Source organism: Nostoc sp. CCY 9925, from assembly GCF_963920935.1.
In the GTDB taxonomy this organism is placed as follows: Bacteria; Cyanobacteriota; Cyanobacteriia; order Cyanobacteriales; family Nostocaceae; genus Nostoc.
This window is the reverse complement of the sequence record NZ_CAWUDO010000074.1, coordinates 1-41,661: the sequence shown is the minus strand read 5'-3', so window position 1 is coordinate 41,661 and position 41,661 is coordinate 1. Positions and strand designations below refer to the sequence as shown.

The window sequence follows — 41,661 nt, the reverse complement described above, 5'->3', positions numbered from 1 at the left end:
AACATTTTCAGATTTGTTTTAATTTTTATTAGTAAATAAGATGCGGCCGCCCTGGGTGTAGAGCAACTTGCAGCAAATACCTGGCAGATTTTCGAGCATTCCACCCCGACCACCACCATGATTGCTTCTGCCGTGCGTCGTGCCATTGCTGAGTTTGGGGGGTCGATTGGTGCTGTGTTTGTCGATTATTTGCAGCAAATTCCTTTGGAGTCGGGCGGGAATATGGCCCATGAGGTCGGTAAGATTACTCGACAGATTCGAGCGATCGCCAAAGAACACAAAATCCCGGTTTTCTTGGGCTGTCAAATCAACCGGGGGAATCAAACAACTGCTGACAAACGCCCCAACCACCATTTACTTTTGGACAAAACAATTATTTGTTAACGTTTCTGGTAAATATGAAACTTTGACAGTAAAAAGTTTTTCATAAGTTTTTTATTCCCTTCTATGCCAATCTGTTCAAATCCAGACTGCTCCATCAACTGTTTTGTTTTATTGCTATCAAGAATTAACAAATCAGCAGTTGTATCGCTAATTATTTCACCATTGTTTTCTCTGATCCATATATACTGCTTTTTAACGCCTGTATCTGTTTTTGAAACTTTGACCTGATGGATTATGTCTCCTGGTAATTTTTCTACCCTATCTATATGCATACCTTGAGCGCTCAGAACCAATAGACCATTCATTTTCAGATGTTCAGCAACACGCCTTAATGCTATTACATTATTCTCAAAACTATTAATACTACTACATAGTAAGTATTCATTGTCGGTATTTGTATCTAAAAAAAACCAAACGCCGCTATTTGTATAAGCTAGATCGAAACTCTCTTCCAGTTGCATATTAAGAACATCAGATTCGACTAATTTAATTTTATTTTCCAGTCGTTTTTTTGCGACATCTAACATTTGTTTAGAAATATCAATTCCTGTAAAGCTACAATTCGGTTTTAGTTTTAAGACTCTTTCTGCTACTAGACCTGTACCTACTCCTATCTCTAGTATATTATTATAGTCTCTAATTATAGGAAACAGAGATTTAACAACCTCATCGTGGTACTCAGTGTAAATATATTGAAATAATAAATCATAATAGTTTGCTGGATTGTCGGCAAATTTATTCATAAAACCCTCGTCAAAGTCGGCAATTGAAGCGAATAAATCTTATAGGTAGGTATTAATTATACTTGACTGTAGACTCAAGTCAATTACATTCTGTAGACCGAAAAGTTTGGCGATCGCTTTTTATAAAATTCGCTGTGCAATCGCAGGATTAATTGACGCAGAAATTTGTAATAATGCTCTTAATTAGAGTTTAATCTTAGTTCTATAAACCTAATAAATTAATTATAAATATTTACTTTACCCTACATAAAACTTAAGGTTTTCACGCAACGTATAGTCGAGTTCGCTCATCAATATCAATCGAAAAGAGCCAAGATAAGCTGGAGTTAAACGAGCGTTCGCAGTGGTTACAAGCAAAAAGATTAATCCGTAAATTTTACTTTTTTGTCTTAATTGTATAAACAATAAAATAATCGATACAGAATGGCACTAACATATTGACATCCTTTTTAAACAACTGCTAGCAACACTAGAAAACAAAGTAATCAAGCCTTGCTTTGCATTTTCAATCGCTCCTGCTCATCATCCAACCAGCTCTGCACCACAAACGCTGCTCTACAGAGTCTTGAGGCTATCTTGGTACAATTGACGAAAAATCGGTCTTGAAGTGCGATGTCACTCGACTTGCTGCTGTGCATCAGGAGCACCCATCACCATTCATCCCTCAACGATTCCAAACCAACATTCAAAGCCGCTTCTGCACTGTAATAAATCTTTTGCTCTCCGAAAATACCACCTGTGCGGCTGATGACACGAAACTGCCAGCATTGTCCAGGCGTATAAAAGACGATTAGGACACTGCCGTTGATACAAAGCACAGTATCAACTGTAAGGGAGGACATTTGTTGGTTGCATGATTAATGTTCTAATTCAATAATTCTTTGAAAAAGATAGCCTGCTCCTCTAGCAGTAATAATTAATTCTGGATTGTTGGGGTCATCTTCTAGTTTTCCCCTCAATCGGGAGATATGCACATCCACTACACGAGTATCTGCATGTTGTTCTGAGGTATAACCCCAAACAAGCCGCAACATTTCTCTACGGTCAAAGGACTTTCCTGAGTGACTCACCAACAACTCTAGCAGGCTATACTCTAGACCCGTCAACCGAATTCGCTCATCACCTTTGTAGACAGTTCGCTTATTTGTATCAATTTTGAGAAAGCCTACTTCAATCACTCCTGAATTGGGAACGCCAGCAGCACTTGTTTTGCTACCCCGTCGTCGCAATACTGACCGTATTCGCGCTTCTAGTTCTTTTGGTGAAAATGGTTTAACTATGTAGTCATCTGCACCTAACTCCAGCCCAGTGATTCGGTCAGCAACGTCTGCCAGAGCTGTAAGCATGATAATTGGGACATCAGTCTGTTTGCGTAATTCCTGGCACACACCGTAACCGTCTAGCTTTGGCATCATTACGTCTAAAACGATTAAGTCTGGGGCAGCGGAACGAAACACTACTAATGCTTCTTCGCCATCACCAGCCGTAACCGCATCGTAACCAATCATGGAAAGACGCGTCATCTATCACCAGGATTTTTTCTTTATAGCTTTCCACGTTTTCAATACTTGTATGCAGTTAGAAAATCATGATATTCGAGCAATCCACCCTTTGAAGCGTTGCTGCAATATAATTTTATTCCTGCTTCTGCTCTGAAGTATCTGTGGCCCGGGTAGCGAAGCGATCGCTCTATTCGTCCATCCAGAACAAAAGTACTTGAAAGGTCGATGATAAGCTGATTTCGATGGATAGTGTTCCCAAGGGAAAATCAAGGACTCATAAGGTTTGTGGAAAACTTTTCGGTCTACTGAATCTATGTAAGCCGTGGGAAAGTAGAAGTAACAACTCAAAGCACCTTCCCACAACCGGAGGATAGTATGAAGTCCGAAAAGAGATTAGGTAATAACTAGAAATAAATAAATTGATTGGAGTTAGTCAGACTAAGATCGAACTTATCCTTTACTAGGGCAACTAAGTCTGTACCAAAACGTATTCCCGTTCCTTCAACTCCATTAAGCGTCATACGGTCAAGCGAGTATTCACTTGAACTACCAGCTAGTTGAATACGGTCATACCCATAACCAGCCTGAAAGTCACGAATAATAGCATAGTCCGCATTACCTCCACCTTGATAATCCTGTATCGTACGAAGCACACCGTTGTACGTTACACGATAACCAAAGCTGAATGTATCACCTTCAGTTCCACCCCAAAGATTATCTACAGTATTCCTACTCTGATTAGAGAAATCAGAATAGGTAATCTTAGAGGCTGCACGTATAAGGTCATAACCCGCACCACCATAAACGCTATCATTATTAAAACCACCAACAAGGAGGTCGTCGCCATTGTCTCCATAGAGGGTATCATTACCTTCTTCTCCATAAAGGTCATCATTACCTCCACCACCACGGATAGTATCATTACCTATACCACCGAATATATAATCTCTACCATCCCCACCATTAGCTGAGTCTGTACCAGAGTATAAGTAAATCCTATCAGTATCTTGACCACCAATAACTGTATCATCACCATCACCAGCATCGACAAGATTAAACTCGTTACCGGTGATTAATTCAGCTCTGCCTAAGTCTATGTAATCGTTACCATTACCAGCGCGTACTGTGTCAGCACCATCGCCACCGTAAATTCTATCGTTACCATCATTACCATCAAGCCTATCATTACCACCTAAACCGTAGATAGTGTCATCACCACCCAAGCCTTGGATAGTATCAGCACTATTAGTACCAGTGAGCGTGTTAGCATTGTTATCGCCATTGATAATAGCCATATTTTGATTCTCCTTGAGTACACAGGTTTTAGTGAAGCACATTCATCAATGGAAATCAAAACCTTCATTGCCAACTGGAGTTGTTGAGATTGTGGATCTTTCTTCTTCTTCAATCTGTTTGTTTCTTCCGTCCAATACTCCAGGAATTTCAATGCCTTCGCCTGAGGTTCTTTACCTGCCTTACCGATTTACTTCCAGAATCAAAACCGAATCACTGGCTTGATGTTTTTATTAAATATCGCTTTGCGAGTTTTTACCTTGATGGAGTTTGTTGTCAGGCTTGCACTCCAACAAGCTCAAGATTCTTTGCAAGGTCTTTATGATGGCAATCCCAAGCGCAAAACGGATCGACCTTCTGCCGAGCAAATACTTAAGGCTTTTTGTCACATAACTCTTTACTTTCTCCCTGATTCTACGGTCTTCATTACACCTATCAACCAGCTTCAAAAACAAATTCTTTTTGCCATGAAAATGCCTGAATCCCTTTATGAGCTAGAGCTTAGGACCGTTACCTCATGCCCCGCACGTTTCAAGCCAATGCCCAAAGCACAGTATGGTTGCACATCGCCCCTAGAGCCTACTGTCAGGATTGTTATCTTGAGTTTTCGATTTGGTGGGGTGGATGAACTAGGGACCAATCGTGCTTCCTACTGGTAACTGGGGCTGTACTCATGAATTATACCCAATCCGCAAGTGGCTGGTGCGTTGCCCGCCAGGGGTTGGCGTAGCCATCGCTAAAATTCTGTCTGGGTAAGCTTTTGCTGATATTCCTGATATTCCTTATCTTTATGCTGCCAGTATTTATCTACAGTTTCTTTGGCAACCACAGCACTTTCATATTCATCTCCACCCTGGCTTATTAATCGCACTCTTGTTTGTTTACGTAAATCAGAAACTATTTTCCCATTCACTTTACGCGTTTTTGACCAGTCTAAAACTGGTTGTGAATAAGAACTATTGTTAATATATTTTTCCGAAATAATTTCTGGTAAACTGTACCCCCTTAGTTCCGATATCCAGTGATAAATAAAACTTCCGTCTGGGTCTTTCTCGGAAATATTTTTGTTTGGATTATATATTCTAAAAGTATCGCTTAATGGATTAGTTACACCTGCTTGCATCTGCCACTGCCAATTATCAATTGCTAAATCACCATCTACTAAATAATTCATATAATTTTTAGCTCCGTGATGCCATGAAATCCCACAGTTAATTGTCAAGAATGTGGCACACATTGCCCTCATGCGAAAGTTCATCCAGCCCATCGTTTTTAATTGGCGCATACTTGCATCAATTAATGGGAATCCTGTCTGACCCTGTTGCCACGCCTGAAACAATTCTTGTTTAGCTGGTGATAGCGGTTCTGGTGTATATAGATTATCAAATTCTTCATAACGATTCTTGTAAGCAATTTCTGGATAAAAATACAGCCTTTGAGTGAAGCTATCATGCCAGCGCAAACGCTCCCGGAATGCTTTGAGTGAAAATTCTGCTTTAGGGTGATTCTTTAGTTCTTCGGCTCTGAGTTTAGTTTTTTGATAGACACTGCGAACCGAAATAGTTCCGAAAGTCAGATGAGGAGATAAGTGTGATGTTGCACCCATTTGTGACAACATCGGACGCGACAGTTTCCAGTGATACCCCTGGTATCTACTTCTCAAAAATGAATCTAATTTGGACAAAGCTTGCGTTTCTCCACCAGGGAAGTATACTTTCTCTACTGACCAAAAATGCTGATACTTTTGTTTGAGTTCTTCAAAAGTTAACTGCGGTAAGTTCATACTTATATCAGGTGTATTAATAGTTTGAGGGACTTGATGCTGCACTCTGCGTTGATATATATAGTAATCCTCAAACCATTTGTCACGCTTATCTTCTAGCTGTAAGAAGTTATTTAGCCCAATCTGATAATCGAGCTTTAATTCTTTGTAAAAATCGACTATTGCTTTATCTCGACTGATACCGTACTCTACCTGTACATCCCTGTTAAACCAAAGCTTTGGTCTATACCCACAGTTCATTAACTGTTTAGTCAACTCTTGCAATATTTCTCTAGAATTGCCTTCAAATAAGTATAATTTACTTCCTAATTTTCTCAAGTTTCTGTCTAAGTTTTCTAATGATTCAAACAAAAACCTGACTCTACTTTTTCCCACATCAGCCCAGGTATAAAACCAAGGATCAATAACAAACAATGGTAAAACTGCTGCACTCTCACCAGTTGCCAAAGTTACTATCTCGTTATCCGTTAGCCGCAAATCTCGACGGAACCACACAAGGTGCATATTTCAACTTTTTCTGCTTACAATACATTTGTACCAAATTACTTGGAAGTTCTCCTACTCTCTTCAAGAGATTGCTTACAACTCATTCACCACGTATTCAAACAGTGGCAGTTGTATTACTTGTGTTTGTTTCGCTTTTTCTAAATTCGACAATGCAATTCCTAGCAACCTAATGCTGGGGGTTTCCATCTCAACCGCCTCAAACAGTTCTGTGGCTGTAGTGATTATGGCATCCAAATCACAGGTGTAATTAGGTAAAGTCTTGCTGCGTGTGATTTGTTGATAATCAGAAAATTTGATTTTTAACGTTAACGTGCGTCCCCTTGTAGAATTTTGTTCTAGGCGTTGCTGGACAATTTGGGCAATTTGTTCGAGTTCATATAACATTTGAGCGCGATCGCTCAAATTAACCGCAAACGATGTTTCTGCACCAATCGACTTGCGGACTCTGTTCGGCTCAACCGATCGATCATCCTCTGCCCTGGCTATTTTGTAATAATAATGCCCCACCTTCCCAAAATGTTGAGTCAGTTCAGACAGCGATCGCTGCTTCAAGTCTGCGCCAGTATGTATACCCAAAGAGTGCATCTTGGCTGCTGTCACTTCTCCGATGCCATGAAACTTTTCAATCGCTAACCCTTCCACAAAAGCTGCCGCATCTTCCGGTAAAATCACCGTTAATCCGTTGGGTTTGTTCTGTCCTGATGCCATTTTTGCCAGGAACTTGTTAATCGACACGCCTGCTGTTGCTGTTAAGTTTGTTTCTTTGAGTATTTCTACTTTAATGTACCGAGCAATAGTGGAAGCATACATAACATTTTGTTTATTCTCGGTCACGTCCAAGTATGCTTCATCTAGGGCTACTCCTTCGATTACATCAGTGTAACGTTTGAAGATATCGTGAATTTGGGCAGACACTTCTCGGTAAACATCAAATCTTGGTCTAACAAAGATTAATCCTGGACATTTGGCTGCTGCTGTGACTGATGGCATCGCTGAGTGGATGCCAAACTTTCTTGCCTCATAGCTGGCTGCTGCTACCACACCCCTTTGATTTGGACTGCCACCAACTACTAATGGTTTGCCTCGGTATTGCGAGTTGTCCCGTTGCTCAACCGATGCGTAAAAAGCGTCCATGTCTACGTGTATTATCTTCCTCCAGGGCTTAGGAGTTAAGGCATCGCACATTTATACTTGTGGCTATTCTTCCAAAAAATTGATAGTTTGATATTTAAAAAATTTACTCCTAATATAGTACATTAGCACTATTATCTGATTTTCATCTGTTTAGGTATTAAAAAATTACATCTAAAAGTAATTTTTTGGCTAAAGCTAAATTTGAAAATGGTTTGGATAGTTTTTCACCCAGCTTTTTTCACACAAGCTGAAGTATTTGTTAATCGTTAATACATAACAAATAATTTTTCAAAAATTGATTTTATTCAAAATCTATATTTTAATAATTGTAATTTTTTTAAGTACCAGAGCAACAAATCCTATTTATAAACAACGCAGCCATACATAAAAACTGATTCACTGGCTTCTACTGTCTGTGCCCCAACTTCATCTTGCCATAGAGAAACTGGTAAAATACCTGGCTTAGTTAATTGCCATCTTCCAAGCAACGGTTCTATTGTGCTAGGATTTCGCAAATACAAGTGTGCGTTTAATGAGTCCATTAGTTGAAGCAGTTGCGGATATTCTGCTGCCGCTTCTCCATCAAAATCTAACGCAAGCATACTTCCTGCTGGCGACCAGTCGTAAAGTTTCTCCAGTACCACAGTTAAAATTTCATCAGGAATAAAAGCACACACGCCTATCAAAACTATTCCTAACCTTTGCACTGTTCCCAACACATTAACCATCACCGATCGATCTAAAGTTTCCAGCCTTGTAACATCGCAAAATGTGTAGTCAGTTTTTGAGTTATTAGCTAAGATTCTACGACCTAGTTCAATATTAGCTCGATCTATATCGGTATACAATACTAATGCTTCGGGCACTGCTTCATGAACATTCCCACAGGTTGGTAACCCTGAGCCAAATACAACAAACTGGTTAATCCCTTGAGATTCAATGTAACGAGATACACGCCCAATATAGCCTCTGAGTGTTTGAAACACTTGTGGGCTGTCAGGGTAGACTTGCTCAAATACACGAGCTGACTCAACATCAATCTCAAAGTGATGAGAACCCCCCAGCCAATAATCAATAATTCTGGCTGTATTAGGAACTGCTGGAATTTCCATTTTGATAAATACAAAAAAGTAGAGATTGCATTTCTATTTATATGAGAAACTCTACGTTTTTGCTAACATCTGTATCAATTCCCTCAAATCCCTTATGTGGTAAGAGTTTATCATTAGCTTCGATTTGCAAGATTTTAACATTACCTTTTGTGCTTCCACTCAATCTTATACTCCTTCTCCATCACCCCCAACAGCACAGCAACTGCTCAAAACAATGCTGCCAGAGCCGAATTACCAAAGGTGACCCAGCACAACAGCACAGCGAGCGCCCTTGTGCAAAATTAGTTCTGGGTAAAGGACTTGCCATTAAGTTATCTTTTTGAATCTAACTAACCTTTGTCTGACAAACAGTTACATTTAAAGATAGTCTCACATCCTCATCGTGCTTTCACGATTGGTTTAATGGAATCGCAAAATAACCTACTCTCTAATGTATTTTTCAGAGCTAACACCTTTAGGAGCGCTATTGCAAACCCCAGACCCTGTTTGTGAAATGCTTACAATGGTAACTGAGATTCGCGGCATAACGGCTCCGGTCAGAGGTTGCTAAAAACTCGAACTCAGCACGAGCGGCTTTCTTCAATCCCCTACACTGCAATTGTTAGACATCAGAAATGAACAAACTAACACTTTTACTATCATCAGATAGTTTAATCATTCGCTCAAAGCTTAGCCCTAGTTTTTTGAGCAGCTTTGCTGAACCATAATTGTCCGGTGTAGTGATAGCGACAATACGAGTTAAGCCGAAGGTTCTTCTCCCATACATGATGACAGCACAAGCAGATTCATAGGCGTATCCTTTTCCCCGGAACTTAGGAAGAAAGGCAAACCCAACATCCACATCCTCCAAGGAATCTCTTTTTATCAAACCGCAAATTCCAATCGACACTCCTTTTTCCTTTAGCTCAACCAAATACAGCCCGAAGCCAAGACGCTCATACATAGCGACCGGATTCTTCAAAATATATTCACGAGCATCATCAAGGGTTCTCACACTTTTATCACCAATAAAGCGCAACCACAGAGGGTCATTCAATATCTCAAGAATGAACTTACTATCTTCAACTGTCAACCGACGAAGAACTAAACGCTCTGTTTCAAGAAGTCTCATAGTCGAACACCTTGTTATTGATGTCTAACTATTTATTATATGAACACGGGATAGGACATAATTTATGATTACAAGAAATTAAATAGAGGACTTTTAAAGTCTTGTCCCCTGGTTTATATAAAAGTTTGATATGTAAATAGACATCTCCAAAATAGTAATATTCTGTGGTAAAAGAACATTATGAAAAGTTTTTGACACAAAAACATGAGTGACATACTGAAGTACATTGAAGATAATCCTAAAGAAACACAGAGGTTAATTGGTTTGGAGTATGAACAGTTACAACAGTTAATCCAGAATGCAGAACGGTTACATAATGAAAAACAGGTATTGTTAGAATCCAAGAAAGTTAGAATTATTGCTGGTGGAGGAGGTCGTAAACCAAAATTATCTATGACCGAACAAATAATTTTAACTTTGGTTTATCTGCGACACATGATAACCTTTCAACTTCTGGGCATCCAGTTTGGAGTAAGTGAGTCTACAGCCAATGATACGTTTAATTATTGGTTGCCAAACTTGCGAGAGTTGCTACCATCCAGCTTGCTTGAACAAGTAAAAAAAAACGCCTCTGACTATGAAGTAGTAAAAGAAATACTCACAGATTATGAATTAATAGTAGATAGCTATGAACAAGTCAGAGAAAGACCTGGAGACAATAATGAGCAAAAGAAATATTTTTCAGGTAAGAAGAGTAATCACACATTTAAAAGTCAACTGATTATCTTACCTGATGGTAGTGATATTGTTGATGCTGTGGCAGGTGAGCCGGGGCCAAAAAGCGATATAACTTTGTTCCGAGAATATCGCTCGGAGTTTGACTCTCAACAAAGATTTAAGGGAGATAAAGCATATGTTGGAGAGGATTTAATTATAACTCCAATTAAAAAACCAAAAAATAGAGAATTAACACCTAAACAAAAAGAAGATAATAAAGCTTTTTCATTTCAACGCATTTTTGTTGAACATCGAATTCGGTCAGTCAAGATATTTCGAGTTGTCCAAGAGAGATTTAGGTTAAATCCCCACAAATATGAACAAGTGATTTTGACGATTTGTGGGCTAGTAAGATTACGAATTAAAGCGCTAATCTTACCATTAAAAATATCGGCTATATCATCAGGTTAATATTACCGCACATAACTAAATATTTTTGCCTAATTATTAACAGTAAATATCTCAAAGTCTTATTTTATCGTACAGACTAGCTAATTTAGGATGATTGCATTTACGGACTATAGCTTAGCCATACAAAGGCTTTGAGTGTTTTCGGAGATGTCTGAACTGCTTTTAGTTTTTTTACCTCGGATGTTGTAGCTCGTTGTATGAGAATAGTAATAAAATCAATGTCGCTCAAGTATGGGTTAAAGGCATTAAGTGCAATAGAACCATGAATGTAAAAGCCTTCTATCAGACCCGGAAGTTCGATTTGTAATAACAACAAATAATCATTTAATACTGGACGAATACATTCTGGGATACGAGTATCCATATCTAATAAACCGCATTACCTTTATTTTTAATCTTGCGCTCCCATTTAATAATAAAATCACCTTTATTGACAGGCTATCTGGCATCACGCTCCGCTTACGTGCCCAAAAAGCAATCCACACCCATGCAACAAGAAGCAATTTGTTCGAGTTCTTGCAACATCTGACTGTCCTTTGAATCATAATTTGGGAAAATTTTTGAACCATAAATCGAGAAACAGTTAACGTGATTTCGGGCTTTCTCACTAATCAGAACATAAAACTTTGAATCAAATCATGAGAGAGAGTTGAAATTCTGAAGCATAATTAAAAAATGAGTTAAAAAAATACAATTGAATGAAACTTGCACAAAAAATCTCTGAAAAAATTGCGCTAACTTAAACTTTTAATTCAAAATATGGTTCAAAATTCCAAGATATGCTTCACTTAAAACCATGACTCCGTAGTTTTTTCTTGTGTCCTGAAAGCCTAAAACTGCCTCCTGGCAAAGAGAAACACTCTTTTCTTGAATAAAAAACTCTCATGACAGACGATGAATTTGACCATTGGTGTAAGCAACAGCAACTAACGGCACAAACACTCTTACTAATCGCCGCAATTCGCGCTGCCCCACCTTCTCGCAGAGTACAAGGACGCGCCAAGAACGTCAGTGGAGTTTACCCTAGCCGCAAAATGGGTCAAACCATTCAATTTGAAAGCCACACAGTAGAACTGTGGGCGATTTATCAAATGGAACATGATCCTATTGTGCTAGAGTTCTACGACCAACCACCGCCATTTAAAATTCAGTACCAAAACCAAAACGGACGAAAAATAGGTCATTACCATACCCCAGACTTCTTCGTGCTGCGGACGACGGGTGCAGCCTGGGAAGAATGGAAAACCGAAACCGAATTAAAACGACTAGCCCAAAAATACCCCTCACGCTACCAAAAAACTGAAACTGGTCATTGGCATTGCCCACCAGGAGAAGCTTACGCCGCATCATTTGGACTCACATACCACGTTCGCACCGATACCGAACTAAATCCCGTATTCACCCAGAACCTAATGTTTTTAGAAGACTACTTTAGGTTCAGTGTCAATATCCCCCACTCCATTACAGAACAAATCTCTTCAGCAGTTCAAGCCACCCCAGGAACAACCATTGCCGCCACACTTGCAAGCATACCTGGAGTACGTGCTAACGATATCTACGCCATGATTGCCACAGAGCAACTTTATGTAGACTTGTATGCAGTCCCCCTAGTGGAGCATTGGCGAGTTCAATTATGGGCAGACCAACAAACTCATGCTGCTCATACACATTTAGCCATAGGGACAACTGGGCATCATCAACAAATCATCTCGCCCACAACACTTTTGCCCAATACCTTATTAGTCTGGGACTCACAACTTTGGACTTTAGTTAACTTGGGCGAGAAGACAACCACACTTTTACCCGAAGTTGGGCAACCAATGCAGTTGCCCACAGCATTTTTTCTGCAATTATTTGATAGTGGCACTATCAACATTCATACTTCAGAAACACACGCAACCATAAATGAAAAAGTGCGTGAATTGATGGATGCTGCCTCACCTACGGATCTACAAAGAGCCAATCGCAGATTTCATCTAGTACAAGCATATTTCCAGCACCACACAGACATATATAAGGACATACCTCAAAGCACCTTGTCTCGATGGGTCAAACAGTTTCGGGAAGCAGAAGCCACTTTTGGTTGCGGTTATGTTGGGTTGCTGCCGCGTACCGCCAGTAGAGGAAATCGCCAACCCAAAGCACCAACGGATGCAAGCAAATTATTAGATCAATTTATTACCGAACATTTCGAGACACCAAGACAAGCTCCCGCCGCTTCCGTTTATCGCGCCTATACAAGAGCCTGCTGTACTGCTAACATCCCTCCACTGAGTCAGCGCACATTTTATACTCGGCTAAAAAAGCGTCCCATCCATGAGCAGACTTTAAAACGTCAGGGGGCAAAAGCTGCATACGCAACCGAACCGATTGTTTTAGAACTAGCTAAAACCACCCCCCGGCATGGAGACAGACCCTTTGCCATCTGCCATCTTGACCACACCCAACTCGACATTGAATTACGCTCTCAAGTAACTGGTCGGAACTTAGGACGACCTTGGCTAACCTTACTGATTGATGCCTATTCCCGACGCATATATGCAGTTTATCTCACCTTTGACCCACCTTCTTACAGGTCTTGCATGATGGCACTAAGGTTGTGTGTCCAGCGTTTTAGTCGTTTTCCCCAATCCGTAGTTGTAGATGGCGGCAAGGAATTTCATAGCGTTTACTTTGATACCTTATTAGCACGCTACCACTGCATTAAAAAGACAAGACCTGGAGGTAAACCCCGTTTTGGTTCAGTAGTGGAGCGATTATTCGGCACAACAAATACGGAATTTATTTTTAACTTACTGGGCAACACCCAAGCCAGTAAGCAGCCACGTCAATTGACCAAAGTTGTTGACCCCAAACAACTTGCCGTTTGGACATTGGCAGATTTATATACTTACCTGAGTGAGTGGGCATACACTATTTATGACATTAGCGTACATGATACCTTGGGTGAGACACCATTACAAGTTTATACCGACGCTATCGTTGCTACAGGGGAGAGGGAACACCGACACATTGCATACAACGAAGACTTCCTCATGGCAACACGCCCTAGTACACCCAAAGGCAACGCTAAAGTCCAGCCGGGACAGGGAATTAAAGTCAATTATCTTTATTACTGGAACGATGCTTTCCGCAATCCGGTTGTCGAAAAAACCAAAGTCAGTGTGCGCTATGACCCTTTTGACATGGGTGTAGCTTATGCGTACTTAGAGGGAAGATGGGTCAAATGTATCTCCCAGTATTACAGCACCTTTGCCGGACGCACAGAGAAAGAAGTGCTGTTAGCTGCCCAAGAAATTAGACAACAAGATAAGCGTAATGCTGTGAGTACAAATATCTCTGCCAAACGCCTTGCAGACTTCATCGCGGCGGTGCAAGAACATGAAATCTTACTCATGCAACGATTACGGGATTTGGAAGCTGTTGGGGTACTGGAAAATTTAACGCCCAATAAGGAAGGTGTACCCCAGTTCCCCCCAGTCAGCATTCTTGAGCCGACTATGGAAGCACACAGTCAAGATGACGAACAATTGCCAGCACTGCAAAACAACGTTGAACTGTTGGATCTCACACGACTGCCGATACTAGGGGAATACCGTTAATGGACAATTTGGAGAGCCTTAATCAAAGCGGCGAAATGCAGTCGAAACTCACTCAGTTTAAGGAGTATGCAGTTTTACATCCCCAGTTAGCACGGGTAGATATGCTCTTGATGCGTGCGATTCGAGAACCCGCCGGATTTGCTCATGTGTTGGTGTATGGGCCAAGTGGTGTGGGTAAAACAACGATGATTCGCCAGATTGCTAAACGGTTAAATAAGAATTTACCCGAACAGTTACAGTTACCCGGTGTTTCCAATTCATTGAGCTATCGTAACGGCTCTCAGCCCCCAATACCATTATTACTGTTAGAAACACGACCACCGGATGGTGGAGTGTTTAATCGGGCAGATTATTACCGCACTGCGCTGAAACTTTTGGGAGAACCATTCTATGAGCGGCGGATGCTGATAGATATTGACGCGGAACAAACTTGGGAGAAGAAAGGACGTGGGCGGACTAAAACAGCCCAGTTCAATGATTCGCCTGAACTGCGCCACGCATTAGAAGAAGCGATGACCAAACGTGGAGTACGGGCAGTGATTTTGGATGAAGCACAGCACTTAATGAAGATTGGGACTGGTGCAAGTGCTGGTAAGCTTTTAGACCAGTTGGACTGGATTAAGTCCATGACCAATGTTACGGGTGTGCTACACATTCTGATTGGGACTTATGAACTGCTGAATTTCCGCAATTTAAGTGGTCAAGCATCCCGGCGGGGACTGGATATCCATTTTCCGCGTTATTTGTATCAAAATGAACTTGACCGCCAAGATTTTCAAGCTGCATTATTGGCACTTCTGATGCAAGTACCTATGAATGTGGATGTAAAAGAGCTAATGCAGCATTGGCTTTATTTTTATGAGCGTTCCATTGGTTGTGTTGGGGTACTCAAGGACTGGCTCATCCGGGCTGTGGCGGCGGCATTGCATGATGGACACGATACTCTGAGTTTAGAACAATTCCATGAACATACGCTCTCTCTTGCCCAATGTGAACGCATGGCGCTGGATACTACTGAGGGTGAACAAAAACTTAGTTACATGGAAAGTCGTCGTGAACATTTGTGGCATTTGCTACAGATGGGAATGGGTTCTACATCTGTGCCAAAAACTGCGGTGGATTTATCAAAGGGCGCAGCAGATGTGGTTGCATCGCCCTCGAAATCTGACAAACCACCATCCCCAACAAAGCGGACTCGTAAAAAGCCCGTTAGTTCTACGGCCGATGAAACGGCTTCCACAACACCAGATGAAATTCCTATCGAGCCAGCCCCCAAGAAAAAACAAACTCGCAAGAAGACGAAACCAGCTGATTCTTTAATTAGCGAAACACCACTAGAAACAAATATTACCGCCAGTCACACGGTAGAAAAGAAGACGATTGATGATGAAGCCGCAACTCAACAGGAAACGCCTAAAACGCCTAAAAAGTCTTCCCAACGTGTTGGGCAACGCAAACCTAAACGAGATACTGTAGGACTTCAGTGAACATCAAAAAATTCAGTAGTAAACAGTTTTTATCAAAGGTATCAGTTTTTCAATAAAGTTCGTATCAATATTAAAGGAAATTATTAATTAATGAATTTATCTACTTTACCTATAGAATTTGAATTAACAGCCGCAAAAATCCCATCAGATCATTATCCACACTCTCGCTTTAAATTAACAGCAGAAATTGAAAAAGGTTTTATAACAATTGATTTTCAAGGCTACTTTACCGAAAGTTTTAATCCGAAAAATCGTCCTCACTCTAATCCTATTAGTGAAGCTTATCGAAATAATAAGATTGATTTTCGGCTATTTTGGTCTGGGGAATATTTAGCGTTATCTGGCTGGTGGAGAACTGCAATTCTATCGCTTGAGTACACTCCAATACGACAAAAATGGTTGAACGAAGACGGTGAGGAAATTCTTCGTCCTTATCCAGATGGTGATAAGTTTGAGGCAATTGCTGCTTCTTTTTACCCGATTTTACAGCAGTATTTCCCAACTTGAAGATTATGTCTAAAAAGAAAAGTAAAATTAAAAACAATAGTTACTAAGATTGGCATCTACCCAACCACAGCATAAGTATTTCAGCGTTCATGTGACAAAAAAGGAATTATGACTAAATATTTCAACGAGAAAACAAAGCAGCCCTGCATAATTATTGAACACAGTATTGCAAACGCCCCTTATTGCTTGGTTGAGTATGCGGGCGGCATACGCACAACTGAGCATTTTGCAAATTTGAAGAGAATCAAGGTTGAAGTTATAAGATAGGAAAAAGGGCGAATAGGAATTTTATACAATGAGAATTACTGAGATTTACGTTAGGAATAATTGTTTAGTATTTTGTACCGATGATGGATGTAAATCAATTTATCATTTATCAAATATTGTTGTAGATACAGGCTTATCAATAGATTCGCTCTCTCCCGAAAACCTACCAGAATCAAGAGTAAAAACAATTATTGAAGCTGAAGGTGAACAAATAGCAATAATTGAAATCAAAGGCCCAGTTGGTAGATTAGAAAATGCGGAAAATTGCCTTGAGGCTAACTATAATGAAGCTACTCACAGTTGCTCTTATTGCTTTTCCGGGCAAATAAACAATATCTTAAATCAACTTTTTAGTTAACTTTATGATAAAAATGAAACACCGTGGTATAAGTATTCAAACCTACCAAGATGACATTACAAAATTTTGGTACGCTACAGCAAAACACCCCAAAGAGAAAGGCGCAAGCTTAAAATCTCATGCTGATTATCCCACCCAAGAAGCTGCACAAAAATATATGTGTGGCGTGTTAGATGCAATCTTAGATCAGTGTTCTGCTTGTGCTGGGGAGGGAAAGGTCTATCGCTGGTTGGGCGATCAGTCGCCTCAAAAATGCAATTGGTGTAATGGCACTGGCAACATTAAAAATGTACAACAAATGACATTTTAGGAACCATGAGTAAATGCCCAATAGGATTAATTTGTGAATTTTTTGATTGTGATAAGAAACAATGCTTTCAATTAGTTAAACCGTGGCCATTACCTTATTGCGATAGATCCTTTGATATTGAATGGCGTACAAAGTGGGGCTTTTTGGTGGAAATCCCTCAATACAATGATAGCTACACTGGCGATCCAGACAAGGACGAATCAATTCATAGGTACAACGAATGGGTTGGGCATATTCGACAAGAGCTTTGGTATAGCGGTTGGTGGGAAGCAATAAAAATACCATTACAGCCTCACCCAGACGGAGGTTTGTTAGTTACCGACCATCTACGGATGGAACAATCAGTTACTTTAGCTTGTTCATTAGACTATTACCAAGAACTAGATAGTGGCTTTGAGCCTCCAGTTCCTATACATGCTTATCAACGGCTTTACGGTAAGCAATACCTTGTTGAAGAAGAGGAAGGTCATATAAAAGATCCGCCCACTCTAAAAGATTACCATTTACTTTACGCTAGTAATTTTTTAGCGGGCTTTGATGATCTCTATCCAATTGAGGGGTTCACGGGCATGAAGTGACGAAATGAAGATTTTATATATAGCTAATAATCAATTACCAGACTTGCCAAGTTGATTACTCATCGGCTAACCACCATTTCCTAACTAGCAAGTGGTTGCTGTCTGACGCAACGATAATCCCTCATCAAGTGCTGCAATTACTTGGTAGATGTGATTTTTCTACTTTGACGCCGATTTCTGAAGCATAAAATGGTTAACTCTTTTTGAAGCATATCTTGAGCTAAAAGTTTATTTTATGATTCAAATCACACTGACTGACATCGCTTAAGTCCTGTGCAAACGAGGTTTCTGCACCAATTGACTTGCGAACCCGATTCGCCTCAACTGGGCGGTCGTCCTCTGCTCTGGCAATCTTGTAGTAATAATTACCTGCTTTACCAAAGTGGTGTGTTAGGTCAGTCAGCGATGCCTTCGGCAACGTCTCCGACGAACGCTGCTTCAAATCTGCACCACTATGAATGCCGAGTGAGTGCATTTTAGCCGCCGTCACCTCTCCAATCCCGTGGAACTTCTCAATCGGCAGCTGCTCTACAAAGGCGTAGACGCTTGCGGCTTGTCGTAGACATCGCTTCCTCCGGTAAGATAACAGTTAGTCCATTAGGTTTGTTCTGTCCTGATGCCATTTCATTTTTGCAAGAAACTTGTTAATTGACACCCCTGCGGTTGCCGTCAACTGAGTTTCCTGGAAAATCGCAGTTTTGATATGTCTTGCGATTGTAGAGGCGTAGGTTATATTCTGTTTATTCTCCGTCACATCTAAATATCCTTCATCTAAAGCGACCCCTTCCACCAAGTCAGTATAGCGTTTGAAGATAGCGTGGATTGCTCCCGAAACTTCTCGGTAAACGTCGAATCTCGGTCTGAGAGTGCAACGTCTTGAGAGCCTGCGTTCAATGGCGATCGCCCCCCCATACCAAATCTGGACGATCGCCCCTTGAAGGCCTTTGTTGCCGTTTTATAATGAAAGGATGCAAAAGCTTACCATCACCCGACCTGACGATTGGCATCTGCATCTGCGCGACGGTGCAGCACTCAAAGCGGTTCTGCCCTTCACGGTGCGTCAGTTTGCCCGCGCGATCGTTATGCCGAACTTGAAGCCCCCTATCCGCTCGGTGGCAGATGCCGCAGCGTATCGCGATCGCATCCTCGCCGCCATTCCACAGGGTCAACAGTTTGAGCCATTGATGACGCTCTACCTCACCGACAACACCAGCCCCGACGACATTCTCCGGGCAAAAGAATCCCAGTTTATCAAAGCTGTCAAGTACTACCCAGCCGGTGCAACAACCAACTCAGACTCCGGTGTGACGGATATTCTTAAGTGCGATCGCGTCTTTGAAGCGATGCAGCAGGTAGACATGCCGTTATTACTCCACGGGGAAGTGACCGATAACGATGTTGATACGTTCGATCGCGAGAAGGTGTTTATTGAGCGACATTTAATTCCCTTTAAGCAACGATTTCCCAACCTGCGGGTGGTGCTGGAGCATATCACCACCTCCGATGCGGTGCAGTATGTCCTGTCTGCCAACACTATCGCGGCAACAATTACGCCACAACATTTGTTGTTTAACCGTAATGCCCTATTCAAAGGCGGCCTTCGCCCCCATTTTTATTGCCTGCCCATTTTGAAACGGGAGGAGCATCGTCAGGCTTTGTTGCAAGCGGCAACATCGGGAAATCCGAAATTTTTTCTAGGTACGGATAGCGCTCCCCATACCCGCACCAGCAAAGAAAGTTCCTGTGGCTGCGCGGGATGCTTTTCGGCTCTGCACGCCCTTGAGTTGTATGCCGAGGCATTTGAAAGCGTCAATGCCCTGGATAAACTGGAGGCGTTCGCTAGCTTTTATGGCCCAGATTTTTATCAACTGCCGCGTAATACCGAGCGAATTACCTTGTCCAAAACGACTTGGCGCGTTCCTGATGAAGTTCCATTTATGGAATCTGGGCTTGTACCTTTGGGGGCGGGGCAGGAAATGACATGGCAAATGGTATGACATTTGCATTGTGCATCAGCCGTTGTGGAATCCTGTCGGTTATGAATACTTGCTGCACTATCACCGCTTCTGCTTCCCATCCAGCCCATACTCCCGTTCCATTGCCGCCAACAGCCTCGCCTGTAACGCTGACAGATACGGCTTCGCCTGTTTTCCCAACCCCTGCAATAGCCAATCTACAGACACGTCATGGTCTGCCACTTGATGTAACCGCCGCAATCGAAGGCATAGCTGTTGCATGAATTTACAATCATCATCCAGCAGTTCCAAGGATTTTAGGTGTTCTATCTTTACGGTATAGTCTTCATCCCAGGTTTGGATTGTGCAACTGTAATCCCCAACCTGAGTAATCACGCCCCAGCAACCGCCCTTGCCCCGCAAATCTGGGTTGTCTTTGGGTAAGAGAACACAGATTTCTCCCTCTCGGTAAGGGTTCGGGATTTTGGTTTGTTCTCGAATTCTATCTACAACGTCTTTAACTATGCGACCAGATGGAATTTTCCCACCTGCTTCTTTCACTGCTTGTTGCCAAACCGTCGCTTGTTCAGTGGGTTCTAGCTCTGCTTTGGCAACGGAACGCAATTGACGCTCACTACTTGGTAGAGGAATTTGCCGACCAATGGTCGGCAAATATTTCTGAATATTCTCATATACAGTAGTAGCAGATATCTTCAGGTAGGCAGCATCACGGCTATAACCAAAGCGATCGCGGCAATACTCCTCAAAGGTTCTATGCGTCGAACGGTAAAGGCGGCGATCGCGTAACTCCATCAACGCCTTACCCGCTTCAACAAAAGCCTGCTCGACTTTTCGCTCTAAATGCAAGCGGTCGCGCTGTTCATCCTCGGTAAGTTCTGGTACTTCAACCGCTGCCACTTCAACCGTGACTGAGCCTGGGTTGTCCTGTTCTTCTTTTGCAGGCTTAAGTGCTGACTTTGGTTTTGAGGAAGTTGCGGAGGTGGTCTTTTTACGAGAGGGGGAGCGGGTCATAGAGCCACCTCCGGTCTGAAGGCGATCTTTTTGTTATTTGCTCGTGGCATCATGGGGTTAGGTTTATTAGAAGTCCCCAGCCTTTGTTTACAGGTTGGGGTTTTCATTAGCTTCTTATATCTTTGCAGTGGTCGTCAATTGCAAGGCTTCTTCAACCGAACTCTCTTGCCTTGTTATCACTACTTGCCTTGGGCTGTCTAATCACTGACCATAAATGAGGCATTTATGTAACTTTAACTGCATCTATCTTTTTAAGATCGAGCTTTCACCACCCAGATAATTATGAAACCTATCATCAAAAAGCCTGAGTTCCGCGCTCTCAAAAAGTCTGTCGTTTCACAACCGTTACCCGAAGAATTGCCTGCGGTTGATACCACCGCCACTGCCGAAAGAGTCGAACAGCAACAGCCACCAGAAGAAATCGCTCATCTAGCCACAGAATATCCCACTTACCAATCCTCGGCGCAAAGTTATCCAGTTCTACAATCCGTTGGTAACACTGGCTGGCAGGTTTCTGATATCTGGCGTGATTTGCGAGTTGATGGTTTTTCTAATTAATAATCTATCTCTAGATAGTTGCAATAATTAGCGCACATATCACACATCTGTTTCAGTAATCAGCTAAAGTAGGCTACTAATTTGTTTGAGTATTTTACTGAGGATTGAAAAATTTGTAACAAGTTATCCTTATCCAGTAACTCTCACAGCAGTTTTTTCTCCCAAAAATGTCAGGAAATACTTTCGATACTGGTGTGTGCTGCTGTGGGATGTCCTGTGAGAGGCGGTTGGTGTTGGGTGTGGGCCAGGGCGATCGCAGTTTAAGTGCTCGTTAACTCAAAACCCGTCTTAGGAGAGATGACAGCAAAATCAGGACATCAATCAGGTATATTTTGCATGACCAAATCGTTAACTTCCGGGTCAAAATCAAGAACTTTTCTAGAAACTTCTGTTATCAAACTCTACAATGTATTTTTGTTTGGACAGAGAATTTCGTGAAGGGCGCAAAATCCAGTAGTTTTTATCGCTTATAAACCAACTTTATAGATTTATCTAGTTTATGCTCTTTAGAAGATTTGTTCCTCTCATCCCAAGACTTCGTTATCGAATTAATCGTTTCAAAACTTGAGCTATTTTGGCTTTTTGTTTTCTTTCGTCTCAACCCCAGTTACACCCTAATAGTCAAATATCAAATTATTAAGTGATTAAGCAATGAAAGAATTTCAATTACAAAACATTAACCATCTTGCATTGGTCTGTAAAGATGTAGCAACTACTGTAGATTTTTACAGTAATACTCTGGGGCTTTCTTTGCTCAAAGTCATGGAAATGCCAAATGGTGGACAGCATTTCTTCTTTGATATTGGCAATGGTGGAACTTTAGCTTTTTTCTGGTTTCCGAATGCGCCTAAAGCAGCTCCGGGTATTGCGTCTATGAGTCCAGATGCTCACTTAACGGGAAATATTGCTACAGCGCACGCTTCTATGAACCATGTAGCATTTAATGTACCACTAGAAAAGTTAGAACAATATAGAGAAAATTTAATAGCTAAAGGTATACAAGCTACTCCAATATCAAATGCAGATTTCATTTCTTCATTCTATTTCTTCGATCCTAACGGTATTTTGTTAGAGTTTGCCGCTAATAAGCGCCCATTAGGAGATCCAATACTAGATTTAGGAACTAATCTGCTTTAAGTACAAAATAGAAATAAATTTTTCTTAACCCTATAGTTGTATTTGAGCTATAGGAACATTTTACAATGTCGATATTTTTACCTAGCAGAATATAAAGATAAACCAGTATTATCAATACTGAAAATTTGAACTACGTTGCTTATACTTACAAGAATCATAATGTGAGAAGCACTTATTACATATGTTTCATTTGATTTCAGGTTATTTGGGAGCAAAATCTCGATATTAAAATGAAAGAACAAAGTTATTTTTTCCTCAAAACATTTACGATTTCAACTTGTTTTTATTATTCAAGTATCTGTTTGTCAAACGCTGAAATAATTCCAGATAAAACTTTATTAGAGAATAGCACTACAAGGCTAGATGACAACACTATAGTTATTGAAGGAGGCACTAAAGTAGGAGACAATTTATTCCATAGTTTTGAGAATTTTTCTGTTCCCATAGATATTACTGCCTATTTCAATAATCCTTTAGATACTCAAAACATTATTAGTCGAGTTACTGGAACATCAGTTTCTGATATTAATGGACTAATCCGTGTTAATGGTACAGCCAACTTGTTTTTGATAAATCCAAATGGAATTGTATTTGGGCAAAATGCACGCTTAGATATTGGTGGCTCATTTGTAGGTAGTACAGCAAACACCATTAGATTTGCTGACGGATTTCAGTTTATTGCTAAAAGTAGTCAAATTCAACCACTATTAACTATTAGTGTACCTGTGGGACTACAATTTAATAAAAATCAGGGAACAATTACTGTTAGAAATACAGGACATACTCTAAAAACAAATGATTATTACTCTCCCCTTAACTACGAGATATTTTCTAATGCCTTACAAGTGAAAGCTGACCATACTCTGGCTTTAATAGGAGGAAATGTTTTTTTAGAAGGAGGAATTATTAGCAGCAATAATGGAAAAATTGAATTAGGAAGTATTAATTCTGGAGAAGTCAATATTAAATTTGAAAATAATCTGTTGTCTTTTATTTATGATAAAAATTCAGCTTTTCAAGATATCCAATTATCAGACAGTGCTTTAATTTATGCTGGTAATAATCAAGGAGTAGGAAAAAATACTATAAACCTTCAAGGACGCGAAGTGAGAATATTAGATGGTTCTGTGTTACTTAATCAAGACTATGGTTCACGTCAAAATGGTAATATTTTTATTAATGCATCTGAGTATTTTATCCTAAAAAACTTTCAACCAGAACAGGATGCTACTGGAATTTTTTCTGTGAATTTTGGGAAAAATTCCGGTGCAAATATTATTATTAATTCCCACAAAACTTACTTTGAGCAATCGCAAATAGCTACCGCTACTTTTAGTAATAGTTCAAGCGGAAATATCATTATCAACACTGATTTATTAGAACTTATTGGGACTGGAGAACCAGATTCTAGTTTTAACGGCTCTGCTGGTATTAATACTTTCACTTATAGTTCTGGCTCTGGTGGAAATATAACTGGAAAAATAGGTAATTTAATTCAAAATTATGGAGTAATAGCTACTGCTGCTCTCTCTTCTGGAAATGCTGGAAAACTAGATATAACAGCCGAAAATATACTTCTACAAAATGGGAGTAATATCGGTTCCATTACTTTTGCTAGCGGCAATAGTGGCAACGTATCATTAAATGCGAATGGGAATATAAAATTAATAGGCCAGTTGTCCTCTTTTAAAACTAATTCAGCAATTAATTCTGCTACCTACGGAAGTGGTTATGCTGGAGATTTAACTATTAATTCCTTTAACTTGTTTGTCCTTGATGGGGCAAGCGTAACTACAAGCACATTATCTTCAGGTGATGCCGGAAATATTACTATTAAAACTGTTAATTCAATAAAAGTTTTAGGGACATCTTCAGATTCATTGAGTTTTAGTACTGTTGCATCATCAGCACCAATTGTGAATGAAACTCTACAAATAGCTTATGAAGTACCACCAACCCCCACCGGGAAGGCAGGAAGCATAACGCTTGATACTCCGTATTTGAATATTACAGACGGCGCCCAAGTTACCGTCAAAAACGAAGGCCCCGGTAACGCCGGCACGCTTCAAATCAACGCCGACAGAATCAGCATCACTAGCGCTGGCGGCATTACTGCAACCACTGCGATTGGCGAGGGTGGCGACATCGGTATAACCTCGAAAATCATTCAGCTACGCTCTGCCAATATTTCTGCAACTGCTGGTACACAAGGCACTTTTGGCAATGGCGGCAACATCCGCATCGACACAGACATCCTGAGTGCCTCGAACAACAGTGCCGTCACAGCGAACGCATTCCGTGGGCGTGGGGGTAACATACGTATCAATACCAAGGGACTATTTATTTCCCCCAATACGCAGATTGCAGCTAGTTCTCAACGAGGAATTGACGGCACAGTACAGGTCAACTTCCAAAACAGAAATCCCAGCCTTACCAAAGTACAACCACAGGATCTCGCAAAAACACCAGAGATTGCATCAGTATGTCAGGGTCGTTCTGGTAGAGTAGCGAGTACATTTGTCAATAGCGGTACTGGGGGGCTAGCAGCTAGTTCTGACAACCAGCTAGACAACAGTTCTACTTGGCAGAGAAATTCTGTTGGGCTTGGATCTATTGATAATTCTGAACAATCAAAGCCATTAACAACTAAAAAACCCATAGAAATTGTAGAAGCCCAAGGTTGGATATTGAATGCTAATGGAGATGTAGTCTTGACCCCACAAGCCAATCCACCAAACCCCTACGCCCAAGTGTCTGCTTCTAAATGTCAGGAGCAACCCTCTACAGCAAAAGTATCATCTGTTACAGAAATCAGGAAGAATTGAGATCGACACGGCATATACGTAAGGGCGATCGCAATTAATCTACGGCTCTTGTTCTTAAAGTTTTACTAGCAATAGCAATGATTCATTTTCGATATTTTTTCAAATACCTCTTACTAGGCATTCTAGCGTTAACAATAGCCATAAGCCAGCCATGTATGATTCTAGCTGAGCAAGTAAATAAACAAGCCCAACAGCGCCGAGCTGAAGTACTCAACCACAAGGGTCAAAGGCAACTGGATCTCGGTCAAACAGCAGAAGCTTTTGAGACTTGGCAGCAAGCTACAAAACTTTATGAACATCTTAAAGATACAGAGGGAATCACAGGAACCTTAATCAATCAGAACGTAGCTCTACAAGCTATGGGTTTACATCTTCGAGCTTGTAAGATAGTTGTCAAAGCTTTGAGATTCAATACTGAAATCTGTGCCACCTCGCTTCTTGAGCCTGCTAATTCTACGAAAAGACTACTTGATGCAGAAATTAACAAGTTGAACCCCATACCCGTACACCTACTAGGATTACAAAACTTAGGCAATGTATTGCGCCAGTTAGGTAAATTATCTCAATCAGAATTAGTTTTAAGAAAAACGTTATCAATTGCTCAACAATCGCATAATTTTGATACTAGTGCAATTTTGCTATCGCTCAATAATACTGGAAAATCTCTTTATCAACAGGCACGGGATAAATATAGTTGGATAGAAGAACCAGTTTTTCAAAAAGAAACTTTTAATTTTATTCAAAAACAAGCACTCAAATTGCTCAATGATTACCAGTCATTGATTAATAGCTCAACCGCACCAATGGCAATCAGATTACAAGCGCAACTACAACGCTTGAGCTTACTGTTAGACTTTCAAAAGTGGTTAACAGCAGAATCAAATTCAGGCAGTACACAGTTAGCTGCAATTCAAACTCAAATCAGTCAACAAATTCAACCTTCAGTAGATAATATACTGAAAAATACTTCTGCATTCTCTGAATTGCCTGCTAGCCAATCTATTTATACCAAGCTAAACTTTGCCAATAGTCTCAATCAAATTCCAGACGAAGGATTACGTTCAGTAGCCATACAATATGCAGAATCAGCTTTGCAAACGGCAAAAAGTACCAACGACGAGCGACTAATGTCGAATGCTTTCGGCACACTGGGCAAATTAGAAAAACAACACGAGAGATCGCTCCATTATCTCGAACAAGCGATGGCTTTGGCTCAATCAATTCAGGCATTTGATATCGCTTATGAATGGCAGCACGAATTGGGTTTAGAATACTACAAACAAGGAAAATTTGATAAAGCTCTTGAAGCTTATAGTGCTGCAATTAATAACCTGAAACAAGTTCGCGATAATCTATTAGCAAGTAATGCAGATTTACAGTTTTCATTTTATGAGAAAGTAGAACCTGTTTATCGTGAATATATGCGATTACTGCTCTCATTTTCTAAACCGGATCTAGAGTTAGTAATTCAGATGAACGAACAATTACAAATAGCAGAATTGGAAAATTTTCTTGGGTGCGGTAAGCTTGACCTTGTAGCGTTGAGTAGCTTTAAGAAGTTACCCAGCACTGCCACAATCATTCATATTATTGATTTAGGCAACACTATAGAAGTAATTGTACAATCTCCTGACCGTTCTCTTCATCATAACTCTGTAGACGCTAAATTAATTAAAAACCCTATCAATAATCTGCTAAGTATTTTGCAGTCTCCTAGATTTTCATCTAGGAGCGAATTTGATATTCTTACACATTCTCAAAAACTTTATAACTTACTGATTGCACCCATTAAAACACATTTATCCTCATCAGGAACACTAGTGTTTGCTTTGGATACTTCTTTCCAAAGTTTACCAATGGCATTACTACACGATGGAAATAACTATTTAGTCAATCAATACAATATTACAGAAACTTTAGGTTCTAAAGTTCAAACACCTAAATCCTCATCTAAAAAGCAATTAATAGCTTTAATTGCAGGACTCAGCAAAGAAAGTCCTAGTTTCAATGATAAAAATGCTCCAAAAGGTTTGAGAGCGCTGCCAAAAGTAGCAGTAGAAGTAGCTGATATCAAGAAAGAAACAAATTCTTCAACTGTACTGCTAAACGAAAAATTTACTAGTCTACAGTTTCAAAAAGAATTAAGTAAAAATGATTTTCCAATTGTTCATATTAGCACTCATGGACAATTTAGCTCAAACTCTGATAAGACTGTATTTTTAGCTTATGACAAAGCCATTAACATATTAGAGTTCGATAGCTTGCTCAAAGGTAGATTTCAGTCTAATAAAAATGCAATCGAATTATTAGTTCTAAGTGCTTGCCAAACAGCTAAGGGCAATAAGCGCTCAACCTTAGGAATCGCTGGAGTGGCAGCACAAGCTGGCGCAGAGAGCGTAATCGCTAGCTTATGGTTGGTAGATGAAGGCTCTACGGCTATTCTCATGCAAGAATTCTACGAGCAGTTGAAAAATGGTTTAAGTAAAGCAGAGGCACTACGTCAGGCACAATTGAGTTTATCAGCTAATCCTCAATACACTGACCCTTATTTTTGGGCTGGGTTCGTGCTAGTTGGCGGTTGGTTGTAATTTTCTACTATTTTTAAACCTTCTTGTATGCGAGCTAATTCATCTAAATTATTAGTACTTTTTGCCAGTTGTGCTGCTTTTGTATATTCACGAAGTGCCTCCCTTGGTAACCATGCTTCTAAATACCGATCTGCTAATAATCGGTAGATAGTGGGGTTTTGACTTCCTGCTCTTACTCTTGCTTTCAATGTCTCAATCGTTTCATTCAAAAGATGTCTAGACATATATATAGCATCTAGATCCGAAATAGCAGCTTCATCTGGAGATAGGGCTAATTCATTGACTTGCTTCACCTTTTGTAAAATGGAATTTTGCTCTTCTTGAGGCAAAACACTAACTACCAACGTTTCAGAAGAACTAATAGGAGTATCACCGAGGTTTGCAAGCACAGTAAATTTGTAGGTATTGCCAAACTGCAATTGGTTTTGTTGTTTTGGGTAGGGCAGTGTGGTAACAGTTTTATCCACCGTTGTTTCCCAGTAAAATTCGTAACCACTAACAATAACTGTGTAACTTGTAGCCTTAGAAACGGCGTACCAAGAAATTACAGGTCTAGTACTCAACATTGAACTGCCATAGGGACTAATTAGCATTGGTACATTTGTTGGGCCCTTAATACTGTCACATCCACTTGGGTTCAATCCAGTACATAATCTTACTCTATTGCGCGGGAGGCTACATTTATCTTTAGCATCGAAAATCCTACTTTGTTTAAAATCTAGAAATTCTCCGTTCAAGTAGCATAAAGTATTAACTGTTCGTCCCTTCATTGGAGTAATACGATCTCCAGAACACAACAAGTTATTCACTCGCCAACGAAGATCGCCCACACTAGTCACTCGACCAATAACGTTACACCTACGTTTTACTTCTGGCTTTGCCTGACCCCACGCATTACTCCAACCTAGAAAAAATATCATAGATGGAACTACTAGAATTTTGGAGATACTGACTTTTCTCTCAATTTTCTTCTTTTGTCTGTGCGTACTTAGCATTAAAAGTATTTATCTAGCTATATGTAACTTAATAGCATACAGAAATTGGAGATATAAAAGAAGGTGTTTAACAAGGTATTTGAAATTTGATAATAATTTGTTACTGTTAAGACACTATTAACTACAATAAGCTTAATCTTGAATTAAATTAGGAGCCTTCTGTCTAATCTTTTCTATTATTTCGGCTCGCCAGCTGAAAACCTCTGGTTCTCTAGATTCAGTTAGTAAGCAGGCTTCCCAAGAAAGCCAGGAATTATCAAAATCACCTAAAATTCCCTGCACTTGTGCCAGCAAACAGTGGGTAGCCGTTCTTTGAATATCTAATTTTTTTGCTTTCTCTAAATATTGTTCGGCCTCGCTATATTTCTTCTGCTCAAATTTTGCCCAACCCAAATTTTTGTACAAAGCTGCTTGCCATCTAGGATTTGTAGTTTTTTGTAACCCCTCTTGGGCAAGAGAAATTGCCGTATCATAATCACCTTGTAGAATTTTTACTCTAGATAAGTTATTAATAGCAATTATCGCTTGATTATTAATTTTTATGGCTAACTGGTATTGTTGCTCTGCTAAATCATATTTCATTTGTTCATCGTAGTAAGTCCCCAACCCATAATGCCCTTTCCAATTATTATAGGTTAGCTGAAAAGCTTTTTCATAACTATCAATGACACATTTATCATCTTGTAATTGTTTACATACAATACCTAAATTATTATATGGTTCTATATTTGTATCATTATATTTAATTGCTAATTCATAGTATCTTTTAGCTAATTCCAGGCTATTAATACTGCGAAGCCCTTTTTCAAAATAAAATTTGGAAATAGCGTACTTGGCTTGAGGATTAATTTTTATCGCTGAATCAAAAAACTCTTTTGCAGTCTGAAAATTATTTGCTGCTTCAGCCTTCTCGCCTTGAGACACTAAATATTTAGCTCTTAGTGGTAATAATACTTTGAAAGTTACAAAGACTGTCAAAATCATAAACCCAATTACTGCACTGGCTCTGAACGTTTTAGACCTCGTTACTCTATAAATTTTATTTTGCTGAGGTAATATTTTTAATCTTTGTAGGATAACTTCAGTAGTTGTTGGACGTTGCCCAGGCACGGAAGCCATTAATTCATCGAGAAAATCAGCAAAAGGCTTGTCAATCTGCTTTGCTTTATTTCTCCATAGTAAATTTCCTGTTTTGCGATCTGTTGGTAAATCTACCAATGAAATACCAGTAACTAGACGTACAAAAGTCCGCCCTAAAGCGTAAAAGTCTGACTGAGGTACTGCCTTACCATGAATTTGTTCTAGTGGTGTGTAATAAAAGGAGACGACAGTTGTAATTTCGTATTTTCCTACTCTTGTATTAGTTCCTCCACTTGCACTAACTTTTGTTAAATAAGTGTCACTCATTCGTCGCACAGTTCCAAAATCAATTAATGCCAACTGCCCATTTGGCTGAAGAATTATATTAGCAGGTTTAATATCTCTATGAAAAAATTCACTATGGTGTACTACATCAAGTATTTCAACTAATTGACGTAGCCATTCTAATGCTTGAGCTTGCGAAATAGCTTCATTCTCCTTTATCCATTCTTCTAAGTTTTGGCCTTCAATTTTATCCATCACTAAGCAACGTAGTTCTAGAGGACTATTATTAGGTGCAAAACTGAAAAAGTCCTCAACATCACACTGAGGAATATTTGGATGTTGGATTAATCGTAAAGCACGAAATTCCCGCTCAATTAACTCACGAAGCCGACTGGAATTCCATTTAAGAACTTTCATAACTCTTCGCTTACAAACCGGATGCCATTTGATACCAGCGTCATCTACTTCAAAAACCTCAAAGTAGCTCTGCGGGTCATAAGTAAGCTCTCTCAATGGTTTGAGCAGTCGAATACGGTTATTGATCAGCAGTGGAGTACCACAAGACAGACATGTTTGAGTATTGTCAGGATTTTGACGTTGCTCACAAAGCGGGTTTATACAATAAAACGACATACTTGCCAAGTATAAATTTATGCATTAGACAGTTGACAAACAGTGTTTGTGTTTTACTGTCTGAATACAGATACAAGTACCCATCACAATTTACGCTAATTACTCTTCCTTTACATTGCCCGGATTTTTGGGGTTTGTAAAAAATTTTTTTAGAAGCACAGATTCAATTTAAAAATCTCCCACCCTAGCTTTGCCCAAAGGGCGCGGCTGCACCAAGGGACATCCATAAAAATAAATCCCCAGCCTTGGTAGTTTTGAGTGGGCTCCCGTCGGTTATTCGTTTTAATACGAAGAATCGATTTATTTCGGGTTTGTGCCCAATATGCCTACAATTGTGACTTTTTTCTAGAGCGAGCGAGCGCCAGACATGAGTGCTTTCTTATCCACCCAAATTGCAGCGACTACGGGGACAACCAGCTTTAGACCAATGTCATCATAATACTTTTACTACCCTGAATGAAAAGTAAGTTACTATGACTTCGTAAGCCTTATCTTTCCGTAGATGCCCTAAATTCGATCAAAACTACACTAAAGTCAACTTAGTACTTTTTTGAAAAAATTAACCATAAATAGTAAAATCAGGTATGATCGATTGCAATGTAACATACTTTAAAAACTAAGCCTCGTTTGTGGAGAGCCTCTTAACGAACATTTTTTACCGTATCAGAGGTACTGGCATAGCTATGGATTTTACTGCTGAACCGGAACTTCAATCTTCTCTTTCTTCCTCTGCCTGTTTTAGAGAGCAGGAACTTTCATCTGGTCAATTATTTCAAGAAGTATTTTCAATAACAGAGTCTTTTAGGCTAGCTCTGGTCGTAGTAAATGACTTAGTATTTGCTAAGAGAGGCAAATATTTATCTGAAATTGAAATGCTCGTTATAAAAGGGGCATTGAACGATCAAGAGTACGAGGATATAGCAAGTCACTCGACTTACAGCTTAAATTACATACAGCGCACAGTAGCACCTCGCTTATGGGACATACTTTCAGAAACCATAGGGGATGGCGAACGAGTAGGGAAAAAGAAGCTGTGGTATTTTTTAGAGCAAGTTAACAAAAAGTACCATATTCAATCTGTTTCAGACGAAAAGCAAAGGCTTAATGTCAACAATTTGACACTAACCATTAGGGGTAAACTGCCGGATATATCTCGCTTTTATGGGCGAACACAGGAACTAAGCTTATTAAAAGAATTGATAAGTAATCAGCGTTGTATATCATTGATAGGAATTGCAGGCATTGGTAAAAGTGCATTGGTTGCAAAGTTGTTAGAAGAAGTTAGTGGAAGAAAACAACCAACATTTGATACTTTAATCTGGAAAACAATTACCCATGTACCATTACTTCAAGATTTAGTAGCCGAACTCATAGAACTAACTCAATCTTGCGATCCTGATTTAAGTTTGCCTGAATATACCCAAGCATTGATTTCAGTATTGATTAAAGGCTTACAATCACGCCGTTGCCTGCTAGTATTAGATGGTTTTGATTTTTTATTTCAGAAAAGCAACTTTCAGCAAAGACTGGAGTATGGAGTATTTTTTCACCGCTTGATAGAAGAAGAACATAAAGGCTGCATACTCCTGACTGGTCGAGCTTGGCCTGATGAACTTGATAATATCATAACGGCAAAACTACCTCTTCATATATTGAAAATCCAAGGCTTAGACATAGATGCCGCAATCCAACTTTTATCTAGTAAAGGATTATCAGATAAAGAAAAGTGTAACCAATTAATTCAAACGTATCGTGGAAATCCTTCAGAGCTTCAAGCAGTAGCTAATCGAATTAATCACTTCTTTGCTGGTAACGCAAAATTATTTTTTGAAAATCCAACTACGCTTGTTAGCAGTAATTTTGAAGTAATGCTTAATCAGTTGTTTGGAGAATCATTGAGCAGTACTCAGCGACAAATCTTGATTTATATAGCAGAAAGAATAGTCGGAAATCAACAATTTATTAGTTTTACTAAACTCTTGTCTGGGATAAAAGAGAAAAGTCAAGAAGGTGTATCAACTTTAGAGTTAATCAAAGCGTTAGAGAAACTTGAAAGGCAGTCGTTAATTGAAAGTATTAAAGACCCAGTTACTAAAGAAATCAGTTTTACTCTCCAACCAATTATAAAAAAATACATTAAGACAGATCCGCAAGGTTTGGTGCACACTTCTGATAATTCAAAATTACCGTTCGCATCTTAAACAGAGGTATTTATGATTGCAGGAAAACTAGAAGTAACAATCAAAATTGACGAACTGCCCCAAGCGGTAACTGTAGAAAACGGTTGGCAACAGTTCGAGATTGACTGTGGTGGTCGCATCATAAGCATCACAGTCAAACCCAAAATTTGGAAGAAACTGACTGATGCTGCCAGCAATTACCCACAGTGGGTAGCAGCAATTGCTGGTAAGCTCGGTCAGCAAAGCGATCGTGGGTTCGTGTTGGATGAACCCAATATACAAGTTTTCGAGCGCAAACCCAAAGTAGAGACAGTCTCTGCGGTAGGTGCACCTTGAGAAAAAATCCTTGTCCAACAAGGTAAGTCACAACAAAAGTTCACAATTATGAAGGAGTTTCAAGCAAAAAATCAGAATCTCGTAAGATGCTAGAAGACCACAAGTCAAGTAAGATCGAGCTTATGGTTGCGTTGAGTCAAAAATGGAGGTATTTATACACAGGTCAAAAATTTAAAGGACAAAACGCACTAAGGAGTGACGCTTTGTCCAGTGTCAAGACAATTGAATAATTTCAGAGCGGGGTTCATCTCTAGACAACCGAGAAAGTGGTCTTTAAAGTTTGGCGACTTGATTCCACTGACTGGTAAGAGGAGATTTAGTCCACGCTGCTGTACTATGCCCATTATACTTGGGTGCGACAGAAAATAGATTAATTCTGCCGTGGTATTTTTGTGTCTTGGCAAAAAATTTAATTCTTGCCAAAGTTTGTTTGCAAAATACAAAGTTTAGCAGCGCATCTTAACGCGATCGCTTATCAGTCATCAGTTATCAGTAAGGAAAATCCTTGATAGCTGTGAACTGATAGCTTGTGGCTGATTCAACCCCCTCTGATGCTGGAAACCAACAATCAGAGGAAAAATCGTGAAAAATGAATGCATAACGCAGATAACTCCCACATGTCCAAAACTTTGGGAGTGGCTATCTGACAAAATTGAAACGGCAAGAATTGAGAAACAGCCAGTGGGAGTTTGGCTAGAAAACCTGAGAGTGATGACGGGAGAAGGAATTGTCATCACAAGCGAGTGCTGGTCAGATTACGGGTTGCTTTTGGGAGCAAAACAAGAGTTGCTTTCACTAGTGCAGAAACTAGAACCGAGTATAAAGCTAGCGATAGTTATGTCGCCCGATTTTCTTTTAACGGGCATCGTGATTGTAGAGACTGGAGAAATAATAGCCTTTACCAGAGGGGCAGCTGCATCAAGAGCGTGTGTTGAACAGGGTGTGGCGCAACGGGTGTGGGGTGTAGGGACGGCTAGGACAGAGGATTGTGACCCCTTACAACGCAAGCGCCCTGAAAAGGCGGGGCTTCCGGCCCATTGGTTGTTGGGGCTATTTCTTGCCCTACACCCTACACCCTACACCCCACACCCCGCCCCAACGGGGCTAGGTGAGGTGTATTTTGGTTTAACTGGGGATACAGAGTTATGAAAAATAACTCTGTATCCCCGCCTGAAGCAGTTGTCTACCCTAACAACCTAATAGCAGCTTCTTACCATGAGTTAGCAGTTGGTAGTGCCATCCACCCTGCCCTAATTGAGCGCAACTTCTTCCACATCGAAGGAGATGCAGTTTACGACTACCTATTTATCAGTGACAAAATTCCTCGGAAAAATGCAGGTCGAGTCACAGATGGATACTTAAAACTATACGAGCATCTCCAAGCTGGAGCGACTAGAATTGGTTCGCTTGACCCGTACAACCATTGGTTGCCAATGGAATGGGGACGGATAAAGCCCAACAACCCGCGCATGGATTGGGAAAAGGGTAAGCCAGTTAAGTACGAGTCACCCCCCAAAACCCCTAACCGTGTTACCTACTTTGATGTGGCCGATTGTATTTGGGATTTGGTGGCACTACGGTATAACATTAAGCGATATCACTCACCCCTGGCACTGAGGTTACAAAATAGGCTTACTCCACTGGTATTTTGGGAATGGGTACAGCGGCATCCAGAGATCCCAATAATATTATGCGAAGGCGAGAAGAAGGCGGCTTGCTTACTCAGTCTGGGGTTTGTAGCTCTAGCACTCCCTGGTATTTGGAACGGACGAGTGGGGAAAAAGGATTTCGATGAAAGGCTGCATCCGGATCTACTACCACTGGCACAAAAGGGGCGGAAATTCATTATTCTGTTTGACTACGAGACGAAGCTAAAAACCCGATGGTCGGTGTATCAAGCCACAGTTCGCACTGGCATTGCGATTGAGGGGGTTGGCTGTACTTGTGAGGTGGCACTACTGCCAGGGCCCCAAAAAGGCGTTGATGATTTTGTAGTTGCTAGAGGTGAGGATGCTAACGCATTGCTGACGGCAATTGTTGATGATGCTCGCTCATTGAAAGATTACCAGAGTTTGTTTCTACTCAAGCACCGGGGGCTGAGAAAGTATAAACCCGATGCCATTGTTGATACAAAATATCTCACCGATGCAGTTAGGGTTGAGGATGAAATACCAGCACTCCCAACACAAGAAGCACCATGTATATTACGACAAGAACCACCGCTTAAACCTTTGAATTTTCTGGAGCCGCCAGAACCACCTGTTGAAATCCCTCCCGGCTATCAGGAAAAAGTTAGGTACAAACTTAACTTTTCCCGCCCTACTCAACACCAGAACTATATTGTCTTCCCAAAAACTGGGTTAGTGGTACTGATTTCTGACATGGGTACTGGCAAAACCGAGTTAATGCGTTGGTGGCGTGATGCTCACCCAGATCAAAGATTTCTCAACAACGGGCATCGGGTGAATTTGCTCAAGAATTTAGCCGAACGCCTGAAAACCTTGATGTATTCTGACCTTGGTTATGCAGGCATGGCCCAGGCAACGGCACTGAGCATTACCATCGACAGTTTATATAAGTTAAATACCCAGGCCCTAACTTATGGCTGCATCTTCATTGATGAAGCTTGCCAATACCTGACTCACCTATTACTGAGCAAAACCTGTAAAGAACATCGCGCCTTAATCCTGGAAACACTACAGTATATTGTCTACAACGCCCCCCTGGTAGTGATTGCCGATGCACACATGGATGATACGACTATTGAGTTTTTCAAAGCCATGCGACCAGAGAACGAGCAGCCGTACATTATTAAGAATGAGTTCAACAACGGAGATCGCACCATCTATTGGTATGAAGGTCAGGATTCAAGTGCTTTGGTTGCTCAAATTTCGGCGGCAATCATGATTGGCCAGAAAGTTATGGTGGTCAGCGACAGTAAGCGTTTCATCAAGAAATTGGAAAAATCATTTTTGCTACACATTGAGTTATCTCCTGATGCCGACGAGATTGACTCCACCACTGATTCTCCATCTACTACTAACAATAGTAAGCGTTTGGCAAAATTACGGATTTGGTCTGTGCATTCAGATAACTCTGGCAGTGACGAGAATGTGGCCTTTATTAAAGACATCACTAATGCCGTCAAAAATATAGATATACTTTTGACTTCCCCCAGTCTGGGAACTGGTGTAGACATTCCAGACTATCATTTTGATTTAGTGTTTGGGGTGTTTCATGCCATCAGTCAAACTGCAACTGAGTGCGCTCAACAACTGTGGCGCTATCGTCCAAAAGTGCCGATTCATGTTTGGGTCGCGCCGAAGCCACCTTTTGGATATTTGGATACCAACCCGACTAAGATTAAACTTAGACTACTCCAAACCAACGAGATTACAGCTTTCTTACTGCGGATCGACCGAGAGTCAGGCAAGAGGGGCGCTGAGAAAGACTGGGCGTTAGATGCTTACTGCAAAATCAAATCTGCTCGTCACCAATCGATCAATAACTTACGTACAGACCTGCGCGAGTTGCTTAAGCACATGGGCAATGAGATTATACCCGTGGGAGACGAGAATGATGCCCCGGCTTGGGAATTGTTGAAGACGGCAGCAGACGCTCTCGACTCGGCTCATCATCATGCCGTCGCCACTGCCAAAAACATTACTAAAACAGAATACCGCGCACGACAAACCAAGGATTACCTTTCACCTGATGAAATGAACGAATGTGAAAAATTCCGCATTCATGAAGCTTACGGTATGGAAGTTACGCCCCTATTAGTCGAGAAGGATAACTCCGGTAGACTCATTGGGGCGCTTGCTGCTCTTGAAGCCATCCTTTCACCACCAGATGAAATCATCCAAGACTCCAAGACTGGTAAACAGTACCCATTACCACCAGCATTTGTTACCCAACTAGACCGCGCCGAACGCGACAAACTTCCATTTTGCATGGATTGGGGCAATTATTCCGCCAAGTGGTTAGCAAGGGTAAACTTGGGATTACATCACGTCTTGGGGCGTTTAGTCACTGGCGAAGAAGTAACAGCTGCCGATCCACATCTATTAAATATGACAGCGATCGCCATTCAATGTGCTGCTCACATCAAAGCAATTCTTGGTTTTACAGTTCCAAGTGACTGTCAACCGATTTGGTTACTGGCCACAATGCTTGAACAGCTGGGACTCAAGTTAGCTTGCCGTAAGCAGGGACCTCGTGGAATGCAGGTTAAACTATTCTCGCTTTCTAAGCCAGAGTTAGATTTTGCATTACAAGTTATCGCTCATCGTCAACAGCAACGGGTTCCTTACTCCCAAACCCAGTCTTCGCTAGGGTTAGAACGTGTTTCTGTTCCCGTATCCACCCCCCCCCATAATGGTATAGGAAACTCCATCGTTGAGGGGGTGGATACTACACAACCAGAAGAGGCTCTTGGGCATAGATCTATAGCAGTAACCCCTAACGCAGTACGGGGGTGCACAGAGGCACAGGGGCAAGAATCTCTCTCCCCTGCTTCCTCCACAGATCGCATTACTTTACTTCACTGCGTGGAAACCCTTCGCTCTGGCATCGCCCAAGGTGTAGAGGCTCTTAAGGGTATCCTCAAGCGATGGACTGGGGATTGGCGGTGGGAGGTGGTGCTGGAGTTGGAGGCGATAGCGCTCAGTGAACTGCGCTCGTTGGAGGCAGCAATCCCAGAATTTTACGAGTGGCTCAATGAGGAAGTGTTGCCTATGGAGGGCAGCTAAACTCGTGCCACAACTAACCGTATTTTCTGAGTAATTTCTACTTTTGCTTTCAGCGAATTTACGCTAATTACGCTCGTATTGCTTGCAAATTTGTTTTTTGAGTAAAATGAGGTTAATGCCTTTGCTTGACTGATTTTTTGGGGACTTCGACTTTCCTGGTTTTCTCGAAGTCGTTCTCTTCAATCGGTGCAAGCAGCGATAAAGATGATACTGCTCCCAATACTTGTTCTTCTTTCACCTCCAGGTACTTGTAAAGCTCGTCCAACGTGCGATGCCCGGAAATTTCCTGAATCACTCTTAAGGGAATTCCAGCATTACTCATTGAAGTGAGTGCTGTACGGCGAAAGCTGTGAGAGCTTACGCCTTCAATTCCGACTCGTTGGCAAGCAACTCGCACTATCCACAGTGCTGAATCTCTGTGCAGGTGGGTACTAGCTCTCTTGTGATCGGGATTTCCCGGAAATAGCCACGGCGAATCATCTCGCGGTTTATATGCTTGTAGCCTGATTCGCAATTCTTGAATTACGGGTATGGCGCGGGTAGCCAGTTTCCCTTTCGTGTTACCTTTGCGAAAGGTGATTTTGGCTCGAACTTTTCCTTTGGAGTCATAGACATCGCGCTTGAGCAACGTCACGGCTTCCGAAACCCGACAAGCGGTGTAAAGCATGACGGCAAACAGTGCTTTGTCTCGTAGTGAGTCTACCCCCTGCGAGAACAGAAGTTGAATTTCTTCTGGCGAGAGTATCTTGGCTCTGCCGTGTCTATCAATCTTCAACTCGGCTCTCCTATTACCGCCCCCGTTGTTTTCTCATTATCTCAGTCTAGGGGGACACCTTTGAGCGCGTGCGATCGTGCGCCCGTGCAGATGATGACTGGCAACTAATAAGGAATGCGGCTCTTGAGTGCCAAGCAGGGCAAGACTTTCTACACAGTGCGTATAGACAAATATCTATTGTTGGTTCGCGGACTAATTGAAAATCCTCACCCCAATCATCAGCAATCAGCTTACCTTTTTCTCTTCCTAATTACCCAGTCAGCAGTATACTTAAGTAAATTATTACTATATAGACATCTTCTGTACCACATCTACACACGCTGCTTACTCCTATGTGTCTCTTGAAAGTCAACTAGGGTAAGGATTTCTATACAATTGGCTTCAGGCGTATTTACACAATCAACAGAATCATTACTGGGAGGGCTATTTTGCCAGTAACGATTCTGTACAGTTGCCCCAAACACCTATAAATACGTGAAAAATCTGACGCTCACGTGGTAAACTGTCTATACCAGGGTTAAAGGATACAAATATGACAAATATAGAGCGTGAATCGATTAACTTCCGATTACCGAAAACCCTGGTTAAAGCACTTCGTCTAGCTGCACAAGAACGTAAAACTACCGCCACAAAATTGGTAATTCAAGGTCTACACCAAGTTTTAGACGATATACCAAGTACAAAAGAAACTGTAGAAAATCGCTTGCATAAACTTGAAGAAGATTTTCTTCGTTTACAAGAAAATATCGACAACCTTTCTTCTTCCAGAGAAAGCAACATTTCTGCCAAGGTAGAAGAACTATTCTTAAAGCTGGCACGATTTGAAGGGGTATTGTTACAAATGCAAAATAGTATCAACGCATCAAGGTCACGCAACAAATCAAGCAGCTACCCCTACCAAACGAGTGCACCAGTCAAGCTTGAACCCCGTAATGCAGAACAATTAGCCTCGCGTTTTGGCACTAGTGCATCGACCGTTGAAGAAAAACGTGCAACTTTGCGGCAAAAGGACTTTGAACGCTGGACACAAGACCGCGATTTGGGTAATCGTTCGTGGCGATTTAATGAGAACGACGGGCTTTATCATCCAGTTTATTAAACAAGTTGCAAGTCGCAAGTCGGAAGTCGGAAGTCGGAAGTCGCAAGTCGGAAGTATAGTTTTGTAATGGGTGCTACACCGACCACAAAACTGACCGGTTATAGAACTGGGGGACTTAAACCCACTGAATTTGTTAACAAAACAAGACTAAAAAACACGTGCTTGCTGATATGCCACTCGATATTTTGGCACTCCAGCCCAGCATAAGCACTCGTCTTTTGCCGACCATTGGTCGGCATTTTGTTTCAATAAATAGTCGTCCCTGAAAAATAAAAGGATAGTAATCTAAGCTACAAGGTGAAGAAGTGGAGCAGTCACAAAAAAGCGGTAAAGCTTTCGGAGGTTAAATCCACAGCCAGCCAAAAAAGAATTGATGCGATCGCCAACTTGACCTTGCAGGTAATTGCGCTGCATCCGGTGATCATGTTTGGTATGTCCAATGACAGGCTCAATAGCACTACGACGTTTCAGCAGTCGTTTGAGAAAACCTGCTCGCTTACGCTCCAACTCGCTGCCGCCACTTCACCAAGCTTGTAGGATGACAAGGTAATTCATGTTGAAAAGTTTGTTCTCCACAAAAGTACTGCCAATAGGGATTTTCTACCCATTTCTCCACTACTGATTCATCACTCTCATCGTACAGTGCTTTCAAGTAATGCAGCCCCACTAACAACCGACTCGACAATGCTGGGCGGCCTACATCTGTTGTGGTTGCTGTTCTAAACTCTTGCTCAAAGTACTGCCAATCCAAAGCCTTAGCCAGTTTTGCTAACGGATGTTCTAGATTTAGTTGACTCTCCAGTAAAGGTTGTTTTATTCCTTCTACTGGTATCCTATTTTCCCCAAAATTACCGCTCATGTTCACCTGCTTTTTCAAGCTTTGGAAGATTTTCTGGCAATCTTACACACAGTTTCTCTCTGTTAACTCTCTCTTAATACTGGCTTTCATCTATTTTTCAGGGACGACTAAGTTAAACAAGTCGGAAGTTGGAAGTATAGTTTTGTAATGGGTGCTACACCGACCACAAAACTGACCGGTTATAGAACCGGGGGACTTAAACCCACTGAATTTGGTTAATTGGCTCACGCCACCCACACCTGCAAGGAAGTGTCGCTCATTCCAAGTAAGGCCACGTTTAACTTATTAAACGTGTTGTGCTTGGCACACTTAGAATAAAAAACACGCGCTTGCTGCATCATAATGTTGTCTAGGTGAAAACTTGAATTATCTGATAGCAAGGGTTTAACTTACCTAGATAATATATATACAGTCATATCCAAGGTTTTGAGAGCCAATGCGGCGTATCTCTATTGCACAGTCGCGACTGTAAAATAATGTTTCATCTTGTTGCTACTGTCGTGCCATTATGACACGCATTTCGGCTTCACGGTCTTGAATCAAATCTCCACTAACATCCACTATCACGCTATGAATCTTGCCCGTAAACTTGAAGGGTGGTTCATAATCGGGTGTTACAGGCGCACCAGGGGCTATCCCACAGGTAACACCACTGGTGAGACCTAGTGCTAAGGGAGTAGTTACAGGGACATTCGCTTGCCCTACTAATTTTCCATCGATATAAAGTTCGGCGCGACCTGGTGTTCCTTTCCCCTTGGCTAAATCTG

The 41,661-nt window shown here is 41.0% G+C and carries 34 protein-coding genes and 3 pseudogenes; 18 read left to right on the top strand and 19 right to left on the bottom strand.

Annotation, left to right across the window (positions count from 1 at the left end; translation table 11 throughout):
- Positions 1–51: 51 nt before the first annotated feature.
- On the top strand, positions 52–384 hold the full coding sequence (locus ACM0OY_RS28530; protein ID WP_414572154.1) for a DnaB-like helicase C-terminal domain-containing protein: 333 nt from the start codon (positions 52–54) through the stop codon (positions 382–384).
- On the opposite strand, the gene ACM0OY_RS28525 is transcribed toward ACM0OY_RS28530, so the two are convergent.
- From ACM0OY_RS28525 to ACM0OY_RS28485, 9 genes and pseudogenes are all read right to left on the bottom strand, one after another.
- On the bottom strand, positions 381–1,127 hold the full coding sequence (locus ACM0OY_RS28525) for a class I SAM-dependent methyltransferase (RefSeq protein ID WP_414572151.1): 747 nt from the start codon (positions 1,125–1,127) through the stop codon (positions 381–383). The two genes, ACM0OY_RS28530 and ACM0OY_RS28525, sit on opposite strands and share 4 nt — an antisense overlap.
- A gap of 650 nt (positions 1,128–1,777) precedes the next feature.
- Positions 1,778–1,969, bottom strand: a complete 192-nt coding sequence (locus ACM0OY_RS28520) for a hypothetical protein (protein WP_322733290.1) — start codon at positions 1,967–1,969, stop codon at positions 1,778–1,780.
- Positions 1,970–1,984: 15 nt separating this feature from the next.
- Positions 1,985–2,684: pseudogene (rpaB, locus tag ACM0OY_RS28515) on the bottom strand (response regulator transcription factor RpaB).
- 349 nt (positions 2,685–3,033) lie between these two features.
- Positions 3,034–3,924 (bottom strand): calcium-binding protein, encoded by an 891-nt coding sequence (locus ACM0OY_RS28510; RefSeq protein ID WP_414572150.1) that lies wholly within the window; start codon positions 3,922–3,924, stop codon positions 3,034–3,036.
- Between the two features lie 485 nt (positions 3,925–4,409).
- Entirely contained in the window at positions 4,410–4,487 is a 78-nt protein-coding gene (locus ACM0OY_RS28505) for a hypothetical protein (RefSeq protein ID WP_414572153.1), read from the bottom strand.
- Between the two features lie 171 nt (positions 4,488–4,658).
- A complete protein-coding gene (locus ACM0OY_RS28500) occupies positions 4,659–6,209 on the bottom strand; it encodes an FAD-binding domain-containing protein (RefSeq protein ID WP_414572149.1) in 1,551 nt (516 codons plus the stop codon).
- Between the two features lie 75 nt (positions 6,210–6,284).
- Positions 6,285–7,397 (bottom strand): DNA polymerase IV, encoded by a 1,113-nt coding sequence (dinB, locus tag ACM0OY_RS28495; RefSeq protein WP_414572148.1) that lies wholly within the window; start codon positions 7,395–7,397, stop codon positions 6,285–6,287.
- A 308-nt stretch (positions 7,398–7,705) separates the two neighbouring features.
- The gene (locus tag ACM0OY_RS28490; RefSeq protein ID WP_414572147.1) at positions 7,706–8,458 is read right to left on the bottom strand and encodes an SAM-dependent methyltransferase; all 753 of its coding nucleotides are present in this window, start codon (positions 8,456–8,458) and stop codon (positions 7,706–7,708) included.
- Between the two features lie 601 nt (positions 8,459–9,059).
- Positions 9,060–9,569 (bottom strand): GNAT family N-acetyltransferase, encoded by a 510-nt coding sequence (locus ACM0OY_RS28485; protein WP_414572146.1) that lies wholly within the window; start codon positions 9,567–9,569, stop codon positions 9,060–9,062.
- A 204-nt stretch (positions 9,570–9,773) separates the two neighbouring features.
- Here ACM0OY_RS28485 and ACM0OY_RS28480 point away from each other — a divergent pair, with 204 nt between their 5' ends.
- Entirely contained in the window at positions 9,774–10,697 is a 924-nt protein-coding gene (locus tag ACM0OY_RS28480; RefSeq protein WP_414572145.1) for a transposase, read from the top strand.
- 100 nt (positions 10,698–10,797) lie between these two features.
- Here ACM0OY_RS28480 and ACM0OY_RS28475 read toward each other — a convergent pair whose 3' ends face one another.
- A complete protein-coding gene (locus ACM0OY_RS28475; RefSeq protein ID WP_414572144.1) occupies positions 10,798–11,061 on the bottom strand; it encodes a hypothetical protein in 264 nt (87 codons plus the stop codon).
- Positions 11,062–11,581: 520 nt separating this feature from the next.
- Between ACM0OY_RS28475 and ACM0OY_RS28470 the strand changes: the two genes are divergently transcribed.
- From ACM0OY_RS28470 to ACM0OY_RS28445, 6 genes are all read left to right on the top strand, one after another.
- Entirely contained in the window at positions 11,582–14,299 is a 2,718-nt protein-coding gene (locus ACM0OY_RS28470) for a TnsA endonuclease N-terminal domain-containing protein (RefSeq protein WP_190901070.1), read from the top strand.
- The gene (locus ACM0OY_RS28465) at positions 14,299–15,786 is read left to right on the top strand and encodes an AAA family ATPase (protein WP_414572143.1); all 1,488 of its coding nucleotides are present in this window, start codon (positions 14,299–14,301) and stop codon (positions 15,784–15,786) included. Before ACM0OY_RS28470 ends, ACM0OY_RS28465 begins: the two co-directional genes overlap by 1 nt.
- Positions 15,787–15,876: 90 nt before the next feature.
- Positions 15,877–16,293 carry a hypothetical protein gene (locus ACM0OY_RS28460; protein ID WP_414572142.1) on the top strand — a complete coding sequence of 139 codons (417 nt, stop codon included), beginning with the start codon at positions 15,877–15,879 and terminating at the stop codon, positions 16,291–16,293.
- 295 nt (positions 16,294–16,588) lie between these two features.
- On the top strand, positions 16,589–16,918 hold the full coding sequence (locus tag ACM0OY_RS28455; RefSeq protein ID WP_414572141.1) for a hypothetical protein: 330 nt from the start codon (positions 16,589–16,591) through the stop codon (positions 16,916–16,918).
- Positions 16,919–16,931: 13 nt separating this feature from the next.
- Positions 16,932–17,228: a hypothetical protein gene (locus ACM0OY_RS28450; protein ID WP_414572140.1), complete on the top strand. Its 297-nt coding sequence runs from the start codon at positions 16,932–16,934 to the stop codon at positions 17,226–17,228.
- Between the two features lie 5 nt (positions 17,229–17,233).
- Positions 17,234–17,806 (top strand): hypothetical protein, encoded by a 573-nt coding sequence (locus ACM0OY_RS28445; RefSeq protein ID WP_414572139.1) that lies wholly within the window; start codon positions 17,234–17,236, stop codon positions 17,804–17,806.
- 220 nt (positions 17,807–18,026) lie between these two features.
- Here ACM0OY_RS28445 and ACM0OY_RS28440 read toward each other — a convergent pair whose 3' ends face one another.
- A complete protein-coding gene (locus ACM0OY_RS28440) occupies positions 18,027–18,281 on the bottom strand; it encodes a hypothetical protein (protein WP_414572138.1) in 255 nt (84 codons plus the stop codon).
- A 114-nt stretch (positions 18,282–18,395) separates the two neighbouring features.
- Positions 18,396–18,701: a hypothetical protein gene (locus ACM0OY_RS28435; RefSeq protein WP_414572152.1), complete on the bottom strand. Its 306-nt coding sequence runs from the start codon at positions 18,699–18,701 to the stop codon at positions 18,396–18,398.
- Positions 18,702–18,774: 73 nt separating this feature from the next.
- On the opposite strand from ACM0OY_RS28435, the gene pyrC reads away from it, so the two are divergent.
- Entirely contained in the window at positions 18,775–19,803 is a 1,029-nt protein-coding gene (gene pyrC / locus ACM0OY_RS28430) for a dihydroorotase (RefSeq protein ID WP_414572137.1), read from the top strand.
- A gap of 60 nt (positions 19,804–19,863) precedes the next feature.
- Here pyrC and ACM0OY_RS28425 read toward each other — a convergent pair whose 3' ends face one another.
- Positions 19,864–20,793: a hypothetical protein gene (locus tag ACM0OY_RS28425; protein WP_414572136.1), complete on the bottom strand. Its 930-nt coding sequence runs from the start codon at positions 20,791–20,793 to the stop codon at positions 19,864–19,866.
- A 282-nt stretch (positions 20,794–21,075) separates the two neighbouring features.
- On the opposite strand from ACM0OY_RS28425, the gene ACM0OY_RS28420 reads away from it, so the two are divergent.
- From ACM0OY_RS28420 to ACM0OY_RS28405, 4 genes are all read left to right on the top strand, one after another.
- A complete protein-coding gene (locus ACM0OY_RS28420) occupies positions 21,076–21,351 on the top strand; it encodes a hypothetical protein (protein WP_414572135.1) in 276 nt (91 codons plus the stop codon).
- A 651-nt stretch (positions 21,352–22,002) separates the two neighbouring features.
- Positions 22,003–22,488, top strand: a complete 486-nt coding sequence (locus ACM0OY_RS28415; protein ID WP_414572134.1) for a VOC family protein — start codon at positions 22,003–22,005, stop codon at positions 22,486–22,488.
- Positions 22,489–22,790: 302 nt separating this feature from the next.
- Positions 22,791–25,313 (top strand): filamentous hemagglutinin N-terminal domain-containing protein, encoded by a 2,523-nt coding sequence (locus ACM0OY_RS28410; RefSeq protein WP_414572133.1) that lies wholly within the window; start codon positions 22,791–22,793, stop codon positions 25,311–25,313.
- A gap of 155 nt (positions 25,314–25,468) precedes the next feature.
- On the top strand, positions 25,469–27,901 hold the full coding sequence (locus tag ACM0OY_RS28405) for a CHAT domain-containing protein (RefSeq protein WP_414572132.1): 2,433 nt from the start codon (positions 25,469–25,471) through the stop codon (positions 27,899–27,901).
- Here the strand turns inward: ACM0OY_RS28405 and ACM0OY_RS28400 are convergent.
- Both ACM0OY_RS28400 and ACM0OY_RS28395 read right to left on the bottom strand, forming a co-directional pair.
- On the bottom strand, positions 27,859–28,821 hold the full coding sequence (locus ACM0OY_RS28400; protein WP_414572131.1) for a tetratricopeptide repeat protein: 963 nt from the start codon (positions 28,819–28,821) through the stop codon (positions 27,859–27,861). The two genes, ACM0OY_RS28405 and ACM0OY_RS28400, sit on opposite strands and share 43 nt — an antisense overlap.
- A 207-nt stretch (positions 28,822–29,028) precedes the next feature.
- Complete coding sequence (locus ACM0OY_RS28395; RefSeq protein WP_414572130.1) at positions 29,029–30,894, bottom strand: protein kinase domain-containing protein; 1,866 nt, start codon at positions 30,892–30,894, stop codon at positions 29,029–29,031.
- 683 nt (positions 30,895–31,577) lie between these two features.
- On the opposite strand from ACM0OY_RS28395, the gene ACM0OY_RS28390 reads away from it, so the two are divergent.
- From ACM0OY_RS28390 to ACM0OY_RS28375, 4 genes are all read left to right on the top strand, one after another.
- Complete coding sequence (locus ACM0OY_RS28390) at positions 31,578–33,095, top strand: AAA family ATPase (RefSeq protein ID WP_414572129.1); 1,518 nt, start codon at positions 31,578–31,580, stop codon at positions 33,093–33,095.
- A gap of 12 nt (positions 33,096–33,107) precedes the next feature.
- The gene (locus ACM0OY_RS28385; RefSeq protein WP_414572128.1) at positions 33,108–33,410 is read left to right on the top strand and encodes a fertility inhibition FinO-like protein; all 303 of its coding nucleotides are present in this window, start codon (positions 33,108–33,110) and stop codon (positions 33,408–33,410) included.
- A 582-nt stretch (positions 33,411–33,992) separates the two neighbouring features.
- Positions 33,993–34,559, top strand: a complete 567-nt coding sequence (locus tag ACM0OY_RS28380; RefSeq protein ID WP_414572127.1) for a hypothetical protein — start codon at positions 33,993–33,995, stop codon at positions 34,557–34,559.
- Entirely contained in the window at positions 34,556–38,161 is a 3,606-nt protein-coding gene (locus ACM0OY_RS28375; protein WP_414572126.1) for a plasmid replication protein, CyRepA1 family, read from the top strand. The genes ACM0OY_RS28380 and ACM0OY_RS28375 overlap by 4 nt, the downstream gene beginning before the upstream one ends.
- A gap of 112 nt (positions 38,162–38,273) precedes the next feature.
- Here ACM0OY_RS28375 and ACM0OY_RS28370 read toward each other — a convergent pair whose 3' ends face one another.
- Positions 38,274–38,936: a tyrosine-type recombinase/integrase gene (locus tag ACM0OY_RS28370; protein ID WP_414572125.1), complete on the bottom strand. Its 663-nt coding sequence runs from the start codon at positions 38,934–38,936 to the stop codon at positions 38,274–38,276.
- A gap of 532 nt (positions 38,937–39,468) precedes the next feature.
- Here ACM0OY_RS28370 and ACM0OY_RS28365 point away from each other — a divergent pair.
- Positions 39,469–40,035: a hypothetical protein gene (locus ACM0OY_RS28365; protein WP_414572124.1), complete on the top strand. Its 567-nt coding sequence runs from the start codon at positions 39,469–39,471 to the stop codon at positions 40,033–40,035.
- A gap of 330 nt (positions 40,036–40,365) precedes the next feature.
- Here ACM0OY_RS28365 and ACM0OY_RS28360 read toward each other — a convergent pair.
- From ACM0OY_RS28360 to ACM0OY_RS28350, 3 genes and pseudogenes are all read right to left on the bottom strand, one after another.
- Positions 40,366–40,518: pseudogene (locus tag ACM0OY_RS28360) on the bottom strand (transposase); the annotation flags it as partial.
- 13 nt (positions 40,519–40,531) lie between these two features.
- On the bottom strand, positions 40,532–40,894 hold the full coding sequence (locus tag ACM0OY_RS28355) for a transposase (protein ID WP_414572123.1): 363 nt from the start codon (positions 40,892–40,894) through the stop codon (positions 40,532–40,534).
- Between the two features lie 492 nt (positions 40,895–41,386).
- Positions 41,387–41,661 (bottom strand): annotated as a pseudogene (locus tag ACM0OY_RS28350) (arylsulfatase); the annotation flags it as partial.

Excerpts from the sequence above, each read along its gene's own strand:
- ACM0OY_RS28525 (WP_414572151.1), bottom strand. The coding sequence starts at position 1,127 with ATGAATAAATTTGCCGACAATCCAGCAAACTATTATGATTTATTATTT.
- ACM0OY_RS28520 (WP_322733290.1), bottom strand. The coding sequence starts at position 1,969 with ATGTCCTCCCTTACAGTTGATACTGTGCTTTGTATCAACGGCAGTGTC.
- ACM0OY_RS28510 (WP_414572150.1), bottom strand. The coding sequence starts at position 3,924 with ATGGCTATTATCAATGGCGATAACAATGCTAACACGCTCACTGGTACT.
- ACM0OY_RS28500 (WP_414572149.1), bottom strand. The coding sequence starts at position 6,209 with ATGCACCTTGTGTGGTTCCGTCGAGATTTGCGGCTAACGGATAACGAG.
- dinB (WP_414572148.1), bottom strand. The coding sequence starts at position 7,397 with ATGTGCGATGCCTTAACTCCTAAGCCCTGGAGGAAGATAATACACGTA.
- ACM0OY_RS28490 (WP_414572147.1), bottom strand. The coding sequence starts at position 8,458 with ATGGAAATTCCAGCAGTTCCTAATACAGCCAGAATTATTGATTATTGG.
- ACM0OY_RS28485 (WP_414572146.1), bottom strand. The coding sequence starts at position 9,569 with ATGAGACTTCTTGAAACAGAGCGTTTAGTTCTTCGTCGGTTGACAGTT.
- ACM0OY_RS28480 (WP_414572145.1), top strand. The coding sequence starts at position 9,774 with ATGAGTGACATACTGAAGTACATTGAAGATAATCCTAAAGAAACACAG.
- ACM0OY_RS28475 (WP_414572144.1), bottom strand. The coding sequence starts at position 11,061 with ATGGATACTCGTATCCCAGAATGTATTCGTCCAGTATTAAATGATTAT.
- ACM0OY_RS28470 (WP_190901070.1), top strand. The coding sequence starts at position 11,582 with ATGACAGACGATGAATTTGACCATTGGTGTAAGCAACAGCAACTAACG.
- ACM0OY_RS28465 (WP_414572143.1), top strand. The coding sequence starts at position 14,299 with ATGGACAATTTGGAGAGCCTTAATCAAAGCGGCGAAATGCAGTCGAAA.
- ACM0OY_RS28460 (WP_414572142.1), top strand. The coding sequence starts at position 15,877 with ATGAATTTATCTACTTTACCTATAGAATTTGAATTAACAGCCGCAAAA.
- ACM0OY_RS28455 (WP_414572141.1), top strand. The coding sequence starts at position 16,589 with ATGAGAATTACTGAGATTTACGTTAGGAATAATTGTTTAGTATTTTGT.
- ACM0OY_RS28450 (WP_414572140.1), top strand. The coding sequence starts at position 16,932 with ATGAAACACCGTGGTATAAGTATTCAAACCTACCAAGATGACATTACA.
- ACM0OY_RS28445 (WP_414572139.1), top strand. The coding sequence starts at position 17,234 with ATGAGTAAATGCCCAATAGGATTAATTTGTGAATTTTTTGATTGTGAT.
- ACM0OY_RS28440 (WP_414572138.1), bottom strand. The coding sequence starts at position 18,281 with ATGCACTCACTCGGCATTCATAGTGGTGCAGATTTGAAGCAGCGTTCG.
- pyrC (WP_414572137.1), top strand. The coding sequence starts at position 18,775 with ATGCAAAAGCTTACCATCACCCGACCTGACGATTGGCATCTGCATCTG.
- ACM0OY_RS28425 (WP_414572136.1), bottom strand. The coding sequence starts at position 20,793 with ATGACCCGCTCCCCCTCTCGTAAAAAGACCACCTCCGCAACTTCCTCA.
- ACM0OY_RS28420 (WP_414572135.1), top strand. The coding sequence starts at position 21,076 with ATGAAACCTATCATCAAAAAGCCTGAGTTCCGCGCTCTCAAAAAGTCT.
- ACM0OY_RS28415 (WP_414572134.1), top strand. The coding sequence starts at position 22,003 with ATGAAAGAATTTCAATTACAAAACATTAACCATCTTGCATTGGTCTGT.
- ACM0OY_RS28405 (WP_414572132.1), top strand. The coding sequence starts at position 25,469 with ATGATTCTAGCTGAGCAAGTAAATAAACAAGCCCAACAGCGCCGAGCT.
- ACM0OY_RS28400 (WP_414572131.1), bottom strand. The coding sequence starts at position 28,821 with ATGATATTTTTTCTAGGTTGGAGTAATGCGTGGGGTCAGGCAAAGCCA.
- ACM0OY_RS28395 (WP_414572130.1), bottom strand. The coding sequence starts at position 30,894 with ATGTCGTTTTATTGTATAAACCCGCTTTGTGAGCAACGTCAAAATCCT.
- ACM0OY_RS28390 (WP_414572129.1), top strand. The coding sequence starts at position 31,578 with ATGGATTTTACTGCTGAACCGGAACTTCAATCTTCTCTTTCTTCCTCT.
- ACM0OY_RS28385 (WP_414572128.1), top strand. The coding sequence starts at position 33,108 with ATGATTGCAGGAAAACTAGAAGTAACAATCAAAATTGACGAACTGCCC.
- ACM0OY_RS28375 (WP_414572126.1), top strand. The coding sequence starts at position 34,556 with ATGAAAAATAACTCTGTATCCCCGCCTGAAGCAGTTGTCTACCCTAAC.
- ACM0OY_RS28365 (WP_414572124.1), top strand. The coding sequence starts at position 39,469 with ATGACAAATATAGAGCGTGAATCGATTAACTTCCGATTACCGAAAACC.
- ACM0OY_RS28355 (WP_414572123.1), bottom strand. The coding sequence starts at position 40,894 with ATGAGCGGTAATTTTGGGGAAAATAGGATACCAGTAGAAGGAATAAAA.